We start from the raw sequence: 44,544 nt of genomic DNA, 5'->3' as shown, positions 1-44,544 counted from the left end.
CGTTAAAATCATACAGGCTGGTAGTTACATCCTGTCCCCCACTAAGGTTATCTGCCAATACCTGGATCAGCCGTCCTTTATCGTTGTAGTAGTTGGTAGTTGTAAGCCACTGATCCGTACCCAGTACCCTTACTTTTGTACCTGTAACCAGACCCTTTATCATAACGCTGGCAGTGGATGGTAATGCCTCTGCATTTAAGTTAGTTCCGGCCTGGGGTTTGGTAATGTCTGCACTTATATAGTTCTGTTTACCTGCAAAGCTATAGCTTTCATAAAAGGTATAAGTCAGCGGTGTTAAGGCGCTGATAGGAATATTTGGCAGCGGGTTGGTAACAGTAACGTTCGCATTGCCGTTAGTAGCAGAGGCGTTGATTTCCAGGGTCACGTCTTCACCAGCTCCGGTATCGAAGCCATCGGTGAGTGTAATGCTGTTGGTAGCCTGGTAGGAGCTGCTGCCATTATGGTTAGCCAATACAAGATCCGCTGTTCCTGGGAAGTTATAAGACAGGCTTTGCGTATTGCTGGTGGCCGTATTCATAGTTCCCTGCAAGGTGGCGCGGTCGGTGGCAACATTGTACAGGGCTGTCATAGTAGGGCGGTTCAGCCCATCATAAAAAGTAACGAGCCAGCTTTTACTTTTCAAATTACCATCGCGTGAAAAAGCCAGCCTGTCGCGTACATCATATACCATTTCTGTGGAGTCTGCACCAGGCACTTTTTTTAAGATCATACGGTTACGGCCATCGTAGCGGTAAATAAAACAGAGCTCCGCTGCAACAGCAGTACTGATGGTCCAGTTACTGATGATGGCTTCCACTGCTTTGGGAGGCATTACAAACCGCAGGTTGCCCAGGTCGTCGTAAGCATAATAAGTACATAACCAACCCATGTGCGCGGAGCCTGGGCTTGCACTTAACTGGACTTTTTTCAATATCACTCTTCCTTCCTTATCCTTATATTCCACTACCTGGTTAGCGGCTTCATCGACCGTTACATTCTTAAACAGCTGGCCGGCGGCATATACACGTCCGGATGCACTGGTAGGAACAATCGCTCCGGCGGCAAATTCCCAGATCCGCACAGAGTCTGCCGCGGTGTTTATAAGATATTGATTTTCTACAGGGTGGTTCCCTCCTCTTTCTACCGTGGAAGGATCATTCTTTGCCCAGCTGTTACCCGGAGCATAGGTTTTTAACACCCGGTTCAATGGGGATGCTTCGTAATCAATTCTGGAATAATAAACACTTTCCCCTGCCGCTCCCGGGGCCAGGGTTGTATTCTGATAAAAAGCCTTCTGTGCATTAAATGGATCGGTTTTAAACTTTCCATCTTTTACATTCTGGGGGGCATAGGGAAGATATTTGGCCTGTTCTCTTCCAAACTGGTCATACACAACGGGAGATACAATATCATTACCCCCAAAGCTCATGGCTTTGGCTACGGTTTGCAATGGTCTTCCGAGGCCGTCCACATAGGCCGTTGTTTGCCTGACTTCCGCTACCGTGCGGCTGGCGGAGGCTACGTAGGCGGTATCGGTAGTTGGCAATGCAGGTTCCCAGGTACGAACGTAGTTGATAAGCGGGTTGGTATAGGCAGCCGGAGTTTGTACAGGTACAGCAACTGGCCTTGTGGAGGCATTGGGAGTCTGGGCATTTACAGCCAATGCACCCGATAACAAACCGATAACAATACCGGACAATCTTGGGTAACAAGACATTCTATATTGTCTTAAGACAGGTAGCAGGGATGAAATCATTGGTTAATAGGTTGTTGATACTGATAGTCAAATTGTTTCAAAATTTTACCATCCTGGTCTTTAACGATGGCAAGGCGATTCATATTATCATACTGGTAATAGATAATGCTTCCATTTGCGTCACATTGCGACGATATTAAAACAGCTGGGTTATATGTAATGCTTGTCATGGTCGCCTCCTTAGGATAAAGTCTCAATTCGTCAAGGTTACCTGTTCCGGAAAGTGTTACAGTAGTAGTCCCTGAAATCTCTTTCTCGTAATAAGTCCATCCATTTTTTACCGGTCCGGTTGTACTTTTCACCACATTGTTTACGGTGAAAGCAGCTTCGCTATTTGACCAATAAGAAATAATATACGTTTTAGCAGCGGTCAGTCCGCTCTTGGAAATGGCCGCTCCGCCAAGACTGAGAAATTTGGCGCCTGTAATTCCTCCCGAACCAAAGGTTGGACTGGCAGGCAGCACCCAATTGCCACCAGCCGCTGTTTCAAAACTGGTATAAGCAATATCGGCGTAGATGGCATTTATGACTTCGCATACCGGAACACGGGCATTGTAATCCCAAATATAAGTATGCAAAGCATCGTTGGCCTTACCTTGCGTAAGCAAATTACCTTTAGCATCATATAGTATGAAACGTACCCTGTCTTCAAATGGCATCTGGGCCTGCCTTTGTCTTATACGTCCCGGATGGGGAACAGTATTAACGCCATTCTCAATTGACGGGAAATTAACCTGTTCAGATACCGTGACACTATTGCGTTTATTTGCTCTGTATACAGGCTCTTCTATTATATTAAAAGTATTTAGTTTGTCAATAGCTGTTCTCTCATCGGTGGTTATACCCGCTGAAGTCAGTACGGGATCTGCTGCACCTTGTGGATAATCCCCCGGATATTTTATCTCCATTTCCAGTTTTTCGCCATCAGATGCCCAGGAAGTTAACCTCGTCGGTTGTTGATGCGCCGCATTTCCATAGTAAGTTACTGCCTGAGATGTCAATGACTTTCCGGAGTCGTCATACGTGGTGGTAACGGTAGTATCAATGTACAACCAGCGGGAATATAAAGTATAGCTGGCCATAGCCAGGTTAATGTAGTCATTTACAATGGTATTTGTTCCTGGTGTACAGGCCTGAAAACCTCCTCCTACAGATGAAACCGCATAAAATATACTATCCCGCCGTAATCGCTGATCATCTACATAATGATTATTTATACTTTTTGTTAGTACAAAACTAGTATCTATCTTTTTATAAAATCTCGTAGAGAATTCCAATCCATTAAAGATGCCTGTGTTAGACAATGGATAGCTGAAGAAATCATTACCAGTAACAGGGCTTCCTGTTACATCAGGCGATACATTGTATTCATGCGTGACGGCTCCCCCATCTCCATTATCACCGTACATTTCTGTCACCAATATATAGTATATGGATTGTCCCGAGTAGGAGTAAAAATCATATATACTATTAGACGTCGCCCTATAAAAAAAGCAACCGTTGCCACCAGTACATTGCTTTACTGTAAATGAAGTGAAAAAATTAGGTTCTTCGTTCACTGCCATTCCGGTTGATTGCTGCAGGTTATCCACCCCGTTGTAGTAGAAACGGGTGATTGATTCTTTATTAACAAGCGGATCAAACCGGCGAATTTTCTTCAGACGTATTCCGGGCATCGGCCTTTCAGTAAGCTTAAGACCTGGATAGTAGTAAAGCGTCAATTCAGAACTCACCTGGCTAAAGTGCTTCACCCGGAATTTGTAGCTTTTACCAGCCACGAGGTTAAATTCAGCACTGTTCGACTGATCCATTTCAGTTCTCCCCAGTGTTTCAACCACAGCACCTGTTTCGTCCAATAGGTCCACTAATATGTAATAGTATTTGGTATAACCTTCACCAGGATAGGTATCTGTCTCATTATTACAGGTCATGCTAAAAGAGACCCGTTGATTCTGATAAATCGGAATATATTCAGACTCTGTAGTGACCATTTGTTTAAATATTTTGCCTCCCTCTCCAAAATAGTTCCAATAAGTATTGGGAGCTATAGAATAGTCTTCATCATACACAGTATTTGACTCATACTCAATAGTGTCATACCCACCTGTAGGATAGGTTACCTTGTTAAGCGAACCGATTTTCGCATATTCAGCGTTAGGCGACCGGTTGGCGAATCCATAACTCGCCATCGCATTTGCTACCTGCTGGTTTGATGGTTTAGGTATCATGTTAGCGTTATATGCTCCATTATAATACCCCATGTAGTCCTGCGAATTTGACAACCGTTCTGGAAGAGACCCCAAGCCAGTATATTGAAACGCATATTTTTTATTCCCCGGATCTGCTTTTACTTTTCCCTCTTCTATACTCAGCAAGTACATGCGCTTTGCCAATGTCGCCTCACTGCCGGAAACCGATGGATAAGTATATGAAAACCAGAAATTTTTATTTACCTGACCATTATTCTTAATCTCCAGCTGATCAAGTCGAACATCCCCTGTCACATCCTCTCTCGGTGAATATTTCAGGTTGATAGTATCTCCCACGGCATCATATACCTGAATAGGATATACACCATAATTTCTTATTGTGATGAGACAGGAAGCAAAATCAGCGCTAGCCGAACAACTATTTTCAGTACTGGGCAAACCATAAGTAAATACCTGGCTTTTATGAGCCTGATATACAAACTCACAATCTGCGTATTTTATGGTAATAAGATCCCCATCAGGATGTTGAATTGTTGTCAAAAACCAGGCGTTATTGATCTTGAGTCTGCTGTATGAACTCCACAAACAATTGTTCACAGATGTGGACGATTCCTTTGCACTAAAAGTATACTTTACTCCATCCGGCGCAGTAATAACAAATGAGTTAAAGCCTGATGGTGCAATGAGGAGATTATTCTGTTCCAGCTTAAATATCTGCATATTCTGATAAATAAACCTTCCGGAATACCCTGCAAAATTATAGGAAAATATATCTGGCTGCGGATCTGCACTACCATTTGAGATTGCATTCATTGCGTTAACCAAGGTTTGACCTGAAGTAGTGGGAAATGCCGGAGGCAATTGTGTTCCTGCCTGCTCATCGGGAGTTCCCATAACTGTTCTGCTGATAACGCCTCCACAACTAAAAACCCAATTATGTCCGGTTCTTGAAGATATCTCATCTACTTTAAGCCCTCCTGTTCTGTAGCTTAAAGAAACAGGAAACTTTAGCTGTCTTGATGACATTTCGGACAAAGGAATACTTACGTTTACCTCCCCACTGGAATAATTATTCTTTATAAGCCCCGCCCGGCCCAGGTCGCCGGCGGTTGGAGATGATGGTAATACTGCTACTATATTTGAATTATTCTCACCAGTAGCCGGGTCACTCATCGGTATGGCAACAGTGGTAACATTATTATCTGTTTTTTGATGTTGGGCATAAACACAAATGGTAAGACAAAACAAAGGAACATGCACCAACAATTTTACAACAAAGCTCTTACTCATAATATTATATTCTTAAGGATATTCAAATTTTGGTTATAATTAGCTCAGAAGATAAATAAACTCAATTCTACTTCATCTCTTTTTCAATCTCTCCAACTCCTTCCGCTGCTCCAAACTCTCCTTTTTAAGCTCAATAATATACAGCGTCAGCTCCTCAATCTTCTGCAACAACTTCTTATTCATCTCCCCTACATCAAGTCCATCCTTTTCCACCTCCTTCTCTGAAGGAATTTCCGGCAGGTGTTTATTGATTTTAATAAAGCGTTCCACTTCCTGCAGTGATGGCAACTGATACTCCGGATGAAATACAAAATCCGCCCAACCACTTTGCATAACCTTCACTTTCTGGGCAAAAATATCTCCCTTTACGGCCAGCTTTGCCTGGGGAACACTCGTACCTATACCTACATTACCATCACCTCTAACGTATAATAGCGGCTTACCTCCGCCGGTGGCGCCGGAGCCATCAGGATTAGCATTATTTAAAACGGCAAATGAATAATTGCTAGCCGTTCCGTTCAAAGTACCCACAGCTACTCCGTAATTTTCTCCCCACAAATAGGCTGAAGCGCTGGTAGTGTTCCCCATAGAAACGGTGTGTAACTTATATCCCGGCACCGTACCAATTCCGATTTTACCCATATTAGTGGTATTTCCCTGCACGTCTTCATACGATAACTGATAATACTTATTGTTGTCGAAATCACATTTCAAACCGTAAGTGCTGGTACTTGCAACAAATCCAACCGGCGCAGTAGTAGTTTGCTCAAAAGGAGCTGTATTTATGGGGCTGTTAGTCAAATAATCAATCGTGCGGTAGTATATTCCTCCCCATTGGTAATTAGCCCTTACCCATAATGCATCGTTAAATACATAGAAGGTGGCGGCAGAAGGATTACCGGAAATAGTGCGGATCTCCAAACCATCAAATCTTCCAATGGTATTCTCATATTTGTCTATACGGATACGGTAGGTACCCTGCATGTTATAGTAATTCGCATCTCCCTGGATGTCCAGTTCAATAGTGGTGGCGTACCGGTGTGCGTCACTATTAATTTTAGCTATTTTGTAATAATAAAAAGGGTACGGGGATACGCCCGCATTAGTGGCGCCTATAGAGAGCCAATCGCCTGGCCCGCCTGCACGGGCAGCAGATACATTCACGCTGACACTTGTAAAAAGGACAATGATTAACAAACGGTACAGGTTAATAAACAAACGCATATATAGTAGTTTTTGTGGCTAATAAAATCTCTAAAAATTATACCCCAGCCTCACCTTCACCGGGTCCGTTCTCGGCACATGCTGGTTATACAAAAAGTCGAACAGCACCATCATATTCCCCTTCAGCTTACTATTGATCTTATACTTCTTACTGATCCCGATCAACCCGCTCTGAGTCCATTTCTGCCCTACTCCTTCAGGCACGCCGGCGTAGTCAGGCTGATAGTTCTGCTCATAGCCGCCGTTCAGGAAAAAGGTGCCTTTTAGTTTCCAATCGATGAAAGAGCGGATGCCCATACCCTGGCTGGAAAAACGAATGTTATCAAAGCCGGTGCCCATGCCCAGTTTATAAGAAAGACCAACACCGGCGCTTCCGTTCTTGTGGAACTTATAGGCAGCCTGCCCGGCGAGATCGCCGGTAGAAGGAAAGAATTTATTACTGCGCTGGAACTGGATGTTGCTGCCAAATTCCAATCTTTGCAGGAAGCTTTTTGTTTTCATTTCCTTTGGTTTGAAGTCCGGCATTTCCGCGGCGTTATCAAGATCAGGGAACTTGCTTTTCAGTTCATCGAACTTACTACGGGCTTCGGCCATTTGCTGGCTTACTGCGGCGCTGGCATTGGGGCCGCTGCCTAAGCGCTGCTGGATAAGCTGTTCCACCTGGTTACGGGTTTGCAAGCCTTCCAGGTTTGGAGCCGATGCAGTGGCGCCTTGTATATTGAACAGGCTGGCGAGTTGGGAATGTTTCTGCATGAAGTCATTAAAAGCGGGGATCTTCTTAATCACTTCCATCGCTTTCTGTTCTGCTTTCTTTTTGTCTTTAAAAACCTCTTTATACTCCTTTAGTTGCTGCGCATAATAATAGGCTTCCTTGTTCATTTTCTGCAGGTCTTTAGTAAAGCCGGTATATTGGCTTAGCTGTTCCTTCAACAGTTGCTTACGTTCACGGATATACGCTTTGATCTGTTCTGCCTGGGCGAGTTTATCTTTCAGGTTATCGACAGATTTCAGGGAACCGTTCAACTTATCAGTAATGCCTTTGGATTGTTCCAGTAATCCTTTGGAATCTTTCAGAAAAGACAATGAATTACTAAGACTATCAAGATAAGGACCGCCCTGGGTTAATGCGCCGGAGTACTTTCCAAGCTTGCCTTTCATACGGGATTTCAGGCTGCCGAGGGAATCAATGGAATGTGCGAACAGGTTATTGGCCTTCAGGGAATCGATGCGTCCCAGCCGGCGTTTCAGCTTTTCTTCCTGCTTCATAAACCGGCTCAGGGCTTTTTCACTGCGCGCGGTGATCTGCCGTTCCATTTTATCGGACTTTTGTTTTACCTGCGACAGGTATTTCCCTGGAATAGCGTTCGCTTTCTGCAACAGGCTGTCCTGGGCTTGTGCGGTATACAGGCAGACAAACAATAATAAGGACAGTTGATAAATAGTTTTCATGGCAAATAAGGGGGTTATTTTGTAGCAATCTGCTGCTTCAGTACTTCCACTTCTTTAGAAAGGGCATCCAATTGTTTATTCATCTCTATAATATACAACATTTGCTCTTCAACTTTCTGTAAAAGTTGTTTGTTCATCTCCCCTACATCCACCCCTTCTTTTTCTACTTCGCTGGCAGATGGAATACCGGGCAGATGCTGATTTTTTGTAACAAACTGTTCTACTTCAGACAAAGCAGGTAACTTGTAACCGGGATGGAAAACGAAATCCGGCCAGTTGGCGTAGGATTTAACCACTACTTTTGTGAAGATGCCACTGCCGTTTACGGCAAGTTTATAGCCTTTGGTATCTGTGGTGCCAATGCCCACGCTGCCGTTGGCTTTTACCAGCATAAGGTTTACACCTGCACTGTTAACCGACAAGACATTGGCAGTTGCAAGTCTTGCGCCTGTTTTATTTCTGCTATCGAGTATAATCCCTCCATAAGGAATATCAGAAGCGGGAAGTACGTCTTCTACCTCCGATATAAAATAAAGGCCAATTGAGCGGCCCGGCACATAACTTCGCCCGGTGATATTAGGAATGAAATTGCCCACGGCACCGGTAGCGTTCATAAAACTAAGTGCACCATCAGTTGCAACAACATCTGTTTGCGTAAATTTGGCGAATACAGTTCCAGGCAAACTTGCTACATGAAGCCGGGCTGCCGGTGAAGTTTCTCCAATTCCCAAAAATCCATTATTTGCAATCCTCATTGCTTCAAACTCGCCTCCACTACCTCTTACAAAAAACTTCATCGCTGACATCCTTCCCGAAGCAATCGTTCTTTCCACTTCCAGCTTTCCAAGGTCAGAGCCAGCCATGTTAAACTTAACGGCACCAACAACATCCAATACATCCGATGTATGTGTTAGCTTAATGTTCGACAAACCAGCCGAAGATATTTCCAGTTTCTCAGTTGGCGAAGTAGTGCCAATACCGGCATTACCAGTGGCTTCAAATTTATTCTGGGCATTACTGTCAAGACAAATCCCTGTCAGGATGCAAAAGACTACAAGTAGTGAATATTTCATAAGTAAAGGAAAAAGAGCGGGTTGAACACCACAGTTAATAATAAGGCTAACAATATTTCTCCACAAAGAAAATGACTATTCACAAATTAATGGTTAACACGTTCGTTGTATTTAAACTCTTTATAATTATCAAGATACCATAAAAAAACCGTCCCCGCCATAGCGGGAACGGTTCCGTATCTCAAAACAAAAAACTACAGTGTTTTCACCCTGATATTCCTGAATCTTACAATAGAGCCATGGCCCAGGAAGCCAATATGCCCCGTTTCCCTGTTCAGGCCGGGGTGGTTCTTATGATCCAATGTCCCGTTTTTACGGGCATCGGCAATATCCCCATCAAGGATAACGGTGCCATTAAGTATTACTTTGATATGGGTGCCGTTTACAATAGCTTCTTCTGTATTCCATTCGCCAACAGGCTTCAGGAATCCGCGTTTAGCGGGAATTACGCCATATACAGAGCCATGATACTGGTACACGTGCAGGTCTTTATAAATATCTGCTTCGTTATCCAGGATCTGGAGCTCCATACCTTCATAAGCGGCATCGCCTTCCAGCGGTGCGCGGATACCCAGGCCATTGTTAGCGCCTGGCGTAAGCTGGAACTCGAAACGGAAAGAGAAGTTTTTGTACTCGTCTTTCGTATAGAGGTTACCGTGACCACCATTGGTTGGATAGATCACCAGGTTACCATTGTCGATTACATAGTCTTTGGTATTGCCTGTCCATTCGTGCATGTTGGTGCCATCGAACAACATTTTGTAGCCGGCTTTCTTTTCCTCATCACTTAATACATACGGTTGCTGGCGCGGAATTTCACGGATGTATAAGTCGCGGTAAGCCACGTAGGTACCATGTGCCTGCAATTCGATCTGTTCTTCCGGGAAGATGGGCAGCTTACGGTTCCAGTAGTTTTCCAGGATGGTGTTGTCTGTTACCAGCTCGCCGTTGAGATATACAGTTACGCGATCGCCCTGCATGAGGATACGGAAATGATTCCATTCGCCGATAGCGTTATCCGCCAATTTCAGTGGTTTGCTTTCATGCTGCTGGTTGTTGTATAAGCCACCGGAACCTACCTGTGCGCCCACATCAATACGGGAAGTATCCCATATCTGTACCTGGGGCGAACCACGGAGATAAATACCGGCATCGCCCTGTGAGGTGATCTTCCAGTCGACCAGCATTTCAAAGTCGCCGTATTTCTTTTCTGTGCAAAGGTTATCCCCGTTACCGCTAAATACCAGCAGGCCATCTTTTACCGACCAGCCTTTACGCATATTATCATTGGCCTTATCCTGTGCTTTACTGAGTGCTTTTGCATCCATTTTACCACGGGCTACCGGGTTCTCTACCAGCCCTTTCCAACCGGTAAGGTCTTTACCATTGAAAAGAGGAACAAACCCTTCACCGGCAGGCATTTCAGCGAGGTATTTGCGGATCGACTGCCGCTGGTAATCAGCATCCGGCCCGTTCAGCACCTTCGCTGTTTTCTCCAGCAGGGAACGAACAATGGCGCCATTATAACTTTTATCTGCCAGGGCAATGTTCATCACAGCATTGGCCGCTGCCTGTTGTACTGCTGTATTGTCGAGGTAGTTGCCGGCAAATAATAACGCTGGTATTGTTTTGCAACGCTCTATGCCTTCCAGTGCTTTCTGCTGTATAACTGTTGAGGGCGACAACTCCATTACATTGCGGAACATCAGCAGCTGCTGATCAGCAGGTAAACCGGAGCGGCGGGTGAGCCCCACGTAACCGGCAAGGGCTTCATCGCGGTAAGCGGCGTCATCACGGGCAATTTTTAGCAGCACCGGGGCCGCTGTAATATTTTTCCAGGAAGCCAATGCCCTCACCGCTGCTTTTTTCGTAGCAGCATCACCGTTAGTAAAGGCAGTAGTCACAGGCAACAGCGCTTCTTTTTCCCCGATGCCCGCCAGTACAGGAAGATAGCGGGATTGGTTAGCTGCCGGCGCCTGCTTCATTTGGGTAAGCACATCATTGCTGGAAGCGCCCGCGCTGATAAGCGCCGCCTGGATGCTGGCAATATCTGTTTCACTGCCGGTACTATTGAGTAAGGTAAATAATTCAGGAAGATTTGCCTTTGTAGCCACATCCTTCAATGCGGCAATAGCCGCACTGCGGGTAGCGGCATCTGTACTGGCAGTGAGCGGCAATACATCCTGTACACGGCTGTCTGCTTTACGTGCAGCCAATACCGTTAGTAAAGCAGTTTGCGCAGCAGCAGGCATCGTTGCCAGTGAGGCGCCTGCCTGTGCAGCCACTTCTTCGCCCGGCATAATGAGCAATGCCTGCTTTACTGCTTCCACGGTGGCGGCATCGCCGGTTTTCATGGTTTGCAGCAGTGAAGGTAACGCAGCTACGCCGCCGGTGCTGCCGGCAGCTTTAATGGCAGCCAGTTTCACACTTTCGTTTTTGCTGGCTAATAGTTTCTGGAGGGCAGGTAAAGCAGCGGCCACTTTATTATCTCCCAACATACCAATTACAGCAGCTTTATTGGCATTATCGGCGCCCGACAGTTTCTTCAGCCATAAGGCATTACCGGCTAAATTATATTGTCCTGCAAATTTCAAAGTAGCATCGCGGTACTCCGCATTTTTATCATCAGCAGCAGCTAACAGCAGCGGCATGCTCTTTTCACCATTAATAGCTGTAAGCAGTTTCAACGCCGCGGTGCGGGTATGCACCTGGGCATCTGTTTTTGTTTGCTTAAGCAGGTTCTCTGCTATTTTTGCTGCGGCTGCTTTATCAGCGATGTTGGCAGCGTAGTACAGGTAGGAAGCAGTAGCATCCGTTACATCATAAGAGTAGCTACTTTTAGCGGCTGCAGCCGCCAGTACCGGTGCAGAAGCCGGTGCGCCGATCTGCGCCAATGCATAGAGCGCTACTTTGGCGAGTTTCTTATCTGCGTTGGCAGCCAATGGTGCAATAGCAGTGGCTGCAGCGACATAACGGCTATCCCCCAACGCTTCTGTAAGTGTAATGCGGTTATTGCCGGAAGCTGTGCCCAGCGCCTGTAACAGGGCTTGCTGTGCAGCAGGCGTATTTATCTTTACCAGTGCGCGGGCAGCGGGGTCACAAAGACGGTCATCTGTCAGATACGACTGTAACGTGCTGGTAGCATTATCCTCTGCCAGTGTTTCCAGCTGGGTGATGAGGAAGAATTTATTTTCAGGTTCCGTTGTTTTCGCCAGTGCTTTGGAAAGCGCTGCAGACGCCTGTTTGCGGGCTGCCTCTTTTCCAGGCTGGGTAACGTAGTAGGCATAACCTGCCAGTGCATATTCCAGCTGGGTGTTATTCCCTTTTCCGGGAGCCGCCAGCATACCGGCAATAGTAGTAAGCCCTTCCTCTCCCAAAGCCGCAATAGATTCCATATTGGTGTTAAACTGCGTTTTATTGGGAGCAGGCATCAGTGCCAGTACATCGGCTATTTTGGTATGAAATGCACGCTGGTCTGATGGCCCCTGTGCGGAAACCAGGCTACTCCAGCCAACCAGTAATGCAACGAGTAAGTATAATATCTTTTTCATAATTCGTTTACTTGATTGTTTAGATAGTCCATGGTCCGCGCATTGGCTGATAGATCAGCGCATTGGCGCCGGCATCATCAATAAACTCCTGTTTCACCGGGTCGAATTTAAGCGAGCGGTTCAGGCGCAGGGCGATCTTGCCCATGTTCACCAGCGTAGCGGAGCGATGCCCGTTTTCCTCATTCAGCGCAAACTTCCGGCGGTTCTTTACAGCGTCAACGAAGTCTGTTTGCTGCGGTGCAGGATCGGGGAATGCGGCCAGTTTCTTTTCCAGGTCCTGGATATCCGAACGGAAACCGGGGTAGAGTTTTCCTTTGGGCCCTTCTATATAAGCGGCCTTTTCATCTGCGCCATCGCCATCCAGGATGATCTGACAACCATCTGCATAAGTGTAGGTAATTCTTCTCCAGGTGCCTACTGCATCAGGGTGTTGTTGTGGCGCATCTACTTCCACGCTTACGGGGCTGGTATCATCTTTCCCCAGGAAATATTGGATAGGGTCCAGGTAATGCTGCCCCATATCTCCCAAACCACCACCATCATAATCCCAGTAACCACGGAAGGTCTGATGCACACGATGCGGGTTATACGGGCGATACGGCGCTGGCCCCAGCCACATATCATAATCCAGTTCTTTTGGTACCGGCATTGCTTCCAGGTTGGTTTTACCCACCCAGTAAAATTTCCAGTCGAACCCGGTATGCTTACTCACCGTTACTTTCAGCGGCCAGCCAAGCAGGCCGCTGTCTACCAGTTTTTTAATTGGTTTCACGGTAGTGCCCATTCCATAAAAACGGTCTTCAAAGCGGAACCAGGTATTCAGGCGGAAGATCCTTCCGTGCTGCTGCACAGCTTCCACGAGGCGCTTACCTTCGCCAATGGTGGCTGTCATGGGCTTTTCGCACCAGATGTCTTTACCTGCGCGCGCGGCGTCTGCTGCAATGATACCGTGCCAGTGCGGCGGAGTAGCCACATGCACAATATCCACTTCGGGTAAAGTGATCACCTCGCGGTAGTCTGCAAAGGTTTTTACGCCTTTACTTTTATCGCCCAACTGGTCCATTGCCAGTTTCAGGTGACTGCGGTCTACATCGCAGAGGGCTACTACCCGTGTGCCTGCATAGCCAAAGTGGCCGCGTCCCATGCCACCGGTGCCTATAACGGCTTTGGTCAGCTGGTCGCTGGGCGCCAGGTAACCGCGGCCCAGCACATGCCTGGGCACAATTGTAAATGCAGCAAGCGCTCCCAGGGAATTTTTAAGGAATGCCCGCCTTGAATCGCTGTTTTGTTTCGCCATAATTCAGTTTAATTGAATGCCTGGATTTGTTTTGATTGATAGTATTAGTTCACTGTATAATGCTAAATTCACTGTTTTCTCATATCGTGGTTCTCTGATTGGTAAGATATAATCTAAAGAGATGATATGCAAATACAGCAAAGGAAATTTGATAAGCGGTAAAAGTTAGTAGCCCGTATTTTGCGTCATTTCCGGGTTGGATACTATTTCTTTTTCAGGTATTGGCCAAAGATAATCCCTGTCGGTATAAGAACGTTCCTGCACTTTCACCGCCACGCCTGTTTCCGGATTGGTAGCGCCATATACCGGTCCGTTCATCACCTGTTTCACCAGCCCCCATCTCCTGATATCAAAATACCGCTGTCCTTCAAAGGCCAGCTCCGACTGCCTTTCGCGGCGCACCAGCTGCCGCAGCATAGCTACGCTGTTGTAGCGCTGTTTATCTACTGCCGGCATACCTGCCCTGGTGCGTACATCATCCAGGTATTGGATCACCAGCGGGTCCTGCCAGTTGCCCAGTTCAATGGCGGCTTCTGCATAAGATAATAATACTTCGCTGTAACGGATATACATAAAATCGAGTGAGCCACCTCTCGCCTGCCGGTCGCGCGCGTCCAGGTATTTACGGATCCAGTAGCCGGTGGCGGTCGACTTCTGCACGCCTATTTTATCGGTATTGTTGGTAGCATCATCAAAGGGTGAAAGAATATAGTTGGCATCCAGGAAAGATTGACCGGGATACAGGATAGAAGCAGCCAGGCGGGGATCGCGGTTGTTCTTATAGTTAGGATTTTTCCGGTATACCGCTACAGAATCCGGCCCCAGCTCTGCCGGTGTTTTGCCTTGCTTAGTCTCAAAATTATCTACTACCGGCATAGTAGGTGATACATATGTTTCCCCACCGATGCCATAGGGAGCAAAGGTGGTCCAGGCATTGCCACAACCGCCTTCTTTAAAGAAAATACGCTCCTGGTTCAGTTCACCGCTGTAGCTGAATAATTCCGCATAGCTGTTCACACCGGCTTTTTCACTGCGGTATAATTTATAAACACCGGAGCCAATGATCTTTGCAGCGGCGTCCTTTGCCACATCATAGTGATGAAAGAATAAAGCCAGTCGCACAATCAGTGCATTGCAGGCGCCAGCGGAAATACGCCAGGTTTCATCACTGTCATATTCCTTTGGCAGGTTCTCTGCACATTCCTTTAATTCAGCCAGGATAAACTCATACACTTTTTCCTGCGGATCCCTCTTCAGGTGATTCTCCAAAGGAGTAACCGATTTTGTTACAATGGGGATATCGCCAAAAAACAGCATGATCTCCATATGATAAAAAGCGCGTAATGCCCTGGCTTCATATTTCATACGGGTGCGCAGCTGATCGTCCATAAAACATTTATCTACGTTTTCAAGAAAGCGGCAGGCCCTGCGCACATCTATATAATCATCCCTCCAGATCCATTCTGCCACATCCCAGGTAGGATTCTGCAATCCGCGGGTATAGATGTCGTAGTTGCCCCGGAAGTCGCCCCGGCACACCGCTTCATCGCTAAGCCCCGACCAGAACATTACATTTCTTCCGCTGGATCCGGCCGGTACACCTGCATAAATAGAAGCGAGGGCGTTGTAGGCATGTGTTTCTGTTTTCCACCATTCTTCATCAGTTACACCAGATGGATTATCGTGGACAAGGAATTTTTTGCAGGCCGGTGAGCACAAAAATACCAGGCCCAGTATCATCGTTATGCTGAATTTTATTTTCATCTTTAAAAATTGAATGGTTATAATTGAATACTTACCCCTGCTGTATACATCTTCATAATGCCGTAAGTCCATTGATTTCCCTGGCTTTCGGGGTCTATCAGTTTCATAGATGTAAATACAAACGGGTTTTGTGCGTTCACATACACCCTGGCACCGTTAACGCCTATACGTTTTAAGGTAGTGCCGCTGAAATTATACCCCAGCTGGATATATTTCATACGTACATAGGCGCCATTCTGTATCCAAAAATCGGACGAGAGCTTGTTGATATCCGGTGTGGTGGTTAAACGTGGGAAGCGGGCATTGGTACGCTGTGGCGTCCAGTAATTATCCGCATAATACTTTGTGGGAATACCGCCGTCAGACGACATATCCAGCGGATAAGCCAACATACCGCTCAATTGCGCGTCGCTTTTGCTGACTCCCTGCAGCAACATTTCCAGCTCCCATCTTTTATATGTGATCCTGAAGTTGGCGAAGAAATCGGCCTTTGGTGTAGGATTGCCAATCACTCCCTGGTCGTTTCCATCAATAATGTTATCACCATTCTGATCGAGGTAGCGGATATCTCCTGGTTTTGCGTTGGCCATTACAGGTACCAGTGGCGTGCCATCAGGCTTAAAATCGGACGCCTGCAGCAACCCGTTTGTTTTATAGCCATATAAACTATTCAGTGCATATCCTTCTTTGTTAATGCTTCTGCCACTGATATAAGGGCCGCCCAGCACTGTGAGGAAGGTGTTATTGTTATAGGAAATACCGGGTCGTATGGAAATGGTCACATCTTTACCGATGTTGCTGTTATAATTCAGCGACAGCTCCACTCCTTTGTTCCGCAGCTTGCCCGCATTGATAGGAGTAGTTCCCATACCGCCTACATAAGATACCGGCGGCTTGAGAATAATACCATTGGTAGTTTTATTATAGAAATCGAAAGTAAGCTCCAGTTTACTTTGAAACAAAGCCAGGTCCAGCCCGAGGTCCAGCATATCAACCGTTTCCCAGGTGATATCCGGGTTACCGAATATAGATTCCACGCCATCTGTAGCGCTGATCATATTCTGGTATTGGTAAGGATCTATATTTTCATTTCCCAGCCGGCCATAGGACGCACGCAGCTTCATATTATTAATGACTGCTACCGGCTTCATAAAGTTCTCTTTATGGATATTCCATCCTAATGCTACGGAAGGGAATGTACCATACTTGTGGCCAGGGCCGAAGCGCGATGAACCGTCTGTACGGATGGCTCCTTCCAGCAGGTATTTGTCTTTATAAGAGTAATTTACTTTTCCATAGAATGATAACAGGGAATATACATCCCAGTAGCCACTGTTATTTTCTTCCTGGGAATAACCACCCATCAGGTAAAAGTGATGATCTTTCACATCATAGGTATAATCTGCTGTTACACCAGCATAGTAGTAAGTGGTTCTTGCCATACTGGCTGAACGTTGCACGCCCCATGTTTGTACCAGTTTACCGGTATAATAATCAAAGAAATAATAGTTATCACGGGTAGTGCGGGTTACATCACTGTTCAGCCGGAAGCTGAACTGGCCTCGGAGATTCAGCCCGGGCAATACTTCCCATTTAGGCTGCAGGTTGATGCTGGATTGCCCGTACTCATTGGCTGCTTTACCTCCATGTTCTGCATACGCCACCGGGTTTACGATATCCACATAGCGCCCGTATATTACCGGCGCCCCGTCTTTTGCCGGGTATTTTGGAAGAATAGTAGGTGGTACCCTAAAGATGTCTTCCAGTATCCTGTTACCATCATTGCCATTGGGGCGGTTAGGATAAAAGGTATTCCGTTTGATGGCCAGCATATCCATATACACCAGGAACTTTTTATTCAGGGTAATAGAAGTATTGGCGCGGATATTATATTTATTGGAATGGTTGAGTGGGATCATTCCCTGCTGGTTCTGGTAATTGGCAGTTAATGCAAAACGCGCCAGGCTGTTACCACCGCTTACTCCCAGCGAGTGACTGGTGATAGGTGCAGCGCGGTCCAGGATCTCTTTCTGCCAATCGGTGTTAGGGTATTTCACCGGGTCGTCTCCCGCTTCCGTATGTTTAATATCTTCTTCAGAATAGAACGGGGCGTTGCCGGCATTTACCTGCGCTTCATTGAACATGCGCATGTACTGCGGCGCTTCCACCAGGGCGGGCATAGAGGAAGGCGACTGTACGCCGTAGTATCCATCGTAGGTAACGGCTACCTTTCCGGCTACACCGCGTTTGGTGGTTACCAGTATTACGCCGTTGGCGGCGCGGGCGCCATATACTGCCGCAGCGGCAGCGTCTTTCAGGATGGTAACGCTTTCCACGGTAACAGGATCTATATAATCCATGTCCATAGGCACACCGTCTACCATCACCAGGGGATCGGAGGCATTTACGGTGCTGATGCCACGGATCTTTATTACGGCGGCATCGCCGCCGGGCAGGCCGGAATTCTGCGTTACCTGCAACCCGGTAACGCCTCCCTGCAACGCCTGCGATAAAGCGGTAATGGGCTTTCCGTTGGTTTGCTGCGCAATGTTTACGGAGCTGATAGAACTGGCAATATGTTTCCGCTGCTGTTCGGAGAGGCCTACTACCACTACTTCATCGAGCGCGGCCACATTTTCTTTCAGGGAAATAGTGAGCGCATTATGACTGCGGATAATCGTGAATTCCTGCGGCAGGTACCCCATCTGGGTAAAAACGAGCACCGCATTCTTTTTAGCGCGGAAAGTGAAATAGCCGTCGGCGTCGGTAGTGGTACCAAGCGCGTTATTATCCTTTACACGGATAGTTACGCCAGGCAGCGCCTGCGGCGGTTCATGCGTATCGTATACCCTTCCGCGTATAAGATAGGTGCTGTCTTCCGCCAGGGCGGCGGTAGACAGGCGCTGATCCGGCTTTGCTTTTTCTTTTGGGATAATGGCCACCTGGTTTCGCATAATGCGGTAGCTGAGGCCAGTATTTAACAGGGCTTTATCCAGCACTTCACTGATCTTTTTATCCTGCAGTTCAAGAGTAAGCGGTTGTTCCCTGTTTACCAGTTCATCTTTATAAAAAATACGCCAGCGGCTTTGCGACTGGATCTGGTTAAATAGCTGTGGTAAAGTACCCTGGTATAGTTTAATGTTGAGGTGCTCATCCTGCGATTTGCCCGTGGCAGACACCCCAAAAATAGCGGTGAACAGTAAAATTACAGTCAGTTTCATTGTTCTCAGAAGTTTAGCAGCAAAAAGATTGCCTGGCGGTATACGCCATAGTGCATAGATTTTTTTCATAACTTCATTACAGTTTTTTTAGTTAAACAAAAAGACAAGCCCTATCCCGCTTCCCGGCGGGACTGTGCAACCGGAAGATGTCCCACCATCTTCCGGTTTTTTTTTGGTGATATGTATGGTATTTAGTCTTTCTCCTTCAGTATGATACGCTGCCCGTGGCGCTCATAGCGCAGCGAGTTGGTGGCGCAGATCACATCAAGTACGTTTTCAAGATTTTCTTCCAGGTCAAGATCACCGGAACAGGTTTCCAGTCCGGGTTGTGTAGATGTAAGATCCAGCTGTACATTATAATATCGCGTCAGTTTTTTCAGGATATCTTTCAGCGGTACACTGTAAAACAGCAGCCGCCCGTCTTTCCAGGCAGTATAGGTAGCGATGTTCACTGTGCTTACCTCCATGTTTTCATTTTCCATATTAACAGTAGCCATTTCACCTGGTTTCAACTGCCGGGAATGCTTCCCGAAGAGGCGTTGTGAGGCCAGTTGCGTGCGCACGCTTCCGGAAGCCAGCACCAGGCTTTGCTGTTTATCGTCAGGATAAGCGCTGATATTAAAAGAGGTACCCAGCACTTCTGTTTCTATACCAGACGCATATACGAAAAAGGGAGATGCTGCATTGGGAGCCACTTCAAAAAAAGCTTCTCCCTCCAGGTATACTTCCCTTCTTTTATCGCGGAAAACAGCGGGGTATACCAGCCGGGATCCTGCATTCAGCTGTACCACGGTGCCATCTTCCAGCTGCAGTCGGGCGCGGCGGCCATAGGGTACCATCAGGGTATTGTATAGCGCTGCAGACGCCAGGGTACTGTCGGCATTAATTGTAACACCTTTACCCCCGTAAACGAGCGAGGCATTTTTTCCTTTCAGTGTTACGGCAGATTGCTGCCCCAGGATCAGGCGGGTATCAGTAATGCTGTCTATATGCTGTCCCCGGGCAAACTGTACCAGTGGATGTTCAGGGCGCGGCCATAACAGCCAGGCGGCCACGGCAAGCAGTACTACTGCGGCGGCGGCCATTTTAGGAAACAGGTACCTGTAAACGGGTGGTTTGGGCACCAATTCCGTAGCAATGTTTTCCCAGAGGAGGGCTTTATCGCCCGGGTCCCAGGTTTCCGCACCGGCGCTGGTGATCATGCGTTGTACTGCCGCTGCCATCTCCTGCTGCAGGGGATCATCGCTCTGTGCGGGCGGTTCATGGTCGTTACCCAGCAGGTCTTCCAGTTTCAGGTGTTTCTTATCAGGCATCTTTCGGCATCTTTGCTATATAGAGCAACAAACAAACAGGATATAGACTCCGGAATGAAACTTTTTTTCAGAATTTGTAATGTTGCCTGGAAAGCCATGCCATTAAGAGGAACATTAACGGCAGCAGCGGCGCTTTTTCCATGTTGGCGCGCAATTGCCGGAACGCCCTGTAGGCAAGGGTACGGCAGGTAGGCACACTGATTTTCATAATGCCTGCCACCTCTTCGTACGACAAGCTGCAATTGAACTTCAGGAAAAGGACTTCTTTTTGCCGGGCCGGCAGTTCATTGAGTTCACGGGCCAGCAGGCGCAGCATTTCCTGCTGTTGTTCTGCTGCGATCTGCAGCTGTTCTGCATCCGGTTCATAAATAATGGAAAAATACTCTTCCGGACTGGCGGTATGGAGCACGGCGGCATTCTTTTTTACTACCTGGTGAATTTTCCTACGGAATGACCGGAGCAGGTAAAACCGGATGTTCACGTTCCGGGCCAGGTTATGCCTGTGGTGATAAAGGCTGGTAAAGAGATCCTGGATACAATCTTTTATAGTGCTGGTATCTTTTACATATCTCAGGCCATACCGGAAAAGCATATCCGCATACATCTCATACAATTCCCTGTAGGCTTGCTGATCCCCCAGGATTACATTGTTCCACAAAATATTATCCTCTGCAGTCAGGCGGTCTTTCAAACAGTAAATATTTAGAAGTGGTTGATGCCCCTAATATAAAGGAAAAAGCAGAAAGGTTAAAGTTAACAAACAAAAAGAAGCTACCGGTCAAATAACCTTCGGTATTTTCGGGGAGATAAGCACGCCCCGGTCATTACCCGCTTAAGTTATTGCGCCGATAGCTTCCGCTAAAATTATGCGCCCGTTGTTTTATGCTTCCTGGAAAGCGTGCCACAGACTGGCTGCGCCGATCAGTGCCGCCGCTTCACCCAGGGTGGCCGTTACTACCGGGATACTGATCTGTTGTTTTTCCAGTTCTTTTTTTAATAACGGGAAAAACAGGTCGGCTGCGTTGGCAATATTGCCGCCAATGACCACTATTTCCGGTTGTTCTTCTTTAATAAAGGTGGAGAGGAAAGTGCCGAGGTTGATAGCAAATTCATTAAATAATTGCGGTATCCTATCGTCAACGCCTATACGCGCCACGAGTGCTTTCACATCTGCTACTGCTTCACCGCTTATTTCCTGGTAGCGTTTTACAAACCAGCGGGTAGAAAGATAGTCTTCTGCAATTCCGTCTTTGAAAGGCCTTCGCCAGCGGTCGCCGTCGCTGGATGCGCCGTCGCGGTAAACAGCAGAGCCCAGGCCGGTGCCCAGTGTAAGCCCTATTACCCGGTGATAGTTCCTGCCGGCGCCGCTGAAAACCTCGCCCTGCAGGAAACAGCCGGCATCGTTGATAAAGCGGATCTGCTCCGGGGAAATGCCCAAACGTTCCGCCAGCAGTTCCTTTACATTCAGGTTGTATAATGCGTCAAATTTATGCTGCCCTTTCATGAGACTGATGCCATGTTCATAATCGAACGGCCCCGGCATTCCTATGCCAATATGCCGGACATCTGTTGTAGTATGAGAGAACACCTCACTGATAACAACCGCCCAGCCATTGATAATATCTGCTGCTTCGCCCTGCGAGTTAATACGCGTACGGTTCCATGAACCTTCTATGATAGATCTTGTATTCAGATCTACCAATGCTGCGGTAATATGAGAGCCGCCGATATCTATTCCTAACGCCGTGGAATTTGTCATAAATTCAAAAGATAGAGTGTCTGCTAAATCGTTTAAGCTAAACAAATATAAAACATTATCTGGTTGACTTGCTCAGAAAAATCGTTTTAGCTACGTGAAAAAATGGTTAAACAGCTCTCAATATAGGGCGTTTTTCTAAAAATCAAAAAAAAGGAAGGAATTTTAAATATTTTATCAAAGAAAGATGTCCGGCGTTATCTGAAGTAATCTGTAAACATCTTCAGAAGCATTTATTGGTAAATTTCCTGTTATCCGTAATGATCATCTCCCGGAAATTATTTTGACAGATAAAAAATAATAATCAATTTTACATCGTAATTCATTCTTCAATGGACTCCGATAATTGCTCCGGCAACGACATCCTGATATCATATATCACCACGAACTTCAACACTTCGCCCCCACTTTCCTGAAACATACCTGTATGGATCAAACCCTGAACTGATATACCTTTCAGCAGTATGGCCATGCTGTTAAATTCATCTTTACACAAACACATACCTTAACAACCACCCAACAAATGGAAAACACATTTATCAGATGGGCTTTGCTCATCGGCCTGCCCCTGCTATGCCTTGTATTGTACAAAGTAATTCTTCGTATATGCTTCGGCGTTGTTATTGTACCGGAAGACCGCATAGGCCTGGTAACAAAAAAATTTGTGCTGCTTGGCAAACAGGAATTGCCCGAAGGCCGCATCCTCGCCACCAACGGGGAAGCCGGCTTCCAGGCGCAAACACTGGCGCCCGGCGTTTACTTCTGGAAATGGATTTGGCAGTACAGCGTTGCTTTCCAGCCGTTTACCATCATCCCCACCGGCAAAATAGGACTGGTACTGGCGAAAGACGGCTCAGAACTGGAAACCGGCGCTATCCTGGCCCGTAAGGTGCCATGCGACTCCTTCCAGGATGCCGTGGCATTCCTGCAGAACGGCGGCCGCAAAGGCCGGCAAACGGCTATTATCACACCCGGATCATACCGTATCAACACCTTCCTGTTTGAAGTGGAAATCACGGACATGCTATCTATCCCCGATAATGCGGTAGGCATTGTGACCACGCTCGAAGGACAAGCCATTGAAACCGGCTCCATCGCAGGTAAAACCATCGAAAACCATAACAACTTCCAGGATGTAGACGCCTTCCTCGATAAGGGCGGCTACAAAGGACTGCAGGAACAGGTGATCCTGGCCGGCTCGTACTTTATCAATCCCTGGTTTGCCAAACTGGAAATGGTGCGGATGACGGAAATCGCCATCGGTCACGTAGGCGTAGTGATCTCTTTCGTTGGTAATGATGGCGTGGATATCAGCGGCGCCGAATTCAAACATGGCAACATCGTGGCCAAAGGCACCAAAGGTGTTTGGGCCGAACCACTGGGCCCTGGTAAATATCCCATCAACCCCTATATCATGAAAGTGGAATTGGTGCCTACCACCAACCTGGTATTGAACTGGGCCTCCGCCAGAAGTGAAGCCCACCAGCTGGATAAAAATCTCTCCACCATTACCGTGAGGAGCCGCGATGGTTTTACGTTCAATCTTGACGTGGCACAGATCATCCATATTCCCACCAACGAAGCGCCTAAAGTAATTGCCCGCTTCGGTAATATGAGCAACCTTGTTACACAGGTGCTGGAACCTACCATTGGTAACTACTTCCGTAACTCCGCCCAGGGCTCGGATGTGATCAGCTTCCTTACCAGCCGTAAGGAAAGGCAAACCTCCGCGAAAGAGCACATCGGGCAGGTACTGGATCAGTACAACGTGTTTGGCGTGGATACGCTCATAGGCGACATTGTACCACCGGAAACACTGATGAAAACGCTGACCGACCGTAAAATTGCGGAAGAACAGAAAATCACGTATGATACAGAACGGTTGGCACAGGAAACCCGGCAAACGCTGGAAAAAGAAACCGCGATCGCAGAAATGCAGAAGGAAATTGTAAAAGCAGACCAGGGTGTGTGGATCGCAGAAAGACATGCAGATGCCTCTGTGAAAAAAGCCATCGGTGACGCCAACAGCGTACGGTTACAGGCCAATGCAGAAAGCGACCGGATGAAGTTACTGGCAAGCGGTGAAGCGGAAAAAGTAAGATTGCTGGCCAAAGCCGAAGCAGAACGCACCGAGTGGATCGCAAAAGCCGATGCAGAAAAAATTGCCCTCACCGGTAAAGCAGAAGCAGAAAAGATCCTGGCCATCGGGCAGTCGAGCGCCGAATCCTACAAATTGGCTGTGGAAGCCATGGGCGGCAACAACTTTACCCAGCTGAAAGTAATGGAAGCCATTGGCGCACAGCAGATCCGCATCATGCCGGATGTGCTCATCAGTGGCGGCGACGGCGCCAACGGTCCTATCAGCGGGCTGCTTGGGCTTAAGCTCCTGGAAGATGTAGCAAAGAAAAACGACGCCGGTAAACAGGCGGAGTAACCTCCTGTAAAAAGGAAAATGTACCGGGAATAAAAGAGGGTGTATCGAAAGCACGATACACCCTCTTTTTGCTTTATGCTTTGCGGTTATCAATACTGTAAGGCCCTGCGCCAAAATAGGCCAGCAGGAGGGCGCCTCCCAGGATGGCCACATTTTTCATGAACATCGCCATCTGCATCTGTTGCTGCATGGGATCCTTTACTGTCCAGAAATTATGCAGTGCAAGGGTAACCGGCACCAGGAAGATCACAATCAGCCATGCACCGTATTTCACCTTGTATCCCAACAGGATGCTCAACGCACCCAATAAGGCGAGCAGCCCGGCAAAAGGTACCAGGAACCCAGGCGCAGGCACGCCTGCAGCTGCGGCATAGTCGGCGCCGGCGCCCGTAATATGATTCATACCGGACATGAGAAAAATGAGGGCGAATAAGATCCGGCCCAGCAGTGGAACAATTTTCATAGTTAACAGATTTAAGTAATACAACAAACCTAGCGCTAAATAAGTTCCGGCAAAACAGGGTTACTCAAAGGATAGCGGTAACCTCCACGATAGCGGTGTATTCTGTATCTTTAACCCGGAAAGAAAAAATGAACGTATGCGAAAAGAAAATTCCTCCAATGCCATCAACGGAAAACAGCTGCGCGGCGATTGCGGCACAGCGTATACCCTGTCGTTGATCGGCGGTCGCTGGAAGCCCAGCATACTGTGGCGCCTACTGGATGGCAAACTACGCTATAACGAACTGAAAAAGTCGATCACCGGGATTTCAGAAAGAGTGCTGGTGCTGCAGTTGAGGGAGCTGGAAAATGACCATCTTGTTAAACGGATCGTATACCCGGAGGTACCTCCTCGGGTAGAGTACGAGCTTACACCGCTGGGATGGAGCATGGAAAGTATGCTGCAGCATATTTCCGATTGGGGCACTATGCACCGGGAAGATGCCATAGCGCGCCAGCAATCCAAAGATAGAACCGTAGCGGCTATGGCTGGTAAAGATTAATAGGAAAGTCCCGCATCCTCCAATGCACCGGAAGCCAGGGCCGTCCAGTCGGCATCATGTATATCCTTTGCCAGGATGGTTGCCAGCCGGTTCTGTACCAGGTTGGCCATCGGCATCGGCGTATATGATTTCCGCGCCGTTTGCAGCACCAGGTCCATATCTTTCAATCCTAACGCCGCACTGAAAGAAGGGTTACCGGTAAATTTACGGTCAAGGATCATGGCGCCGTAATTCCGGAAAATAGGTCCTGAAAATAAGGTAGTGGTTAACATCTCGTAAGCCACCCTGGGGTCTACCCCATTCTTTTCGGCCAATGCAAAAGCTTCTGCCATCAGCTCCATTGCTCCTGCAATCATAAAGTTACCCATGAGCTTCAGCACATTAGCACTGCCCGCATCTTCCCCAAGATCAAATACATTGCGGGCAAACCCTGCCTGTAACAACGGCCGGATCTTTTCTTTGGCGGCAGCAGGCCCTGAAACCACGGCATTCCCTGCTTTTGCAGCCGCTGCATCGGGGCGTGCAAATACAGGCGCCGCAACAAATGTAACGCAGTGCCGGCTATGGCTTACCGATAGCTCCCTGGAGATATCCGGGGAAACAGTGCTCATCGATACATGAATACCGTCATTGCCCAGCGCCGCGAGTAACGCCTCCGTAGCTACGGCTTCCAGCGCCTTGTCGTCTGCCACCAGGCTCATTACTATGCCGCCTTTCACCGCCGTTTCTTCCGGGCTGCCCACCAGGATAGCGCCCAGCTGCTCCAATGGCAACGCCTTTTCGCGGGTGCGGTTATAAATTCTTAAAGTATATCCTGCTTTCAGCAGGTTTTCTGCAATGGGGTAACCCAAATGGCCCGTGCCGATAAATCCAATGGTTTCCATAATACTTCTTTTAAATAGTTGACTTGGTGATTCAAAGCTATTATTCAGAAATGATTATTAAAAACATTTTTCGGGATAGATGGTTGAAGAGCGGGGAAGAATGTGCTTCGTTTTCCTTAAATTCAACACATAATCCTTGTATCTTGAAAAGAATTTCATTGTTTTTGCTGTGCTTATGTAGCATTATGGCCAGCGCCCAGCAATACATCTCCCAAAGTAAAACCAGGAGCGAAAGAAATAACATCTATAAAATAACGGATAAGGAAGCGCTGGAAATATTTGAGTACAACAAAATATCCAGGCCCTGGGCCAGCGAAAAATACCTGCATACTGCGGCGGGTACGTATCTGTTCAACAGCCCTTTTCCTGGCTCCATAGAACCCGGTAATTATATAGTGGTTTCCGCTCAGCAAAACAACCTGTCGTATACATATAAACCTGTACAAAATGTTTTTCTGAAGGTAGTGACCAATAACTACGACCTTGCCCTGCTGATACATGATAAAGACGGGAAACCTGTTTCTAATGCACAGGTAAGTATCCGGCAACGCACTATTCCCTGGGATGCGCGCACGCAAACCTACCGCCTGCCGCGTTATAAAAAAGGTGGTACCATACAGGTGTATCACAACCGGGTACTGAACCTCTTTGAGCTGACATCACCGAATCGTAAAGGAAAACTATCTATCTGGAGGAAGCTGTTTCCCCGAAGGAAAAGCTATAACTATAACGAATCTTCATTTTCACGCGGCACTCCCTTTGAAAAGAAATACAAAGGCTTCATGGCTTTCAGCAAAGGCAAATACAAACCTGGCGATACCCTCCGGATAAAAGCATTTATCATTAATAGAAATAACAAGCCGGTTAATGCGCCGCTGCTGTTAAGACTCTACAATGAAAATGCAGATATCGACACTATTCTTGCTACCATCCATCCTTACCGGCCGGGAGGCTATGATTATGAAATGACGTTGAACGACAGCCTGGATCTTGACCTGGATGATAATTACCTGCTTACACTCGAAACACCGGACAGCAGAAAATACATCTCCGATAATAATGAAACCGAGCTCGAAGATGATGAATATTTCGCCAGGCGAAAAGTGTTAATGCGTGGCACTTTTAAATATGAAGAATATGAGCTGAAAGCTATTCATTTTACTGCCCATACCAGCGTAAAAGAACATACCCGCGGTACGCCGGTTTCTTTATATCTGAAAGCTACGGACGAAAATGACCTGCCGGTAATGGACGGACGTGTAATCATTACCGTTACACCATCCACTGTGTTTAGTTATCATGCACCGGTTGTATTCGTGCCCGAATGGTTATGGAAGCATGAAGTAGCGCTGGATATGACAGGAGAAACAAAGGTAACATTGCCCGACAGTATTTTTCCTGCGGCATCCCTCTCCTATAATATTGAAGCACAGTTCCTGAACAGCAACAACGAAAGCCAGCGTACCGAGCTATTCCAGCAATATTCCTATAACACGGATGAAATCAGTTTCACGCCCCGGGGCGATAGCCTGGCCATCGACTTTAAACGATCGGGCAATACCATACCTGCGCAAGCCAGCCTCCTGTTGCTGAACGAACGGAAAGACACAGTGGCATTTTCTGCCATATCGCTGCCTGTTATATTACCATTGCATCCTTATGTAAATACCTACCAGGTAACCTCAACAGGTATCAGCGACAGCTATACTCCTGCTGATGAAAATAGGATGATCCAATGCAATGCCAGTCGTACCCGCGATTCCGTATTTGCAGATGTTGCAAATCCCAAAAACCTGTACTTCTGGTACAGCATCTTTGCCGGGAACAAGCTGGTAGCACAGGGCTATGATCATCAGCTATCATGGAAGGCTGCTTCCGTTACACGCGGGTATTATTTCGTTTCCCTTCAATATATATGGAATGACAAAGTGAAAGACGACCAGTTTATCATCCCTTACCGCGAAAAACAATTACAGGTAACCATCAATAATCCTTTAGCTGTTTTCCCGGGGCAAACTGCACGTATAGGCATCACCGTTACCGATGCCGAAGGCCGGCCTGTAAAGAATGCAGATGTTACTGCCTATGCCATGACGAGCAAGTTCAACCACGGCATACCTGATTTGCCCTATCTTGATAAAAGGTATGCTATGCGGAAAGCATATAGCCGGCAGCGGTTGGCCAGCAGGAGAACAACATCAGGTTTAAAGGTAATGAACTGGGAGCGGTGGAAAAATGAGATGGCACTGGACAGCAATGCCTACTACCGGTTCCTTCATCCGGATGGCATACGCTACAGTACTGAGCCCGCGAGGCACGGCGTTACACAGATATCACCATTTGTTACGGATAAAGGCGCTATACAGTTTATCAGTCATATGAAGATAGATGAACAGCCGGTGTTCTTCGCTAATACAAACCTCCAGCCGGTGTATAGTTTTGCAGTAAGCCCTGGTAAACATAAACTCGAGATCCGGACTTACGATAAAGAAATTATCGTTGATAGTGTATATGCCGCTCCGGGGCTTAAAACTTACGTAAGCATTGCTGCTGATCAGCCTGGTGGGCAAATATACATCCGTAAAATGCCAAACAACCTAAGCCCGCTGGAGATAAATCTTCGCAAGCGTTACCTGGTACCGTTCCTGGTGGACGACAGGAATGCCTATACGTACATAAACCAGGGTGGAAATATACAATGGTTTAATGGCGGCAACGGCTATGGAAAAAATATCCGCCTGGCCGGGCCATTGAAAAGCAATCACGCCGACTATATTGTGAAAGGCTTATTTACACAGCCTTTTATACCCGAGCCAGGTTATACATTTGATATACAGAAAGGCGTGGTGAAAGAAAAAAGTATCAGCGGCGATGCTTTATTTAAGCTCTTTCTGCCGAAAGAGCCGGGCGAGCCACGCCTGTATGACCAGGTACTTACGGAATATGAAACAGACAGTATATGGAACGATTACCAGGATGGCCTGCAGATTAACCAGGAGCTGTATGCCAGTGAAAAAACAGGCCGTACGGTCTGTAATGTCACCATTGCAACTGATACGGCGCTTAAAGAGTCGCCACGGCAACTATTCCTTTACCGGTACAACGATCCCGCCTATATCCGCATTTACAGGGGCCAAACTACAGCGCTTTCCAATCTTGAGCCTGGTTACTACCGCCTGCTGGTGCTACTGAAAAAAAACAGGTACTATGTAGCCGACAGCCTGAAAGCTAATAGCGGCGGTAATACTTTTTACCGGTTACATGCCAGGAAGCTGATGCAGAAAGATTCTACCAGCGCTGCATTATCAAAGGCTATACTGGACTGGAAGGACTATGAAACACAACAGTTGTCTTCCTACGCGGCGGCCGATTTCACAGTGCCTTTCAATAGTCAATACCTTGATACCTCTACCTTTACCCGTCGTATAACGGGTATTGTTACAGATAAGAATGGCCCTATTCCCGGGGCTGTTATTACCCTGAAAGGAACGAAGTATGGTATCATGACCAATGGAAAAGGACAATTCTCCCTGGCTGTTACGGAAAAGGGGCAACTCAACGTCAGTTTTGTAGGCTATCAAACCGCCACTGTTACCTTGGGCGACCAGGATTTTTTAGAGATAAAACTGGAACCGGCATTCCAGTCTTTGAATGAAACCGTAGTAATAGGTTACGGTAGGCAACGCAGAGCGTCAACGACCGGGGCGGTTTCCCACTATGTCACCAATGGCCTCAGCGGCGCCGTTGCAGGCATTATGATCCGCGGCGCTGGCAGTACAAGCGTTGCACCACCCCTCATCATCATCGACGGTATCCCTTACGAGGGTTTCCTGGATAGCATAGACCCTTCAATTATAAAAAACATGTCGGTGCTGAAAGATGCTGCCGCTACCGCTATTTACGGCGCCAGGGCCGCCAATGGAGTGATCCTCATCACCAGCAGCAAAGCCGGTATTATGGCGGCTGCCGGCCAGGAAATATTACCGGGAGATGCCAACACCCTGCGCAGCAACTTCCGCGATGATGCATTCTGGCAACCGCGGCTACGAACTGATGAAAAAGGAGAAACCTCTTTTAAAGTTACTTTCCCGGATGATATCACCAGCTGGAAAACCTATGCACTTGCCTTTACAGACCAGGGGCAAACCGGCAGTGCACAAACACTGATCAAATCATACAAACCGCTGAGTGCAGGACTATCGCTTCCCGCTTTCGCGATTGCAGGCGACAGCCTTAATATTATTGGAAAAATACTGAACTATGGTAACGACAGCGCTATGGTGAACCGCAGTTTCTTTACTAATCAGCTGCTTACCAGCACCCGCTCTGTAGGTGTGCGCAACAGCATAATCGATACTTTTCCTATACGTGTTCCATTCCTGGGCGACAGCATCTCCTTTAAATATACTATCACAGGCCCACGCGAATACTTCGATGGCGAATACCGGTCTATCCCTCTGTTTGAAAAAGGGGTAAAGGAAACCAATGGCATTTTTGCTGTATTAGCTCCAGACACCAGCTTCACACTATCCCTTCCCGGAGACACCGCTCCTGTTCATTTATATGCCTGCACCGGCATATTACCGGTACTGCTGGATGAAGCAGATCATCTTCAGCGCTATGAATATCTCTGCAACGAACAGTTAGCCTCCAAGCTGATTGGCTTGCTGCTGGAGAAGCAGGCCCGTAAATTCCTGGGCCAATCATTTAAGAATAGTAAAAAGATCCCTGAGCTCATCCGTAAACTGGAACAAAACAGGAATAAAGATGGAGGCTGGGGCTGGTGGAACAAAAGCACTTCTGTATACTGGATCTTGCAACATGTAACAAAGGCGTTATTACTGGCGGAAAAAGAACGCTTCCAGGTTAATGTCGACAAAACTGCACTGATCAATTATTATGTATACCAGCTGAACAGTATTGCGTATACCGACAAAATCACCCTCCTGGAAACATTGTACGACCTTGATGCAAAAATTAATTTCCCTGCGTACCTGGATACTATCCCTGCAAATAAAGGCAGTAAATATGACCAGTTCCGGCTGTTATACCTGAAGCAACAGGCTGGCATGCCCGTAAATACAGCCTCATTAATAAACGCCAGGCAAATCACTATGTTCGGTAATAGTTACTGGGGAGAAGACAGCTATCATTTGTTTAACAATAGCGTACAGCTCACGTTGCTGGCCTATAAAATACTACGGGCGGAAGGCGGCCATGACGATCTGCTGCGTAATATCCGCGGCTGGTTCATGGAAAAGCGGCACAGCGGGAACTGGCGGAATACCTATGAGTCCGCCGGTATCCTGGCCACTATCCTGCCCGATGCGCTGCAAACTGTAGAAATGCAGACGCCGGTGCTTCAGATAAACGGTGAAACGGTTACTTCGTTTCCCTACAGTCATACTTTCAACACCGGGAAACCACTGAGCATTGCTAAACAAGGCGGTGGAACGGTATACTTTACTGGCTGGCAGCAATGCTGGAATCCCAATCCGTTGCCGGCCGACCATCAGTTCAGTGTAAGCAGCCGGTTCTTACAACAGGATACCGCCGTAAACTTTCTCACAGCAGGGCATAGCGTAACTATGGAGGTAACTTTGGATGTAAAAGCAGACGCAGATTACGTGATGGTAGAAATTCCCATCCCCGCAGGATGCTCCTATGAAAGTAAGGAGGAGCAATGGCAGAATAATGAAGTACACCGGGAATACTTTAAAAACAAGGTAAGCATCTTCTGCAACTATTTAAACAAGGGTAAATACCGGTTTACAGTGTCTCTTATGCCTCGTTATACAGGATATTACCACCTGAACCCTGCGAAAGCGGAAATGATGTATTTCCCTGTATTCTTTGGAAGGGAAGGCATGAAAAAAGTGATGATCAGGGGTAAATAAATCCTCCCCACTTTCTCCACTTCTCCCTTATTTAACGTATTTTAATAGTAGCACTTTATAAACCGCCACCGCTATGAGAACAATCCATCAATGGCTGGACGAGTACGGCAGCAGCCACCGTAACCATACCAATAAACTGATCCACTGGATTTGTGTGCCCGCTATTTTCTTTAGCATTGTTGGTTTTTTATATGCCATCCCCCTGCCCATTGGCGTGCACGCTTATATATCAGTGGCGCATGTAGCGTTACTGCTGCTGATCATTTACTACCTGCGCCTCTCCCCTTCCCTGGCGGGAGGGATGCTGCTGATCGGGGTGATATGCTTATGGCTATGGAGACTGATAGCGGCTACCCCACTGGTGATATGGCAGGTGGCGTTGTTTATTTTTGTACTGGCCTGGATAGGACAGTTTATAGGCCATAAAATTGAAGGGGCCAAGCCTTCCTTTTTCAAGGACCTTCAATTCCTGCTCATAGGCCCGGCATGGCTGCTGAGCTTTATCTATAAAAAAGCGGGCATCCGCCTTTAAGGTATCAGGTGGCAGCGGCAAGATACAACCGCAATATATAACTCATTTCATAAAGGATAAATGCAATTACCAGCGCCCCGTGAAAGGTGCGGTTGCTGATCCTGATAGCCATCAGGCAGAGGATAATATGCAGGATATTGCGGATGGGGTATTCTATCCCGAAATGATGAAAATAATCGTGCCCTTTTATCAGCGTGTCCACCACATCTGCCATAAACGAAAATCCCAGTACGCCAAAGAACCATTTCCGTCTTGAATAAAAATAATCCTGGTAACCTTTATAATCTTTCAGGTCATCAGGGTATAGTAATGCACAAAGCAGGAAGAAAGTAGTAATAAAGGAGATGATAAAGATATATTCCGGGAAGGTCCATTTTTTAAGCGCGTGCAAAGGCATCTCCCACCACCAGAAATGTACCAGCAGTATAAAGATATAGGCTACCCATGAAAGATGTATCCAGTAAGGCTTTTCCCGGTTAGGATGCTGAATGAATTTAGCGGTGCCTTTAAGCAGGTGCGCAATGCTGAGGCTCAGGATAAATCCTATTACCATTCTTACATGGCCGAATGTTTCCATAGCGGGGCGTTTCCATGAATTTAATTCATTGCGCCTTAAAAAACAAAAAGCCCCGATTAAGATCGGGGCTTATTTACCTAAACCTACAACTGTTACACTGTTATTGCAACAATATTTTATGTTGAAAACTATTTCCGTTAGTGCATAGCAGACGGATCAAGTTTCGGTGCTTTCTTCGCTTTTACCATCAGTACAAATGGCACACAGATCAGGAAGAGTATGCCCAGGTACAGGAATACATCCATGTACGATAAAGTAGCGGCCTGTCTGCTAACAGTATAATCCAGTAACTGGTATCCGCTGTTCAGCGCTTTATGCGGATCCATTCCTTTGGCCCCAAAAGTGTGTTGTAAATTGTTTACCCGGTTAATGACATCCGGATCATTCACATCCAGTTTAGCTACCAGGTCGCTGCGGTGCATCATATTGCGGCGGGCCATGAAGGTAGTGATCAATGCCACCCCAAAGGAACCTCCCAACTGACGCATCATACCTGTGAAGGCCGCCCCCTGGCCGATTTCCTGGCCTTTTAATCCAGACAATGATAAAGTGGTAATCGGAATGAAGAGTAATCCCATACCTACCCCACGTACAATCAGCATCCAGAAGAAGGCATCTGAGCCGGTATCAGCCGGCGTAATGATTTTATACCCCCAGAAACAGAACACAAAGAACAGGAACATCCCGCTGGCTACCATGTATTGTTGTGGGAAGCCTTTTCCCAGCAGCGTACCAATCAGTGGCATCATGAAAGCCGTAGTTAAGGCGGCAGGAATCATGAGCATACCAGACTGGGTAGCGGTCCATCCCAATGAACCTTGCGTGTATAAAGGAATAATAAACGTAGAGCCGTATAATCCAAAACCCATGATAAAGGACAGGACGGTACCTACCCGGAGATTCCCGTTTTTCAGTACCCTCAGTTCCACGATGGGATTCTTGTATGTCAGCTCACGCCAGATGAAAAAGAACAATGCCAGTGCGCTGGTGACGCTTAATGCCGTAATAGTGGGATCATTAAACCAATCGTCTTCCTGTCCGCGCTCCAGCACAAACTGCAGGGAGCCTACCATTACGGCCAGTAGCCCGATTCCGAGGAAGTCGATTTCACTCATGCCGCGTTTTTCTCCATATTTCGGGCTACGTACAAACTGCAGAGTAAGCAGGGTAGCAATAACGCCGATGGGTATATTAATATAGAAGATATAAGGCCAGGAGTAATTATCGGTAATGAAACCACCTAAAGGAGGTCCTAAGGTTGGACCAATGATCACCCCTAAACCATAGATGGCCTGGGCAATACCGCGTTTTTCGGGCGGGTAACTTTCGGTGATAATTGTTTGTGAGGTTACCAGCAATGCACCACCTCCTAAACCTTGTATGAAACGGAAGATAATCAACTCCCACATACTGGTGGAGTTACCACAAAGGAAGGAAGAAGCGGTGAATATGATGATGGAGGCCGCAAAATAGTTACGGCGACCAAATTGTTGTGATAACCAACTGGTCATCGGTACAATGATTACGTTACCAATGGCGTAAGCTGTAACCACCCAACCAATTTCACTGAGCGTGGCGCCCATGTTACCCCGCATGTCATTCAACGCCACATTTACGATAGTGGTGTCCACTATCTCCAGCAACGCGCAAAATATAGCGGTGATGGTGATAATCACCCTGCGCGAGCCGTATTCTATCAAGGATTCTTGTTGCATGCAGCACTTGTATTTTGAATGAGTACAATTTTACCCGGAGTTAATAATTAATGTCGGACATGATCCTTTCTGTTAGGTTTCCTTTGATTTATCGATTACGCCTGTCTGTTAATTATTAGTATGGTTTCCATTAATTATTAACTCCGGATGAGTTGTTATTCATGTATATGATTAGTTGAGATGCACATCTACCAACACGTTCATACCCGGGCGCAGCTGTTTTACCACTTCGTCGTTCGGATTATCGAACTCGATTTTAACCGGTAAACGTTGTACCACTTTCACGAAGTTACCAGACGCATTATCCGGAGGTAACAGCGCGAATTTAGAACCTGTAGCCGGGGAGAAGGAAGTAACTTTCGCTTCCAGTGCTTTTTCAGGATAAGCATCGATATGTACAGTTACCTTCTGACCCAGTTTCATTTTATCCAGCTGTGTTTCCTTGAAGTTGGCCACTACCCATGGAGTAGTGCTCAGTACTACGCTGAACAATGATTGTCCTGCTGTAACAAACTGGCCTGGTTGCACATAGATCTTTGACAGCACGCCGTCTTCCGGGGCGAGGATCACGGCATAAGACAGGTTCAGTTTTGCATCTGCCACATCGGTTTCACGTTGTTTGATACCTGCATTGGCAATATTGATCTGCTTGGAGGTAGCACCGCTCTGGGAAGCCACTACATGTGTCTGACGGCTGGCGGCAGCTTTTTGTTGGGACAGTACATCGAGCTGACGTTCAGCAGTTTGTTTGGCGGCAGATGCCTGCTCAAATTCCTGTTGGGTGATAGAGTGATCTTTGATCAGGTTAGCATAACGCTCGTAATCCTGGCTGGCTCTCCAGAGGTTTACTTTGGCAGCTTCGATCTGTGCATCAATAGTGCTGATCTGTGCCTGCGCGGTGCTGATACCTGCTTCTGCCGCTACAGTGGAAGCCTCAGCCGCACCCAGGTTAGCCTGTGCTGCATAAAGGGCGTTTTCTGCCGCCTGCACTTTAAGGGCCAGGTCGCGGTCGTCCAGCACTACCAGTGTATCGCCTTTCTTCACAAACTGGTTATCTTTCACTCTCACTTCTTTCACGTAACCGGATACACGGGGTATAACAGGGCTTACATTGGCATCTATCTGTGCGTTATCTGTTTCTTCATGATGTTGGGCATGAATATATTTAGTGATACCAAATGCACCGCCACCAAGCACCAGCACTGCCAGCACTATGACGAACCCTTTACTTTTCTTTTTAGGTGCGGTTGTTTCCTGCATGTTTATATTGTTAGTAGGTTTTGTTTGTGTTTGCGTTTCCACGGCTTTGATATTTATTGGTTTGTGGTATTATTTATTGTTGGATTCCAGTAAACCGGCTGACTGTAACAGTTTGTTGTAAGCTACCAGTGCATCGGCCTTTGCATACGCATAGTTGAGATGCGCCTGCAAATTTGCTACATCAGCATCCAGCAGATCAGTGGTAGTAGCCAGGTTGTTGTCATGCTTATTCTTCGTAATCCGGTAATTTTCTTCTGACTGTTCTATCGCCTTGATATAAGTATCCATTTTCTTATGGCTCAGGAGGTAGTTTTCGTAAGATTGATATACGTCGAGATGAATACCATCTATGAGCCTGGCCTCATTGGCCTGTACTTCCGCCAGTTGCGCTTTTGCGTAATTTACTTTTGTGCCTGTTTTCCAGAGGGAAGAGAGATTATATTTTAAACCCACACCGGCAGTCACCGCATTGGTGATAGTTACCACGTTAGGAATATAAGCCGCCACGTATCCGCCGGTTACAGCGAGTGACGGGAAATAATCCGCCTTTGCTCCTTTGATACCGGCATTGGCTGCTTTCTCACGGGCGCCCAGTGAAGCCGCATCTTTACGGTTTTGATAAGCCAGCTGCTCAAACTCTGCCACACCGCGGCCATCTACTTTATCATCTACTTTAAAAGCGGTGCTGTCTACCTCAATTACTGTATTATCGGGCAGGCCCAGCATGATATCCATATTGAGGTTGGCAATTTTCAGGTTGTTTTCGGCATCCATCAGTGCCACCTGGTAATTGGATTGCTGCAGCTCTGCTTTTAAGAGATCGTTACGGGCAAGGAGACCATTCTTTTCCTTATTGGAAAATTCCCTCACTCTTTCATCCGACTGGCGGATGTTTTCCTGCACCAGTGCTACCGCAGCTTTTGCTTTATAAAGATTGCTGTAGGCAGCGATGGTATTCTGTATCACATCTTCACGGTCTTTATCTACATCCAGGCGGGCGGCTTCTGCCAGGTAACGGGCAGATTCCTTACCACTCTGGAGTTTTCCACCGGCAAAGATCGGCAGTGTTACATTTGCCATTCCATATGCAGCCTGGTTCACTTTGGGGCTTTCGGTTTTGGTTCCTCCGTTGTTATCATCACCCATTTTCAGTTTCAGGTCAAGATTCGGTTGTGTAAGCCTGAGATAAGAACCTGAAATGCTTACATCCGGCAACTGGCCTTCATTGGCTTCTTTCAGTGAGGCGGTGGCCTGTTCTACCTTTGCATGGCTCACCTTTAATTGTTTGCTGTTTTGTATACTCAGCGATATGGCTTCATTTAACGAAAGCGGTTTTACGCTCTGTTGTGCGGATGCTGTCTGAAAGAAAAAAGCCAGCAGGATTCCCGATGCAAGCGCATATAATCGTGTGTATATGCTTTTAGAATTCATGTTTTAGGATTGCTTTAAACAATTTTTTTAAATGTGTACTTACTCTGTTTTTCAAAAACTCCCTGTATTCATCGTCGTTCAGATCTGTCGCCCCGGAGCTGCTTCTTAATATATGCTGGGCAGGTATTACCTGGTGAATAGTCCCGAATAAAGTGGTCATCAGCATTTCCACATCCACATCTTTATAAAAGATGCCGGCCTCCTGGGCCTGTGTAACGATGGGGCGCATCAAACCGAGCATTTCTCCTTTCAGTTGCCAGATAAGATCCCTGATAGGGCTCTGCTGGCTGTTCAGCTGTTCGCGGCTCATAATGCACTGGAAATATTGCTCTCCAAGCATTTTATTAACGAACCGGTCGATCAGGCTGTTTATTTTCTCCAGTGGCTCCATGGTATCGTTCTCCAATAATTCATTGATGAACTTCCGGGAAGCCTCCATCCTGTATTTGAAAATAGTTTCCAGCAATTTGTCTTTCGAACCAAAATAATAGGAGATCATGGCGATGTTCACATCTGCTTCCTGTGCTATATCCCTTACCGATGTGCCATGAAAGCCCTGATCGGCAAATAGCCGCTCTGCAACCTTTAAAATCGAGAGCTGTTTTTCACTATATTCTTCCATGTTCCTTTTTATAAATTTGACAAAGCAAAATTAAACAAACGTTTGATTTAAACAATCGTTTATTTAATCGTTTGTTTAAATTTTATTTTATTAATATTGTATATAGTTGATAATCAATTTAATGCTAAAAAATTTTAAGCCATTTTTAATATTTCTTAATAATAGGGTAACCTAAAAGAGGAAAATCTTACCAGTTATAAGGTTTTTATAGCGGATTTTTTTAATTTAAGGAGATATGTAGCGCTCCGTTTTTTTCTTATATAAAAACAAATCACATGCGTGCTGATTTCTCTTTTCCGGGTGCCGTATTACTGGCCGGTCTTGTTACTGGCACCCTGGATATCCTATCCGCATTTGTATATTTTTCGATTGCCAGTCATGGCCAGCCGGTGAGCAGGGTCCTGGTATACATTAGCAGCGGCGTATTTGGGAAAGCGGCGTTTAATGCCGGGCCGGCCATGATCTGGTGGGGACTGTTGTTCCATTACCTGATTGCACTGGTATGGTCGTTCGTTTTCTTCCTTATTTACCCGAAGCTGCCGGGCCTCCGCAGGCATCCTGTGGCAACAGGAATTATCTATGGGTTACTGGTATGGTGTGTAATGAACCTCTTGGTGGTTCCGCTTAGCCAGGTACCGCATGGGCCGCTGCGCCTGGTGAACTCCGTTATTAATATGGCTATCCTTATAGTCATGATCGGGATACCGCTTTCGCTGATGGCAGGTAAGTATTATGATGGAGGCAGGCATAAATAATAAGTGCCCTGCAGTATAAATGGCTTCATAAGTGTAGTTACCCCAGCCTCCCCGCAGAAAACTTTTGTAATTCCCGGCCGGGGCCTAATAGGCTGTTGATACGGCGCCCGCACCTACCGGGAGAGTTCCGGCTGGCCCCAACTTCCGGATCTACATGGGGCCGTTTTCCACAAGATGTAACGGCTTGCCTTCATCATTTGTATTTTACACCCGGAAAATCCTTCTGCGCCTGCCGGAACTGCAACTCCCATTCATCGGGCCAGCCAAAGGCAATAGTTGCCTGGGGTTTAAGGTTCACCCCTGCGGCCCCGCTCCAGAAATGGATGAATTCCCCCCAATTCAAATCACGCGTATAGGCGTTACCGTTACGGGGGAAATTTGCGGCCAGCAAGGTGAAGAAATTGTTCAGCACTTTAGCGCCGCCATATTGATGATACACCGGGTAAAACCAGTTTTTAAACCACTGTGTTCCCGGCCGCGGAAAATTGTCGGATCCTTTCATCTGCATGTCGAACCAGCGCTGCGCCTCAGTATCCCAGCCAAGTGCGCGGTACACGTCGTACTGGTAAATCTCCATCCATTTGCTGTCTTTCCATATCGGGAAAGCCGGGGAGCCATGCACTCCTTTGGACGCCCCTTCTACAATATGCCCTACCTCGTGTACAGCCGCATCCAGGTTCCAGCCGGTGGGGCTTAACCAGTCGCCCTCGTGCCCTACGTCAATTACATTGCGGTAGTCGTGGCTTGCATCAAAATAAGTAGACGGGTGCCCGCCCGCATATTTGCCGGTATGCAGCAGTACAAACAGGCGGTTATCCTTTCCAAAGGCGCCATAGGTCCGGGTAGTGTAGTTCCATACTTTCGTTAGCAGGGTATCCGGCCAGGTAATGGTTCCGGGCGTTTCTTTGTCGTAGTACACGGATATGGAGGCATTGCTGAATACCCGGCGCATCTCCTGCCGATGCTCAAACCAGTGTTCCTGCCAGGTGGGAGGCGGCGTAGCAGCGGTATCAGTTACGGAGTTGTGGCATGTAGCGGCGAGCACATCAGCCACACCCGTCTGCGCCGGACCAGCGATACATTGAAACCCAAAAGCGGCTATGGCAATAAAACTGCCCCCGGCCGGCAATACATGCCTTGAATATCTCTTCATACAGGGATTTTATAAAAAATGCTAAATCGATTTTCCAATAGAAAAAAAGTAGTATCTTACTGGTGAAAATAGCCAACAGGAATCTAATCAATTTTAAAAAATCCCTAACGGATTGTAAACAGAATTTAAAAGCATTGGGGCAGGCGTTAAAGAAGAGGAAAAGTCAACCAAAAGTAACAAAGCGAAGCATGAGGCATTCGATCAAGCTGTATATCCTGACAGCGGTTATCTGTATTATCGCATTGGCTATTGTACAGTTTTTCCTGATATATAATACCTATCAGTTGCTGGACAGTCGTTTTAACTACGTGGAAAAAGGAAGGATCGGCGAAGCCTATAACCTGGCTATTGCCAACGATAAACTGTTCCCAGGCGGACAACCACTGCTTGACAGCATCATAGTGCCGCAATACCCTTACCTGGAACAGCTGTATAATACTAACCGCCACGGTTTCGATACCGCTTCACAGCACCTGGTGAACCGCATCATCCTGGAGTTGGTAAAACATGAAAATACCGACAGCATGCTGAAAGCCATTAAAGCCAATGATGGTATCAAAGATTCCCTGCTGTTTGCGTTGTGCATACACCGGCTGGATATCAAGTTCAAAGACAGCCAGTACGTGAACGTTTATAACCGTTTTAAAAAATACCCGCTTATCCCGGCCAGCAGGCAAAAAGAGATGGGGCTTTTTATTTGCGGTAACCTGCAGCAACTGAATGAAAACAGCGCGGCCTCCTCCCTGGTAGCCAGTTCTCCCCTGCCCTATTCCTATTCCCTGTCGTTTTCCTTTTATGCCGATCCCTATAACCGCCGCACACTGGTGCTGCAGCAAATGAAATATACCATCCTCCCCGGCTTACTTACCCTGCTGGCAGTGATTACGCTTTTTGCCATCACCCTGTTCAAATGGATCCGGCAAAAACATTTGTCGGATATGAAATCTGATTTCATTAACAACATTACCCACGAATTTAATACGCCTATCACGGCCATTATTGTCGCCAATAAAAATATTCAGAATGAAAAAACACTGGATAATAAACAAAGCGTTACCGCATTGTCTGAAATCATTCACCGGCAGGCGGAACGGCTGAAGCTCCTGGTGGAAAAAGTGATCAACATTGCCGCCACGGAAAAGCTGGCGCTCAAAACCACTACCACTGATCTGAATGAACTGATCAGAGGCATATTGGCGGTATACAGTTTAAATACCATGAAGCAGGCTATCCGCTTCGATTTTCACAGCGGTGGCCACCCGCTTATGATAGAAGCGGATGCCTTTCACTTCACTACCCTGCTTCAGAATATACTGGACAATGCCGTGAAGTACAACGACCAGCCGGAGAAAATCATTACCATCACCACGCTGCGGGAAAAAGAAACTATTGTATTAATTATACAAGACAACGGCATTGGCATGAACACTGCTACCCTCCGCCATATCTTTGAAAAATTCTACCGGCACCAGCCTAACCTGTCCAGGCCCACCAAGGGCCTGGGGCTGGGGCTTTACTACGTTAAACAATGTGTGGATGCACATGGCTGGACCATAAAAGTGAACAGCGAGCCTGGTGCAGGCAGTACTTTCGTAATTACCATACCTTCAAAAATATAACGCTATGAAACATCACATTCTGCTGGTAGAAGATGAAACCGATCTCGGTAACGTTGTGAAACAATACCTGGAGCTGATGGATTTCACTGTCGACTGGCAACAAAACGGCCGCGCGGCGCTGGAGGCTTTTACTGCTACTCCTGCTGCCTGGCATATTGTACTGATAGATATCAACCTTCCTGAAATGGATGGCTTTGAACTGGCGCAGGAACTGGTAAAGATACAACCCAATGTTCCGTTCCTTTTCCTGACGGCGCGTGGTGAAAAGAAAGACCGGCTGTATGGTCTGAAAATAGGAGCAGACGATTACATTGTAAAGCCCTTTGATGTGGATGAACTGGTGCTCCGCATCAAAAATATCCTGAAAAGGAACCAGACCGTTAACAGCATCTCTGCAGGCAATGCCATTGAACTTGGCGGCATGCGTTTTCACAAAGATTCTCTCAAACTCACCGGCAACGGGAAAGAAACTATTCTTACGCCACTGGAAAGCGACCTGCTGTTGCACTTCTATCACAACAGCAACAAGGTGATCCGGCGGGAAGATATCCTTCACCAGGTATGGGGAACGAATGATTATTTTGTAGGAAGAAGTTTAGATGTATTTGTATCCCGCTTCCGCAAATACTTCCAGGGGAATGAAAATATCAGTATCCGCAATATTTACGGAATCGGGTTCATGTTCAGTCTTACCTGAATAAAAAAGGGCGGGCGCTACATCGCTTAAGGGCCCGCCCCTGCACATCTCGGATTATCTACAAGATGTTATGCCTGTTTATCAACCGTATCTTTATCATCGTCAGTTATGGGAAAAACAAATACAGGAGGGCCTTGCCGCTATAGGTGTTTTTCATAGTGATACATAGTTAACAGGGGTGACGAAAAAAAGTTCACCTGCCGTTGATTGTCTTCATAAAAAAAGAAATGGACCGGATATAAATTATACCCGATCCATTTCTTTTTTTATGCAATCAGCTTATTTCAGCGAGTTGATCCAGGTAGCGATCTTCACCGCATCTGCCTGTGGAACCTGCGGGAACGGAGGCATTGGCGTAGCATAGCCAGGCCAGTTTTCCGGCTGTGGATTTTTTATCAGCGCCAGTATTTTGGCAACAGAGTAATTCCTTTTTGCTACATCACGGAAACCTGGTCCCACCTGCTTTTTATCAGGATTATGACAGGAAGAACAGGTGTATTTGTTCAGCAATGGCTTCACCTGCTCGTAGGTCAGCGCTTTTGCAGGAGCCGCCTTTGCCGCTGTGGAAGCTGCTTTCGCGTCTGCTATTTTAGTAGCAGTAGTAGCAGGTTTAGCCGCAGAGTTTTTAGTGCTCAGTGCAGATACCGCCAGTTTAGCGCCATCAGGGATGTTATTCAGCGTATAGTACACATCAGGATGTACCAGTGAATAGGAATTTTCCTGGGTACGGATACCGTTCAGCGACAGCTTATGAATATAGTACTGACGCAGCCCGTCGACCACCAGGCGCACCTTCATCCCATCAGGAGATACCTGAACACCTTTAATAGTAAGCTTCTCCGTGTTAACGGTAGGGCTTCCATACACCGGGTGGTATTTATAGATAAAGCTTTCCACGTTGTAAGAAGCAATATCTTCTGCATACTTTTTATCTACCGGTAAAGTGAAGGTAATTTCAAATCCATCGGGCATGGCGTTTACCGTTCTCATTTCAAACGGTATTTTGTTGTTCCATACCAGGCGTTGCAGGCCCTGGTTGGCATCGCCGGCAGAGCCCCATCCACGGTTGGTTTCACCTACAAAGAGGGAACCGTCTTTACCCCAGGCTAAACGCAATACGCCCGACTGGAAGCCGCTTCTGAAATCCCAGGCAGCGCCCTGGTATTCGCCATTTACTTTCTCAAGATAAACCCTTACAATTTTACTTTGCCCCTGGTCGCCGATCAGCACCTGTTTGGCAAACGGGCCAAAAGTTCCTTCGGGAATAGTAGTAAGCTGTGCATTGGAGATCCCTAAAACACCGTGTGGCAGCCAAACAGCAGGCAACTGTACTTCAGGGAAATATTTCTTCATATCAAACAGCGTCACAAATTTTTCGTTCTCTACGTTTTCCGGTTTGATAGCGCGGCCATTGGCATCCCTGCGGAAACGCGGGTCTACTTTGGCGTAAAGCTCTTCCGTAGTGAGCTTCACCGGTGAGTTGGGCAGGTTAGTCCAGCGCAAACCAGCCGGGTGGCCCACAAAGCTGCCTTTTTTCACATGGGTTAAACCACCGGAGCCCATCCAGTCGCCCTGGTTTTCTGTATAGAACAACTCCCCATCAATGGTGCCGAGTCCGCAGGGAGAGCGGAAACCGGTGGCCCATGGCTCCATCTTACCGTCTTCTGTGATGTGCATCATCCAGCCTCTCCAGGGCACGCGGCTTTCACCGCGCCACCATTCTTCATCGCCAAAGGCAACGTTGCCGGAAACAAAGAAGGAACCGTCGGTACCCAGTACAGGGCCGAAACTGTATTCATGATAGTGACCGGATAAAGGCCATGCGTATACGGTTTCAAACAGGTCCATTTTACCGTCCATATTGGTATCGGTCATTTTGGTGAGCTCGCCGCGCTGTGCACAGTAGAGGGAACCATTCTTATAGGCCAGTCCCAGTACCTCATGCAGCCCGGACGCTACTTTCCTGAAGTAGGGCGATTTGCTGGTAGGATTCTCTACTATAAATATATCGCCGCGGCGGGTAGCTACGCCCAGGTCGCCGTTGGGCAGGGTACATAAGC

At 47.0% G+C, this 44,544-nt stretch carries 29 protein-coding genes; 7 read left to right on the top strand and 22 right to left on the bottom strand.

Annotation, left to right across the window (positions count from 1 at the left end):
* The 13 genes from VIM72_RS17615 to VIM72_RS17555 form a co-directional block, all read right to left on the bottom strand.
* Positions 1-1,717: DUF6443 domain-containing protein (locus tag VIM72_RS17615; protein ID WP_332004141.1), on the bottom strand; the 1,717-nt coding region annotated here is incomplete at its 3' end.
* A gap of 35 nt (positions 1,718-1,752) precedes the next feature.
* A complete protein-coding gene (locus VIM72_RS17610; protein WP_332004140.1) occupies positions 1,753-5,256 on the bottom strand; it encodes a hypothetical protein in 3,504 nt (1,167 codons plus the stop codon).
* 72 nt (positions 5,257-5,328) lie between these two features.
* Positions 5,329-6,480, bottom strand: coding sequence for a hypothetical protein (locus tag VIM72_RS17605; RefSeq protein WP_332004139.1), 1,152 nt, complete (start codon positions 6,478-6,480; stop codon positions 5,329-5,331).
* A 30-nt stretch (positions 6,481-6,510) separates the two neighbouring features.
* A complete protein-coding gene (locus VIM72_RS17600) occupies positions 6,511-7,929 on the bottom strand; it encodes a hypothetical protein (RefSeq protein WP_332004138.1) in 1,419 nt (472 codons plus the stop codon).
* 14 nt (positions 7,930-7,943) lie between these two features.
* Positions 7,944-9,068, bottom strand: coding sequence for a hypothetical protein (locus VIM72_RS17595; RefSeq protein WP_332004137.1), 1,125 nt, complete (start codon positions 9,066-9,068; stop codon positions 7,944-7,946).
* Between the two features lie 128 nt (positions 9,069-9,196).
* The gene (locus VIM72_RS17590; RefSeq protein WP_332004136.1) at positions 9,197-12,553 is read right to left on the bottom strand and encodes a DUF1080 domain-containing protein; all 3,357 of its coding nucleotides are present in this window, start codon (positions 12,551-12,553) and stop codon (positions 9,197-9,199) included.
* Positions 12,554-12,572: 19 nt separating this feature from the next.
* Positions 12,573-13,850 (bottom strand): Gfo/Idh/MocA family oxidoreductase, encoded by a 1,278-nt coding sequence (locus tag VIM72_RS17585; protein WP_079472773.1) that lies wholly within the window; start codon positions 13,848-13,850, stop codon positions 12,573-12,575.
* 165 nt (positions 13,851-14,015) lie between these two features.
* Positions 14,016-15,614, bottom strand: a complete 1,599-nt coding sequence (locus tag VIM72_RS17580) for a RagB/SusD family nutrient uptake outer membrane protein (RefSeq protein ID WP_332004135.1) — start codon at positions 15,612-15,614, stop codon at positions 14,016-14,018.
* Positions 15,615-15,631: 17 nt separating this feature from the next.
* Positions 15,632-18,835 carry a TonB-dependent receptor gene (locus tag VIM72_RS17575; RefSeq protein ID WP_332004134.1) on the bottom strand — a complete coding sequence of 1,068 codons (3,204 nt, stop codon included), beginning with the start codon at positions 18,833-18,835 and terminating at the stop codon, positions 15,632-15,634.
* Positions 18,836-19,026: 191 nt separating this feature from the next.
* Positions 19,027-20,148 (bottom strand): FecR family protein, encoded by a 1,122-nt coding sequence (locus tag VIM72_RS17570; protein WP_332004133.1) that lies wholly within the window; start codon positions 20,146-20,148, stop codon positions 19,027-19,029.
* A 67-nt stretch (positions 20,149-20,215) separates the two neighbouring features.
* Positions 20,216-20,839, bottom strand: a complete 624-nt coding sequence (locus VIM72_RS17565) for a sigma-70 family RNA polymerase sigma factor (RefSeq protein WP_332004132.1) — start codon at positions 20,837-20,839, stop codon at positions 20,216-20,218.
* A gap of 189 nt (positions 20,840-21,028) precedes the next feature.
* A complete protein-coding gene (locus tag VIM72_RS17560; protein WP_332004131.1) occupies positions 21,029-21,907 on the bottom strand; it encodes an ROK family protein in 879 nt (292 codons plus the stop codon).
* A gap of 319 nt (positions 21,908-22,226) precedes the next feature.
* Positions 22,227-22,376, bottom strand: a complete 150-nt coding sequence (locus tag VIM72_RS17555; protein ID WP_332004130.1) for a hypothetical protein — start codon at positions 22,374-22,376, stop codon at positions 22,227-22,229.
* Between the two features lie 51 nt (positions 22,377-22,427).
* On the opposite strand from VIM72_RS17555, the gene VIM72_RS17550 reads away from it, so the two are divergent.
* Positions 22,428-24,338 (top strand): SPFH domain-containing protein, encoded by a 1,911-nt coding sequence (locus tag VIM72_RS17550; RefSeq protein ID WP_332004129.1) that lies wholly within the window; start codon positions 22,428-22,430, stop codon positions 24,336-24,338.
* Positions 24,339-24,411: 73 nt separating this feature from the next.
* Here the strand turns inward: VIM72_RS17550 and VIM72_RS17545 are convergent, their stop codons facing one another.
* Positions 24,412-24,801, bottom strand: coding sequence for a DoxX family protein (locus VIM72_RS17545; protein ID WP_332004128.1), 390 nt, complete (start codon positions 24,799-24,801; stop codon positions 24,412-24,414).
* Positions 24,802-24,937: 136 nt separating this feature from the next.
* On the opposite strand from VIM72_RS17545, the gene VIM72_RS17540 reads away from it, so the two are divergent.
* On the top strand, positions 24,938-25,342 hold the full coding sequence (locus VIM72_RS17540) for a helix-turn-helix domain-containing protein (protein WP_332004127.1): 405 nt from the start codon (positions 24,938-24,940) through the stop codon (positions 25,340-25,342).
* Here the strand turns inward: VIM72_RS17540 and VIM72_RS17535 are convergent.
* A complete protein-coding gene (locus VIM72_RS17535; RefSeq protein WP_332004126.1) occupies positions 25,339-26,226 on the bottom strand; it encodes an NAD(P)-dependent oxidoreductase in 888 nt (295 codons plus the stop codon). The two genes, VIM72_RS17540 and VIM72_RS17535, sit on opposite strands and share 4 nt — an antisense overlap.
* Before the next feature lie 143 nt (positions 26,227-26,369).
* Between VIM72_RS17535 and VIM72_RS17530 the strand changes: the two genes are divergently transcribed.
* Together VIM72_RS17530 and VIM72_RS17525 are read left to right on the top strand one after the other, a co-directional pair.
* Entirely contained in the window at positions 26,370-32,123 is a 5,754-nt protein-coding gene (locus VIM72_RS17530) for an alpha-2-macroglobulin family protein (RefSeq protein ID WP_332004125.1), read from the top strand.
* Positions 32,124-32,196: 73 nt separating this feature from the next.
* On the top strand, positions 32,197-32,655 hold the full coding sequence (locus VIM72_RS17525) for a DUF962 domain-containing protein (RefSeq protein ID WP_332004124.1): 459 nt from the start codon (positions 32,197-32,199) through the stop codon (positions 32,653-32,655).
* A gap of 4 nt (positions 32,656-32,659) precedes the next feature.
* On the opposite strand, the gene VIM72_RS17520 is transcribed toward VIM72_RS17525, so the two are convergent.
* The 5 genes from VIM72_RS17520 to VIM72_RS17500 form a co-directional block, all read right to left on the bottom strand.
* Complete coding sequence (locus tag VIM72_RS17520) at positions 32,660-33,232, bottom strand: hypothetical protein (RefSeq protein ID WP_332004123.1); 573 nt, start codon at positions 33,230-33,232, stop codon at positions 32,660-32,662.
* A gap of 137 nt (positions 33,233-33,369) precedes the next feature.
* A complete protein-coding gene (locus tag VIM72_RS17515; protein ID WP_332004122.1) occupies positions 33,370-34,947 on the bottom strand; it encodes a DHA2 family efflux MFS transporter permease subunit in 1,578 nt (525 codons plus the stop codon).
* Between the two features lie 171 nt (positions 34,948-35,118).
* Complete coding sequence (locus tag VIM72_RS17510) at positions 35,119-36,249, bottom strand: HlyD family secretion protein (protein WP_332004121.1); 1,131 nt, start codon at positions 36,247-36,249, stop codon at positions 35,119-35,121.
* Between the two features lie 27 nt (positions 36,250-36,276).
* Entirely contained in the window at positions 36,277-37,638 is a 1,362-nt protein-coding gene (locus tag VIM72_RS17505; RefSeq protein ID WP_332004120.1) for a TolC family protein, read from the bottom strand.
* Positions 37,628-38,260 carry a TetR/AcrR family transcriptional regulator gene (locus tag VIM72_RS17500; protein ID WP_332004119.1) on the bottom strand — a complete coding sequence of 211 codons (633 nt, stop codon included), beginning with the start codon at positions 38,258-38,260 and terminating at the stop codon, positions 37,628-37,630. Before VIM72_RS17500 ends, VIM72_RS17505 begins: the two co-directional genes overlap by 11 nt.
* A 275-nt stretch (positions 38,261-38,535) precedes the next feature.
* On the opposite strand from VIM72_RS17500, the gene VIM72_RS17495 reads away from it, so the two are divergent.
* The gene (locus VIM72_RS17495) at positions 38,536-39,015 is read left to right on the top strand and encodes a hypothetical protein (RefSeq protein WP_332004118.1); all 480 of its coding nucleotides are present in this window, start codon (positions 38,536-38,538) and stop codon (positions 39,013-39,015) included.
* Between the two features lie 193 nt (positions 39,016-39,208).
* Here VIM72_RS17495 and VIM72_RS17490 read toward each other — a convergent pair whose 3' ends face one another.
* Positions 39,209-40,168: a hypothetical protein gene (locus VIM72_RS17490; RefSeq protein ID WP_332004117.1), complete on the bottom strand. Its 960-nt coding sequence runs from the start codon at positions 40,166-40,168 to the stop codon at positions 39,209-39,211.
* Between the two features lie 188 nt (positions 40,169-40,356).
* Here VIM72_RS17490 and VIM72_RS17485 point away from each other — a divergent pair, with 188 nt between their 5' ends.
* Positions 40,357-41,787, top strand: a complete 1,431-nt coding sequence (locus VIM72_RS17485) for a HAMP domain-containing sensor histidine kinase (RefSeq protein ID WP_332004116.1) — start codon at positions 40,357-40,359, stop codon at positions 41,785-41,787.
* Between the two features lie 4 nt (positions 41,788-41,791).
* Positions 41,792-42,484: a response regulator transcription factor gene (locus tag VIM72_RS17480; protein WP_332004115.1), complete on the top strand. Its 693-nt coding sequence runs from the start codon at positions 41,792-41,794 to the stop codon at positions 42,482-42,484.
* 279 nt (positions 42,485-42,763) lie between these two features.
* Here VIM72_RS17480 and VIM72_RS17475 read toward each other — a convergent pair.
* Positions 42,764-44,544 (bottom strand): hypothetical protein (locus VIM72_RS17475; RefSeq protein ID WP_332004114.1); only part of this gene is annotated, 1,781 nt, incomplete at its 5' end.

The organism is Chitinophaga sp., assembly GCF_036569185.1.
In the GTDB taxonomy this organism is placed as follows: Bacteria; Bacteroidota; Bacteroidia; order Chitinophagales; family Chitinophagaceae; genus Chitinophaga.
This window is presented reverse-complemented; position numbering and strand designations above follow the sequence as displayed.

What these genes read in the sequence shown, in the direction of transcription:
- VIM72_RS17505 (WP_332004120.1), bottom strand. Translation starts at nt 37,638, where the DNA reads ATGAATTCTAAAAGCATATACACACGATTATATGCGCTTGCATCGGGA.
- VIM72_RS17590 (WP_332004136.1), bottom strand. Translation starts at nt 12,553, where the DNA reads ATGAAAAAGATATTATACTTACTCGTTGCATTACTGGTTGGCTGGAGT.
- VIM72_RS17550 (WP_332004129.1), top strand. Translation starts at nt 22,428, where the DNA reads ATGGAAAACACATTTATCAGATGGGCTTTGCTCATCGGCCTGCCCCTG.
- VIM72_RS17545 (WP_332004128.1), bottom strand. Translation starts at nt 24,801, where the DNA reads ATGAAAATTGTTCCACTGCTGGGCCGGATCTTATTCGCCCTCATTTTT.
- VIM72_RS17520 (WP_332004123.1), bottom strand. Translation starts at nt 33,232, where the DNA reads ATGGAAACATTCGGCCATGTAAGAATGGTAATAGGATTTATCCTGAGC.
- VIM72_RS17500 (WP_332004119.1), bottom strand. Translation starts at nt 38,260, where the DNA reads ATGGAAGAATATAGTGAAAAACAGCTCTCGATTTTAAAGGTTGCAGAG.
- VIM72_RS17555 (WP_332004130.1), bottom strand. Translation starts at nt 22,376, where the DNA reads ATGGCCATACTGCTGAAAGGTATATCAGTTCAGGGTTTGATCCATACA.
- VIM72_RS17585 (WP_079472773.1), bottom strand. Translation starts at nt 13,850, where the DNA reads ATGGCGAAACAAAACAGCGATTCAAGGCGGGCATTCCTTAAAAATTCC.
- VIM72_RS17515 (WP_332004122.1), bottom strand. Translation starts at nt 34,947, where the DNA reads ATGCAACAAGAATCCTTGATAGAATACGGCTCGCGCAGGGTGATTATC.
- VIM72_RS17480 (WP_332004115.1), top strand. Translation starts at nt 41,792, where the DNA reads ATGAAACATCACATTCTGCTGGTAGAAGATGAAACCGATCTCGGTAAC.
- VIM72_RS17560 (WP_332004131.1), bottom strand. Translation starts at nt 21,907, where the DNA reads ATGACAAATTCCACGGCGTTAGGAATAGATATCGGCGGCTCTCATATT.
- VIM72_RS17525 (WP_332004124.1), top strand. Translation starts at nt 32,197, where the DNA reads ATGAGAACAATCCATCAATGGCTGGACGAGTACGGCAGCAGCCACCGT.
- VIM72_RS17610 (WP_332004140.1), bottom strand. Translation starts at nt 5,256, where the DNA reads ATGAGTAAGAGCTTTGTTGTAAAATTGTTGGTGCATGTTCCTTTGTTT.
- VIM72_RS17540 (WP_332004127.1), top strand. Translation starts at nt 24,938, where the DNA reads ATGCGAAAAGAAAATTCCTCCAATGCCATCAACGGAAAACAGCTGCGC.
- VIM72_RS17485 (WP_332004116.1), top strand. Translation starts at nt 40,357, where the DNA reads ATGAGGCATTCGATCAAGCTGTATATCCTGACAGCGGTTATCTGTATT.
- VIM72_RS17570 (WP_332004133.1), bottom strand. Translation starts at nt 20,148, where the DNA reads ATGCCTGATAAGAAACACCTGAAACTGGAAGACCTGCTGGGTAACGAC.
- VIM72_RS17600 (WP_332004138.1), bottom strand. Translation starts at nt 7,929, where the DNA reads ATGAAAACTATTTATCAACTGTCCTTATTATTGTTTGTCTGCCTGTAT.
- VIM72_RS17535 (WP_332004126.1), bottom strand. Translation starts at nt 26,226, where the DNA reads ATGGAAACCATTGGATTTATCGGCACGGGCCATTTGGGTTACCCCATT.
- VIM72_RS17580 (WP_332004135.1), bottom strand. Translation starts at nt 15,614, where the DNA reads ATGAAAATAAAATTCAGCATAACGATGATACTGGGCCTGGTATTTTTG.
- VIM72_RS17490 (WP_332004117.1), bottom strand. Translation starts at nt 40,168, where the DNA reads ATGAAGAGATATTCAAGGCATGTATTGCCGGCCGGGGGCAGTTTTATT.
- VIM72_RS17575 (WP_332004134.1), bottom strand. Translation starts at nt 18,835, where the DNA reads ATGAAACTGACTGTAATTTTACTGTTCACCGCTATTTTTGGGGTGTCT.
- VIM72_RS17605 (WP_332004139.1), bottom strand. Translation starts at nt 6,480, where the DNA reads ATGCGTTTGTTTATTAACCTGTACCGTTTGTTAATCATTGTCCTTTTT.
- VIM72_RS17495 (WP_332004118.1), top strand. Translation starts at nt 38,536, where the DNA reads ATGCGTGCTGATTTCTCTTTTCCGGGTGCCGTATTACTGGCCGGTCTT.